Source organism: Silicimonas algicola, assembly GCF_003148765.1.
Taxonomy (GTDB): domain Bacteria; phylum Pseudomonadota; class Alphaproteobacteria; order Rhodobacterales; family Rhodobacteraceae; genus Silicimonas; species Silicimonas algicola.
Genome location: NZ_QGGV01000006.1, coordinates 162,498 through 219,918, shown reverse-complemented (window position 1 = coordinate 219,918; position 57,421 = coordinate 162,498). Strand labels below are relative to the sequence as shown.

The 57,421-nt window shown below is 66.1% G+C and carries 51 protein-coding genes (2 of these 51 only partly in view); 30 read left to right on the top strand and 21 right to left on the bottom strand.

The annotated features are described in order from the left end of the window. Positions 1-733: the start of an ABC transporter substrate-binding protein gene (locus C8D95_RS14465; RefSeq protein ID WP_206508343.1), read on the bottom strand. The gene continues 770 nt to the left of window position 1, outside the view; 733 of the gene's 1,503 nt are visible here — the first part of the coding sequence; its start codon is at positions 731-733; its stop codon lies beyond the left edge, outside the window. A gap of 173 nt (positions 734-906) precedes the next feature. Here C8D95_RS14465 and C8D95_RS14460 point away from each other — a divergent pair, with 173 nt between their 5' ends. Next, positions 907-1,830, top strand: a complete 924-nt coding sequence (locus tag C8D95_RS14460; protein ID WP_109759889.1) for a LysR family transcriptional regulator — start codon at positions 907-909, stop codon at positions 1,828-1,830. A gap of 2 nt (positions 1,831-1,832) precedes the next feature. Here C8D95_RS14460 and C8D95_RS14455 read toward each other — a convergent pair whose 3' ends face one another. After that, positions 1,833-2,726, bottom strand: a complete 894-nt coding sequence (locus tag C8D95_RS14455; RefSeq protein WP_109759948.1) for a DMT family transporter — start codon at positions 2,724-2,726, stop codon at positions 1,833-1,835. A 243-nt stretch (positions 2,727-2,969) separates the two neighbouring features. Here C8D95_RS14455 and C8D95_RS14450 point away from each other — a divergent pair, with 243 nt between their 5' ends. The 4 genes from C8D95_RS14450 to C8D95_RS14435 are packed head-to-tail and all read left to right on the top strand — an operon-like array spanning position 2,970 to position 7,092. Next, entirely contained in the window at positions 2,970-4,115 is a 1,146-nt protein-coding gene (locus tag C8D95_RS14450) for a sialidase family protein (RefSeq protein ID WP_109759888.1), read from the top strand. Beyond that, complete coding sequence (gene pdxA / locus C8D95_RS14445; protein WP_109759887.1) at positions 4,112-5,059, top strand: 4-hydroxythreonine-4-phosphate dehydrogenase PdxA; 948 nt, start codon at positions 4,112-4,114, stop codon at positions 5,057-5,059. The genes C8D95_RS14450 and pdxA overlap by 4 nt, the downstream gene beginning before the upstream one ends. Next, positions 5,056-5,961, top strand: coding sequence for a dihydrodipicolinate synthase family protein (locus tag C8D95_RS14440; protein WP_109759886.1), 906 nt, complete (start codon positions 5,056-5,058; stop codon positions 5,959-5,961). The genes pdxA and C8D95_RS14440 overlap by 4 nt, the downstream gene beginning before the upstream one ends. Positions 5,962-5,970: 9 nt before the next feature. Further along, positions 5,971-7,092, top strand: a complete 1,122-nt coding sequence (locus C8D95_RS14435) for an iron-containing alcohol dehydrogenase (protein WP_109759885.1) — start codon at positions 5,971-5,973, stop codon at positions 7,090-7,092. Here C8D95_RS14435 and C8D95_RS14430 read toward each other — a convergent pair whose 3' ends face one another. The 5 genes from C8D95_RS14430 to C8D95_RS14410 form a co-directional block, all read right to left on the bottom strand. Next, on the bottom strand, positions 7,093-8,490 hold the full coding sequence (locus C8D95_RS14430) for a hypothetical protein (RefSeq protein ID WP_109759884.1): 1,398 nt from the start codon (positions 8,488-8,490) through the stop codon (positions 7,093-7,095). Next, positions 8,487-9,215, bottom strand: a complete 729-nt coding sequence (locus C8D95_RS14425; protein WP_109759883.1) for a FadR/GntR family transcriptional regulator — start codon at positions 9,213-9,215, stop codon at positions 8,487-8,489. Before C8D95_RS14425 ends, C8D95_RS14430 begins: the two co-directional genes overlap by 4 nt. Before the next feature lie 2 nt (positions 9,216-9,217). Further along, complete coding sequence (locus C8D95_RS14420) at positions 9,218-10,243, bottom strand: four-carbon acid sugar kinase family protein (RefSeq protein WP_109759882.1); 1,026 nt, start codon at positions 10,241-10,243, stop codon at positions 9,218-9,220. Positions 10,244-10,337: 94 nt separating this feature from the next. Next, on the bottom strand, positions 10,338-11,078 hold the full coding sequence (locus C8D95_RS14415) for an SDR family NAD(P)-dependent oxidoreductase (RefSeq protein WP_109759881.1): 741 nt from the start codon (positions 11,076-11,078) through the stop codon (positions 10,338-10,340). Next, the gene (locus tag C8D95_RS14410) at positions 11,075-11,656 is read right to left on the bottom strand and encodes a cytochrome b (RefSeq protein WP_109759880.1); all 582 of its coding nucleotides are present in this window, start codon (positions 11,654-11,656) and stop codon (positions 11,075-11,077) included. Before C8D95_RS14410 ends, C8D95_RS14415 begins: the two co-directional genes overlap by 4 nt. Positions 11,657-11,731: 75 nt before the next feature. Between C8D95_RS14410 and coxB the strand changes: the two genes are divergently transcribed. The 9 genes from coxB to C8D95_RS14365 all read left to right on the top strand — a co-directional run bounded on the left by coxB (position 11,732) and on the right by C8D95_RS14365 (position 24,616). Then, positions 11,732-12,721, top strand: a complete 990-nt coding sequence (gene coxB / locus C8D95_RS14405; RefSeq protein WP_241239697.1) for a cytochrome c oxidase subunit II — start codon at positions 11,732-11,734, stop codon at positions 12,719-12,721. Further along, on the top strand, positions 12,718-15,210 hold the full coding sequence (ctaD, locus tag C8D95_RS14400) for a cytochrome c oxidase subunit I (protein WP_109759879.1): 2,493 nt from the start codon (positions 12,718-12,720) through the stop codon (positions 15,208-15,210). The genes coxB and ctaD overlap by 4 nt, the downstream gene beginning before the upstream one ends. Next, on the top strand, positions 15,207-15,608 hold the full coding sequence (locus C8D95_RS14395) for a hypothetical protein (RefSeq protein WP_109759878.1): 402 nt from the start codon (positions 15,207-15,209) through the stop codon (positions 15,606-15,608). Before ctaD ends, C8D95_RS14395 begins: the two co-directional genes overlap by 4 nt. Further along, positions 15,605-16,225, top strand: a complete 621-nt coding sequence (locus tag C8D95_RS14390) for a cytochrome c oxidase assembly protein (RefSeq protein WP_109759877.1) — start codon at positions 15,605-15,607, stop codon at positions 16,223-16,225. Before C8D95_RS14395 ends, C8D95_RS14390 begins: the two co-directional genes overlap by 4 nt. After that, complete coding sequence (locus C8D95_RS14385) at positions 16,222-17,184, top strand: c-type cytochrome (protein ID WP_109759876.1); 963 nt, start codon at positions 16,222-16,224, stop codon at positions 17,182-17,184. Before C8D95_RS14390 ends, C8D95_RS14385 begins: the two co-directional genes overlap by 4 nt. Before the next feature lie 173 nt (positions 17,185-17,357). Then, entirely contained in the window at positions 17,358-18,212 is an 855-nt protein-coding gene (gene ku / locus C8D95_RS14380) for a non-homologous end joining protein Ku (protein ID WP_109759875.1), read from the top strand. 1 nt (position 18,213) lies between these two features. Then, positions 18,214-20,634, top strand: coding sequence for a DNA ligase D (ligD, locus tag C8D95_RS14375; RefSeq protein ID WP_109759874.1), 2,421 nt, complete (start codon positions 18,214-18,216; stop codon positions 20,632-20,634). Between the two features lie 50 nt (positions 20,635-20,684). Beyond that, positions 20,685-21,209 carry a PAS domain-containing protein gene (locus C8D95_RS14370; RefSeq protein ID WP_109759873.1) on the top strand — a complete coding sequence of 175 codons (525 nt, stop codon included), beginning with the start codon at positions 20,685-20,687 and terminating at the stop codon, positions 21,207-21,209. Between the two features lie 17 nt (positions 21,210-21,226). After that, positions 21,227-24,616 carry a CheR family methyltransferase gene (locus C8D95_RS14365; RefSeq protein ID WP_206508345.1) on the top strand — a complete coding sequence of 1,130 codons (3,390 nt, stop codon included), beginning with the start codon at positions 21,227-21,229 and terminating at the stop codon, positions 24,614-24,616. Here C8D95_RS14365 and C8D95_RS14360 read toward each other — a convergent pair. From C8D95_RS14360 to C8D95_RS14330, 7 genes are all read right to left on the bottom strand, one after another. Beyond that, positions 24,613-24,972 carry a response regulator gene (locus tag C8D95_RS14360; protein ID WP_109759872.1) on the bottom strand — a complete coding sequence of 120 codons (360 nt, stop codon included), beginning with the start codon at positions 24,970-24,972 and terminating at the stop codon, positions 24,613-24,615. The two genes, C8D95_RS14365 and C8D95_RS14360, sit on opposite strands and share 4 nt — an antisense overlap. Before the next feature lie 140 nt (positions 24,973-25,112). Next, positions 25,113-26,174 (bottom strand): ABC transporter ATP-binding protein, encoded by a 1,062-nt coding sequence (locus C8D95_RS14355; protein ID WP_109759871.1) that lies wholly within the window; start codon positions 26,172-26,174, stop codon positions 25,113-25,115. Continuing rightward, positions 26,174-26,965 (bottom strand): ABC transporter permease, encoded by a 792-nt coding sequence (locus C8D95_RS14350; RefSeq protein ID WP_109759945.1) that lies wholly within the window; start codon positions 26,963-26,965, stop codon positions 26,174-26,176. Before C8D95_RS14350 ends, C8D95_RS14355 begins: the two co-directional genes overlap by 1 nt. Continuing rightward, complete coding sequence (locus C8D95_RS14345) at positions 26,962-27,852, bottom strand: ABC transporter permease (protein ID WP_109759870.1); 891 nt, start codon at positions 27,850-27,852, stop codon at positions 26,962-26,964. The genes C8D95_RS14350 and C8D95_RS14345 overlap by 4 nt, the downstream gene beginning before the upstream one ends. 46 nt (positions 27,853-27,898) lie before the next feature. Then, the gene (locus tag C8D95_RS14340; RefSeq protein WP_241239910.1) at positions 27,899-28,981 is read right to left on the bottom strand and encodes an ABC transporter substrate-binding protein; all 1,083 of its coding nucleotides are present in this window, start codon (positions 28,979-28,981) and stop codon (positions 27,899-27,901) included. 199 nt (positions 28,982-29,180) lie between these two features. Further along, entirely contained in the window at positions 29,181-30,173 is a 993-nt protein-coding gene (locus tag C8D95_RS14335) for an ABC transporter permease (protein ID WP_109759868.1), read from the bottom strand. 11 nt (positions 30,174-30,184) lie between these two features. Next, complete coding sequence (locus C8D95_RS14330; protein ID WP_109759867.1) at positions 30,185-30,925, bottom strand: ATP-binding cassette domain-containing protein; 741 nt, start codon at positions 30,923-30,925, stop codon at positions 30,185-30,187. Positions 30,926-31,297: 372 nt separating this feature from the next. On the opposite strand from C8D95_RS14330, the gene C8D95_RS14325 reads away from it, so the two are divergent. From C8D95_RS14325 to C8D95_RS14310, 4 genes are all read left to right on the top strand, one after another. Further along, on the top strand, positions 31,298-32,290 hold the full coding sequence (locus tag C8D95_RS14325; protein WP_109759866.1) for a substrate-binding domain-containing protein: 993 nt from the start codon (positions 31,298-31,300) through the stop codon (positions 32,288-32,290). A gap of 94 nt (positions 32,291-32,384) precedes the next feature. Beyond that, the gene (locus tag C8D95_RS14320) at positions 32,385-33,332 is read left to right on the top strand and encodes a sugar-binding protein (RefSeq protein ID WP_109759865.1); all 948 of its coding nucleotides are present in this window, start codon (positions 32,385-32,387) and stop codon (positions 33,330-33,332) included. An 82-nt stretch (positions 33,333-33,414) separates the two neighbouring features. Continuing rightward, positions 33,415-34,911, top strand: a complete 1,497-nt coding sequence (locus tag C8D95_RS14315) for a sugar ABC transporter ATP-binding protein (RefSeq protein ID WP_206508346.1) — start codon at positions 33,415-33,417, stop codon at positions 34,909-34,911. A gap of 22 nt (positions 34,912-34,933) precedes the next feature. After that, a complete protein-coding gene (locus tag C8D95_RS14310; protein WP_109759863.1) occupies positions 34,934-35,938 on the top strand; it encodes an ABC transporter permease in 1,005 nt (334 codons plus the stop codon). Here the strand turns inward: C8D95_RS14310 and C8D95_RS14305 are convergent. Continuing rightward, positions 35,935-36,675, bottom strand: a complete 741-nt coding sequence (locus C8D95_RS14305) for an SDR family NAD(P)-dependent oxidoreductase (RefSeq protein WP_109759862.1) — start codon at positions 36,673-36,675, stop codon at positions 35,935-35,937. The two genes, C8D95_RS14310 and C8D95_RS14305, sit on opposite strands and share 4 nt — an antisense overlap. A gap of 101 nt (positions 36,676-36,776) precedes the next feature. On the opposite strand from C8D95_RS14305, the gene C8D95_RS14300 reads away from it, so the two are divergent. The 5 genes from C8D95_RS14300 (at position 36,777) to C8D95_RS14280 (ending at position 41,604) form a co-directional block, all read left to right on the top strand. Further along, positions 36,777-37,457, top strand: a complete 681-nt coding sequence (locus C8D95_RS14300) for a GntR family transcriptional regulator (RefSeq protein ID WP_109759861.1) — start codon at positions 36,777-36,779, stop codon at positions 37,455-37,457. Positions 37,458-37,510: 53 nt separating this feature from the next. Beyond that, the gene (locus C8D95_RS14295) at positions 37,511-38,503 is read left to right on the top strand and encodes a Bug family tripartite tricarboxylate transporter substrate binding protein (protein ID WP_241239698.1); all 993 of its coding nucleotides are present in this window, start codon (positions 37,511-37,513) and stop codon (positions 38,501-38,503) included. A 72-nt stretch (positions 38,504-38,575) separates the two neighbouring features. Then, positions 38,576-39,019 (top strand): tripartite tricarboxylate transporter TctB family protein, encoded by a 444-nt coding sequence (locus C8D95_RS14290; RefSeq protein ID WP_109759860.1) that lies wholly within the window; start codon positions 38,576-38,578, stop codon positions 39,017-39,019. Between the two features lie 37 nt (positions 39,020-39,056). Continuing rightward, entirely contained in the window at positions 39,057-40,580 is a 1,524-nt protein-coding gene (locus C8D95_RS14285) for a tripartite tricarboxylate transporter permease (protein WP_109759859.1), read from the top strand. A gap of 4 nt (positions 40,581-40,584) precedes the next feature. Then, positions 40,585-41,604, top strand: a complete 1,020-nt coding sequence (locus C8D95_RS14280; protein WP_109759858.1) for an Ldh family oxidoreductase — start codon at positions 40,585-40,587, stop codon at positions 41,602-41,604. 3 nt (positions 41,605-41,607) lie between these two features. Here the strand turns inward: C8D95_RS14280 and C8D95_RS14275 are convergent, their stop codons facing one another. Genes C8D95_RS14275 through C8D95_RS14260 form a run of 4 tightly spaced genes read right to left on the bottom strand, consistent with a single transcriptional unit; the run spans position 41,608 to position 45,380 of the window. Then, positions 41,608-42,879: an aminotransferase class V-fold PLP-dependent enzyme gene (locus C8D95_RS14275; RefSeq protein ID WP_109759857.1), complete on the bottom strand. Its 1,272-nt coding sequence runs from the start codon at positions 42,877-42,879 to the stop codon at positions 41,608-41,610. Continuing rightward, complete coding sequence (locus C8D95_RS14270) at positions 42,876-43,337, bottom strand: PaaI family thioesterase (protein ID WP_109759856.1); 462 nt, start codon at positions 43,335-43,337, stop codon at positions 42,876-42,878. The genes C8D95_RS14275 and C8D95_RS14270 overlap by 4 nt, the downstream gene beginning before the upstream one ends. A 3-nt stretch (positions 43,338-43,340) precedes the next feature. Beyond that, positions 43,341-44,126, bottom strand: coding sequence for an enoyl-CoA hydratase (locus C8D95_RS14265; RefSeq protein ID WP_109759855.1), 786 nt, complete (start codon positions 44,124-44,126; stop codon positions 43,341-43,343). 15 nt (positions 44,127-44,141) lie between these two features. Then, entirely contained in the window at positions 44,142-45,380 is a 1,239-nt protein-coding gene (locus tag C8D95_RS14260) for a CaiB/BaiF CoA transferase family protein (protein ID WP_109759854.1), read from the bottom strand. A 111-nt stretch (positions 45,381-45,491) separates the two neighbouring features. On the opposite strand from C8D95_RS14260, the gene C8D95_RS14255 reads away from it, so the two are divergent. Both C8D95_RS14255 and C8D95_RS14250 read left to right on the top strand, forming a co-directional pair. Continuing rightward, a complete protein-coding gene (locus tag C8D95_RS14255; RefSeq protein ID WP_109759853.1) occupies positions 45,492-46,190 on the top strand; it encodes a GntR family transcriptional regulator in 699 nt (232 codons plus the stop codon). Positions 46,191-46,208: 18 nt separating this feature from the next. Further along, the gene (locus C8D95_RS14250) at positions 46,209-47,726 is read left to right on the top strand and encodes a malonate--CoA ligase (protein ID WP_109759852.1); all 1,518 of its coding nucleotides are present in this window, start codon (positions 46,209-46,211) and stop codon (positions 47,724-47,726) included. Between the two features lie 99 nt (positions 47,727-47,825). Here C8D95_RS14250 and C8D95_RS22285 read toward each other — a convergent pair whose 3' ends face one another. Beyond that, positions 47,826-51,089 carry an Ig-like domain-containing protein gene (locus C8D95_RS22285; protein WP_206508347.1) on the bottom strand — a complete coding sequence of 1,088 codons (3,264 nt, stop codon included), beginning with the start codon at positions 51,087-51,089 and terminating at the stop codon, positions 47,826-47,828. 506 nt (positions 51,090-51,595) lie between these two features. Then, positions 51,596-52,504, bottom strand: a complete 909-nt coding sequence (locus C8D95_RS14240; RefSeq protein WP_109759851.1) for an SMP-30/gluconolactonase/LRE family protein — start codon at positions 52,502-52,504, stop codon at positions 51,596-51,598. 108 nt (positions 52,505-52,612) lie between these two features. Here C8D95_RS14240 and C8D95_RS14235 point away from each other — a divergent pair, with 108 nt between their 5' ends. The 5 genes in view from C8D95_RS14235 to C8D95_RS14215 are tightly spaced (at most 56 nt apart) and all read left to right on the top strand, a layout consistent with a single transcriptional unit that may run on beyond the window. Further along, on the top strand, positions 52,613-53,419 hold the full coding sequence (locus C8D95_RS14235; RefSeq protein WP_170121486.1) for a FadR/GntR family transcriptional regulator: 807 nt from the start codon (positions 52,613-52,615) through the stop codon (positions 53,417-53,419). A 20-nt stretch (positions 53,420-53,439) separates the two neighbouring features. Beyond that, complete coding sequence (locus tag C8D95_RS14230; protein ID WP_109759849.1) at positions 53,440-54,570, top strand: sugar ABC transporter substrate-binding protein; 1,131 nt, start codon at positions 53,440-53,442, stop codon at positions 54,568-54,570. Between the two features lie 56 nt (positions 54,571-54,626). Beyond that, positions 54,627-56,150, top strand: coding sequence for a sugar ABC transporter ATP-binding protein (locus tag C8D95_RS14225; protein WP_109759943.1), 1,524 nt, complete (start codon positions 54,627-54,629; stop codon positions 56,148-56,150). Continuing rightward, on the top strand, positions 56,150-57,181 hold the full coding sequence (locus C8D95_RS14220; protein ID WP_109759848.1) for an ABC transporter permease: 1,032 nt from the start codon (positions 56,150-56,152) through the stop codon (positions 57,179-57,181). The genes C8D95_RS14225 and C8D95_RS14220 overlap by 1 nt, the downstream gene beginning before the upstream one ends. Further along, on the top strand, positions 57,178-57,421 hold the 5' portion of the coding sequence (locus C8D95_RS14215) for an ABC transporter permease (RefSeq protein WP_109759847.1). 713 nt of this gene lie beyond the right edge of the window; only the first 244 of its 957 coding nucleotides appear in the window; its start codon is at positions 57,178-57,180; its stop codon lies beyond the right edge, outside the window. Before C8D95_RS14220 ends, C8D95_RS14215 begins: the two co-directional genes overlap by 4 nt.

Sequence of the window (57,421 nt, the reverse complement as noted above, 5' to 3'; positions counted from 1 at the left end):
CATTGGTGGCGTCCTGCACCGCGATGTTCGGTGCGATATCGGCTTCGCCGGCCTCGACCATCGCCGCGCGGACAGCACTTTCCGAGCGGAAAAGGTAGGTCGCGTTCTTGATGGTCGGAGCTTCGCCCCAATAGTCGTCGCGGACGGAAAGCTTGATGTTCTCGCCGCGATTGTATTCGTCGAAGGTATAGGGCCCGGTGCCGATCGGCTGATCGACGAAGGCGTCGGGATTGGCTTCCGACGGCAGCACCGTCAGGGTCGACATCAGCAGCGGCAGGATCGGCTGCGCCGGGTCCGACGTGATCTCGATGGTGGTATCGTCGATCACGTTCGTCGTCAGCGTCATGCCGCCATAGTACTTGGCGCCGATTTCGCAGACGAACTTGTCGGACTTGTTCCGCTCGAGCGAGAACACGACGTCTCCCGCGTCGAAGGCGGTGCCGTCCGAGAAGGTCACGCCCTCACGCAGGTTGAAGCGCCATGTGCCGTTGCCCATGTCCTCCCAGCTTTCCGCCAGGCGAGGTTCGAGCCCGGTGCCGGGCACCAGCTCGGTCAGCGTCTCGGAGACGTTCTGCAGGATGACGCGTCCGATGTTCGACTTGGATGCCATGCAGGGCTCGACGTTTTCGAGCTCCTCCGAAAGCACGATGGTGACGGAGTCCTGCGCATGGGCCGCAAAACCTGCGGTCGTGGCCATCAGGATCGCGGCAACACGAGTAAATCTTTGGGTCATCTGGTTCCTCCCTTGTCCAAAGTGTCGGCTGCTTGTCCTCCCGCCGCCGTCACCGTCCGGTGCCATTTCTGGTTCCGATCGGCCTCGACTGTACGGGCGGCGCTCTTGATTGTCATTCCAATCTTGGATTGAAATGATACAAGACTTGTATCGCTGATCGACCGGAGGCACGCATGGCGACCGGCCATTTCGAATTCTTCCAGCTTCGGTGTTTCGTCGCCGTCGCCGAGGAGCTGAACTTCAGCCGCGCGGCCGAGCGTATGAACATGACACAGCCGCCACTGTCGCGGCAGATCAAGCTTCTCGAGCACGCGCTCGGCCTTCAGCTTTTCGAGCGGACGAACCGCCAGGTCAGCCTGACGCAGGCAGGCGCGACGTTTCTCGTCAACGCCACGGACATCCTGCAACGGGCGGAATACGCCGCGCTGTCGGCGAAGCAGGCCGAGCGGGGCGAGGTGGGCGCCATCGCCATGGGTTTCGTGCCGTCGGCCGCGCTCGAATTCGTCCCCCGCATCGTCAGCGCGCTGCACAAGGCGCTGCCCGGGGTGACGTTCAACCCGACCGAGATGATGAGCTACGAGATCGTCGAGGCCCTGAACAGCGGCCAGATCGATCTGGGCCTCACCCGCTCGTCCGGCCGCCAGACCGACCTCGAAAGCGTCCGCGTCATCAGCGAAACCTTCGTCCTGGCGACGCCCTCGGGCCATCCCCTTGCGAAAAAGGACCGCCCGAGCCTCGCGGACCTCGACGGCCTCGACTTCGTCGCCTACTCGACCGAGCGCGGCGGCTTCGTGCGCGAGATGCAGAACGCTCTCTTCGCCGGCGCGGACGTGTCGCCGCGCGTGGCGCTCGACGTCAGCCAGACGCATTCCGTCGTCGCTCTGGTCAATCGCGGCATCGGCGTAGCCTTCGTGCCGAGTTCGACGCAGGCGATGCGGATGGCGAATGTCGTCTATCGCCCCGTCGATTTGCCGGACTGGTTCCGCTCCGAGCTTTACCTCATCGCCGGGCACAGGCGCCGCGCCGCGCTTCATACTCGGGTGCGGGACATCATCCTCGATGCGCTCGGCGCCTACGCGCCTCATGTGCCGGACTAGGCTCATATTTCTCGGTCCCGCCTGTTGCGCGCGCTGCGCGCCATCAGAAGGGTCGCCGCGAAGATCACGCTGCCGCCGATCCACGTCGTCACCGGCACGGTCTGCCCGAACAGCGCGAAGGCAAGGCCAGCGACGATCGGAAGACGCAGGAAGTCGATTGGGACGAGAAGCGACGCCTCGGCCAGCGAGAAGGCCCGCGTGACCAGCGCCATGTTGATGGCGCCCAGGACGCCCTGAATCGACAGAAGCATCCATTCGACCGCCGTCGGCGTTGCCCAGACGAAGGCTGCGGGCACGATGGCGATGGGGACCGTCACCAGAAGGTTCCATGCGACCAGCGTTTCGGTCCTGTCGCGTCCCGACATGGGCTTCAGGATCAGTTGAATGACCGCCGTCAGGAGCGCGCCCACCAGCGCGAAGGCGAGCCCGGTCGAGATGCCGCCGCCCTGCAGGGGCCGGATGACGAGAACCACGCCCACAAACCCGACGAGCACCGCGAACACGCGCAATGCGCGCGGCTTCTCGGACAGGAAGAACCAGGCGCCGATGGTCACGAATATCGGGGCGGTAAAGGCGATGGCGGTCACATCGGCAAGGGGCGCCGAGGCGAAAGCGATGAAGAAGGCGATCAGGGACAAAAGCTTCAGGGCGGCACGGAAGACATGCAGGAAGCGGAAGTTCGACGTAAGGATGTCCGGATGCGCCAGGATATATGGCAGGAACACAAGGCAGCCGAACAGCGCGCGGGTGAAGGCGATGATGAACGGATGCACTCCGGGAGAAAGCTGGCGTACGATCACCGCGTCGATCGCGCTCAGCACGGCGACGCACAGCATGAGAGCGACGCCGATCAGCGCGGCGCGCTCGGTTCCATCGGACGACACCCCTGTTGCCATGCAGGCTCCCATCTGTGCCGAGAGGCACTTGGCCCGACTGTCCGTCCGTGGCGCAGATTTGTCAAATTTAATGCGGACGAAAGCGGCACTAAAAACTGTCATCGAAATTATAAATTTTGTTTCAGATAGTTAACGCTTGGATAGCCTTTACACTTCGTCCAAAGTTCCCATATCAAGTTGACAACTTGATGTTGTGCGCCCAGATTTTGAGCGCCAGTCAAGCTGCCGGGGAGCCTCGAATCGATGTCCGTCCTTTCGCCCGAGATGATCGCAGACCGGATGAACGGCAGGCTCGTCGCGACGGCCGAGGGGCGTGAGGAGGCCTTGCTTCCCTCGCCCTGCATACAGAATCATGCGGCCTTCCTGTCGCACGGCAAGGACGCGCTTCACTGTCTCTGGTTCGGCGGGTCGCTTGAGGGCAAGTCCGACATCTCGATCTGGCGTTCGACGCTGCGCGACGGGCTGTGGAGCCCGGCGGAGCAGATCTCGGACGATCCCGCGCGATCCGAACAGAACCCGGTGCAGTTCGACGCACCCGACGGTCGGCGGCTGATCCTTCACACCGCGCAGGAAGGCGGCAACCAGGACGCCTGTCTCGTGCGGATGCGCGAGGCCGGAGCGGCGCCCGTCGACCTCGATCTGCCCAAGGGCACCTTCATCCGGGGCCCCATCCGCGTGCGCGGCGATGGCGCCTGGCTTCTGCCCCTTTTCCGCTGTGTGCCCCGTCCCGGCGAGCGCTGGACCGGAAGTCATGACACGGCCGCAGTCGCGATCTCGACCGACGCCGGCACCACGTGGCGCGAGGTCGAGGTGCCCGACTCCATCGGCTCGGTCCACATGACTCTCGTTCCGCTTGGTGGCGACCGCTTCGCGGCCTTCTATCGTCGAAGGCAGGCCGATTTCGTTCACCGTAGCGAAAGCGACGACGGTGGCGAAACCTGGAGCGCGCCCAAGCCGACCGACGTGCCCAACAACAATTCCTCGCTCTCGGCCATCGCGCTGTCCGACGGACGCGTCGCCATGGCCTGCAACCCGGCAAATGCCGAAATGCACCCCGACGCCCGGCGCGCCTCGCTCTACGACGAACTCGGCGAAGGCGACGACCGGCCGAACGCGTCGGGCGGCTGCAAGCCGATCTGGGGTGTGCCTCGCGCCCCCATGACGCTCTGCTTTTCCACGGATGGCGGCCGGACCTTCCCCAAGCGCATCCTCGTCGAGGACGGCTCGGGAACCTGCCTCACCAACAACTCGGTCGACGGGCAGAACCACGAGATGTCCTATCCGTCTCTGGTCGAAGGACCGGAAGGCACACTCGACCTCGCCTACACGTACTTCCGCCGCGCCATAAAACACGTCCGCATGACGCGGGCCTGGCTGGACGCGCAATGATCGGCATCACCCTCGGCGACCCCGCAGGCGTCGGTCCCGAGATCACGCTGAAGGCCGTCGCGGCCATGAGCGAGGGCGAGCGCGCGCAAACGCGCATTTTCGGCTGCCGTAAGACGCTCGAGGCTGCCGAGGCTGTGGTCCGCACCGGCCTGCGCCCCGGCATCGATGTGGCCCTCACCGACCTGCCCGTCGCGAGCGCGCCCCTGCCCTTCGGCAAGGAAGACGCGCGCGCGGGCGACGCCGCCTTCCGCTTCGTCGAGGCCGCCGTCCGCGCCGCCGAGGCCGGAGAAATCGGCTGCATCGTGACCGCGCCCCTCAACAAGGCCGCGCTTAACGCCGCCGGTCACCATTACGACGGGCATACCGGGATGCTGGCCGCTCTGACGGGCCAGAAGAAGGCCTGGATGATCCTCGCCTCGGACCGCCTGAAGGTCATCCACAACTCGACCCACGTCAGCCTGCGCGACGCCATTGACCGCGCCACGACCGAGTCCGTCCTCCAGACGATCCGGGTCGGGCACGAGCACCTCAGACGCCTCGGCCTCGAGGCTCCGCGGATCGCGGTCGCGGGGATCAATCCACACTGCGGTGAAGGCGGCCTGTTCGGAACCGAAGATGCCGACCAACTCGCCCCCGCCGTCGAACGCGCGCGGGCCGAGGGCATCGACGCCCACGGCCCCATCGCCGGCGACACCGTCTTTCACCGCGCCTACACGGGGCAGTTCGACCTCGTCGTCGCGCAGTACCACGACCAGGGGCATATCCCGATCAAGCTCGTCGCCTTCGATACGGCGGTGAACGTCTCGCTCGGCCTGCCGATCGACCGCACCTCGGTCGACCACGGCACCGCCTTCGACATCGCGGGCAAGGGCATCGCGGATCACGGAAACATGGAGAAGGCCATCGCCTATGCCCGGCGACTGGCCACGGGGAGAAAGACGTGAAGCACGCGATCCACGGCGTCCACTCGGCTGCCGCCACACCTGTCACCGGGGACGGCACGCCGGACCTGAAGCTTTTCGGCGACCATTGCCGCCGCCTCCTCGAAGACGGCTGCCACGGCATCGCGATGCTGGGGACCACCGGCGAGGCGAACAGCTTCGGCGTCAGGCAGCGCATCGACCTCGTCGAGGCCGCCATCGCGGGCGGCACACCGGCGAACGCGCTTCTGCCCGGCACGTCGACACCGGCGGTCGCCGACACCGTCGAGCTGACCCGTCACGCTGTGCAGTCAGGAGCTAAAGGCGTCGTGATGTTGCCGCCCTACTACTACAAGGGCGTCAGCGACGAAGGGCTGTTCCGCTTTTACGCCCGCGTTATCGAAGCCGTCGCCGACGACCGGCTCAGGATCGTGCTCTATCACATCCCGCAGGTCAGCCAGATCCCGCTGTCGCACGCTCTGATCGGCCGCTTGCTGGAGGCATTCCCCGGCATCGTCACCGGCATCAAGGACAGCTCCGGCGACATGAACAACATGCGCGCCATGTGCGAGACATTCCCGGCGCTCGGTGTCCTCGCGGGCGCAGACCCTCTGATGCTGCCGCTCCTCAGGTTGGGAGGCGCGGGCTGCATCACTGCGACATCGAACGTCCGCGCCGATGCGCTTCGCATCGTCTGGGACGGCTGGAACGATCCCGCCAAGACCGAACAGGTCGAGGCCGCGCAGGCCCGGATCGACGAGTGGCGGACGCTCTCGAACAAGTACGTCCAGCTTCCGACGATCAAGACGATGCTCGCGAAGCGTCGTGGAGACATGGCGTGGCTGAACCTCATGCCGCCGCTGGTCGAACTGCCTGAAGCCGAGCGGAACGATATCTGGGCCCAGATGGACCGCCTCGGCGGCTGAGGATCCGACATGAACAGCCCCCGTCCGATCACCCTGCACCTGCCGAAGCGGATCGAGATCGGCTCGGGCGCGGCCGCTCGCCTTGGCACATGGGCGGCAGGCATGTCACGCATCCTCGTGATCGCGCAGCCGGTGACGCGTGCCATGGTCGGCCGCCTGGGTCTGTCGGGCACGGTCACCGTCTTCGACGGCGTGCAGCCCGAACCGAAGGACACCGACCTTGAAGCGGCGCTCGAGGTGGCGCGTCAGGTGCGGCCAGACCTGGTGGTGGGCCTCGGCGGCGGATCGGTGATGGACGTGGCGAAGCTCGTCTCGGTCCTGTGGAACAGCGATCAGACGCTGGACGACGTCGCGGGACCCGACAAGGTGGCGAGCAAATGCGCCGCACTTGCGCAGGTCGCGACCACCGCGGGAACGGGATCGGAAGGCGGCATTCGCGCTCTGGTGACTTCGACGCGGACAGGGATGAAGGTCGCCGTGGAAAGCCCTCATATGGCGGCTGATATCGCGATCCTGGATCCGGATCTGACGATGAGCGTGCCCTCCGCAGTGACGGCAGCCACGGGTGTCGACGCCCTGGCGCACGCGGTCGAGGCCTTCACGAATGTTCGCGCCCATCCCCTCATCGACGACTATGCGAGGATGGGCATTCGGCTTGCAGGTAGGTTCCTGCGGCGCGCGGTCGAGGATGGCTCGGACGCCGAGGCGCGCGAGGGGATGCTGCTCTCCTCGTTCTATGGCGGCTTGTGCCTCGGACCCGTCAACACGGCCGCCGGGCACGCCCTCGCCTATCCCCTCGGCACCCGTGCGGGCATCCCCCACGGTTTGAGCGTGGCGCTTCTCTTCCCGGACGTTCTGGCCTTCAATGCCCCGGCGCGACCGGAAAAGACCGCCGAGGTGCTGGACGCTCTCGGGCTTCCGGCCTCGGTCGATCCGGAGACGGTTCGCGCGTCTGTCCGGGCGTTCTGCCAAGCCCTTGGCATCGACATGTCGATGGCGGCACACGGCGTGCGAGAGGATCAGCTTGGCGACTGGGCCATCGAGGCGCATGGCATCCGTCGCCTGATGGACAACAACCCGCGCGACATGAGCGTCGCGGACGTCGAGGCGATCTACCGCGCCACCCTCTGATCAGAAGACATAGGCGTAGACCAGCACCCAGGCCGAGAGCAGGACGAGGCAGGTGAGAGTGAAGAGGCCGTTCCACCTCAGCCCCACGCTCCAGGCGGACACGCCGGCATGGTGCGCCAGAAGAAGCTGCGTCGCGGTGAAGGGCGAACTCGCGCCGCTGATCGCCCATCCTGCGGTCAGGGCGACCACCACCGCCGTCGGGCTGACGCCAAGCGTCTCGGCGGAGGGGATGAACGGACCGATGAGGGTGACGGCAAGGATGGGGTTCATGGCGAGCTGACCCAGAACCGGAATGATCCACACGAAGCCGACCAGAAGGACCCATGTCGGCAGGAGCGAGAGATCGAGTCCGAGGTCGTTCAGGACCGGCGCCAGCACGGCCGCACCGACGGTCCCGATGTAGCCCGCCATCATGATGAGTGTCATCTCGCCCGAGAACGCCGGAAGCTCCTCGAAGAAATAGGTCTTGTAGCGGCGACCGACCGACTGCAACGGGCGGTCGTGCCGGTGCTGGAGAAGCATCCAGCCGGTCGCCATCGCAGGCACGATGACCGTCACAAGCCCCACGATGCGCACGCTTGTCAGCTCGTGAAGCGTCCCCACGCTGACGACGAGGATCGCCAGGAGGAGAGCCAGCGGCGCCATCGTCGCCCAGCTTCCCTCCGGCGGCGCGCTTCTCGTCGGGCGGGACGACGAGACCTTCGGTTTGAAGATCGTGTCGAGCGCCCATCCCGTCCCCGCCGCGATGAGGCCGGTGACCATCGAGGGCAACAGGATACCTGCCCAGGACGTGCCGGGCACCGTCGCCGTCGAGATCGCGACGGCGAAGGACAGCGGAGACCACGGCAGGGTCGAGATCAGTCCACGCTCGATCGCCAGAAGCATCCGCCGCATCCGGATCGCGCGGATCTCGGGGTTCTGCTCCTCGGCCGCGCTGCTCACAGCCATGGCACCGAGAAGCTGAAGCGAGCCATAGTTGAGAAGGAGCGTGAACGCCTGTCCCCCCGCCGTCAGGGCAAGATATCTTCGCCCCGGCGGCTGACCTGCAAGAAAGCGTCCCGCGCGCCGGATCGCCGGAGAGGTCTGCGCGGCCGACTTGAGGATCGTCAGCGCCGTGAAGAAGGCCGCGATGAAGGCGGTGGTGTCGAGGGCGGCAAGGACCGTCGTCCTCCAGGCCGGGTTCGTGGCGGCAAGGAAGACAGTCAGAAGAGCGGCGAAGATGATGAAGGCTTTCCGCGACGCACGGACCTGCGGCAGGTAGACCGCGATCAGAGCAAGCGTCACCGCCGGCTTCGCGTCGAGCGCCCAGGTGGCAAGACCCCATTCGTCGCAGATCACGAGGCCCGTAACCACGAAGAGAAGAATGCCGATGGTTCTGCCGCCCCAGCTTCGCGTCATCCTCGCGGACGACCTACGAACAGGCGGTCGCGCGAGCCGATAAGGTGCTGGCGCATCAGCCTCCGCGCAGCGTCGGGCTGGTGGTCACGGATCGCGTCGTGGATCGCCGCGTGTTCTTCGAAGACCTGCGCCAGCCCGTCGGGCGACGCTTTCAGTGACTGGCCGTGGAACTGCATGCCGACGCCGATGTGGTCGGCCAACGCTTCAAGAGCGGTCACGAAGTACCTGTTGTCGCTCGCCCTTGCGATGGCGCCGTGAAAGGCGAAATCGGCATCCTCGCGGTGCCGCTGCCGCGCAGTGGCGTCCCGCATCAAGTCCAGCGCCTCGGCGATATCGGCGAGGGCCGAGGCGCTTCGGCGCTCGGCGGCGGCGGCGGCGGCTTCGGGTTCGAGCGTAATACGGAACTCGTAGCAGCGCGACAGGTCGGCGATGCTTTCGAGCGTCCCGAACCCCAGAGGTTCGCGGAGGCCGATCTGACGGATGAATGTCCCCGCCCCTTGCCGCGAGTAGACAAAGCCCTGCTCGCGCAGACGCTGAAGCGCCTCCCGGATGACGGGCCGCGAAACCTGAAACTCGGCCGCGAGCGCATGTTCCGTCGGCAGCCTTTCGTCGGGACCGTAGGAGCCGGACTTGATCGACCGCATCAGACGGTCGAACACTATGTCGGCCAGGCTCTTGCGGTTGGCGGGCGGGACGCGCAGGTCCACGGGCTTGCGGTCGGACATGCTCATGCCTCCGTGACCACCGCACCCGCGACCAGGCGAAGCAGGCAGTCGACATCCCCGAAGCCGCCCGACTTCGTCACGATAGTCCGTCCGCCCCCTTCCGACACAGGCAGCCCGGGAAGCGCCTCGCCCTTCAACGACAGGACGTCGATGCCAAGGGCATCGAGACAGGCCTCTGCGGTCGCACCGCCCGAGACGATGATCGACCTCGCGCCGCCGAGCCAGGAAGCGGCGCCTTCGGCGAAACGGCGCGATGTCGTGCCGACGTCGTCGTCCCTGCCGCCGACGATCTGGAGAAGCGTCACCGGGGCGAGGGCACCGTCCGGCGCCAGTGGAACGCGGCCCGAGACGGCCCGGACATGCTGAACGCCCTCGCCATGCTGTGCGAGTTGCGCCACCTGCGACAGCGTGATCGGGTCGGTGGAGCCGATGGCGATGCAGACCGGCCCGGGGAGGCGCACCGGCGCGGGTGCAGCGACCACACCGAGGGAGGACGCAAGTGCCGAGGCAAGCCCCCTTGCACCCACGAGGACCGCACCCTCGCCCGCGAGTCGCAACACCTCCCGCATGTCGGAGGCTGTGACGGTGTCGGGGATGGCGGCGCGATCCGATGCCGCACCGAGAGCCTTGGAGACAGCCAGCGGCATGTCGATCCCGAAGCCCTCCAGATGACCGTTTCGCACGATCCGCCCGAACTCGGGGATGGCGGGCGCGACGATCATCTGCCGGTCTCCGAACGCCTCCAGCTCGGAGGCGACGTTGCCCTTCAGGCGCGAGTCGATCTTCTTGAACAACCGGAGGCCCTTCGGCAACTCCGCCAGAACGGCGGCGACCCTTCGCTGCGCCTCTTCCGGGTGGACCTCGCGCGAGCGGGTCGATACCGACACGACGCCGGAATTTGTTGCCAAGGCGGCCCCCAGCGTTTCGGGGCGCGTGGCGACGACGACGCCACCCGCAACCCCGGCGAAGGGCGCGGCCGCGTCGAGCGCGCCGGTCAGGTCATCGGCGATGATGGCGACTTGAAGCAAGCTCTCTCCAAAGGCGAATTTGTTCGCAGGGTAGAAGCAAAGGCTTGTTCGTCAATACTCTTCTCGGTCCAATCTGTTTACATATTGGAGCATCTCAAGCCATGAAGGTACCGCCGTTCGCGTTCAGCGTCTCGCCCGTCACGAAGCCCGAGGCGTCGGAGGCGAGAAACAGGATCGTATCGGCGATCTCGCTGGCCCGCCCCAGACGTCCAAGGGGAACATTCGCCATGACCTGCGCGCGATATCCGTCGTCCCATTCGGCGGTCATGTCCGTCTCGACGGGACCGGGGCAGACAGCGTTCACCCGTATCCCGTGCGGGGCCATTTCGCGGGCGAGGTGCATGGTGAGGTAATTCACGGCCGCCTTCGACGCGCCGTAGGCCGGAGCGGCATTGCGGTGCGCCGTCTTCGCGGCGGTGGAACTGACGTTGACGATCCGTCCCGACCGCGCGGCGATCATGGCAGGAAGCACGGCCCGGCAGGCGTGAAGCGTGCCGTTGAGGTTGACGTTCATGACGCGCTGCCAATCCTCGAGCGCCATGTCGAGAGTGCCCGAACGCAGGTTCATCCCTGCATTGTTCACGAGGACGTCGATGCGCCCGAAGCGGTCAAGTGCCGTCTGCGCGAGCAGCGCGCTCACACCTGGATCGACGATGTCCCCGGCGACGGCGACGGCCCCATCCGCCCCTATCTCGGCCGCCAGCGACTCGACCCGCTCGAGGCCCGTCGCATGAACGATCACCTGTGCGCCTGCCCGGGCAAGCCGCAGCGCCGTCTCCCGCCCGATGCCTCGGCTTGCGCCCGTGACGATGGCCACCTGTCCGCCGAGCGTCATCTCTGGCCCGCCGCCCCGCGCACTTTGCTTCTCAGCATCCGTTCAAGCGTCCTGTTGCCGAAGGCCATGTGCTCCAGCAACGCGCCGAGACCGTGTCCGATGATGAGCAGGATGAAGGGCCAGCGCAGCCATTCGTGAAGCTCGGCGGCGATATCGCTTTTCAAAACCCAGGCAACGAGGCCGGTCATCGGCATGACGAGAATGAAGGCATAAAGGGCCACATGCGCCATCTTGCCGATGAGGACGATGGCGCGCGGTGCGGGCATGGACGGATCGGGCGGGCCGACGCTGAGGCGCACCGCGAGACGCCACACGGTGAGGATCAGGATCGCCGACCCGATCGCGATGTGTCCGAAGGCCAGCGCCTGCCCGATGAAGCCGTGCAGGGCCACGTCGCCGTCCATCCGCGCGTCGAAGGCGACCTCGATCGAGCCGTTCAGAAGAAGCTGCACGAGGACGAGCCCTGCGATGGCCCAGTGCAGCGCGATCTGGAGGGGGGTGTAGCCGTCTACCTCGGCGCGCGCCTCGGTCTCTTCCCGACCGTCTGACCCCTTTCGTCCAGCATCCGTTTCGTGCATGTTTTCCAGTATCCCGCCGCTGGCGCCCGCATCCCGACAGGACGGAGCGCGCCGTTCCGACTACCAAAGCCCCAGGTGCCCGTCATCGCAAGTCATCTTCATGCCTGGAGGCGAAATCCAAATCCCTGGCTCGGTCCGGCGACGCTTGCGCTTCTGGCGGGTTGCAATCCCGCGCAGAGCGTCCTGCACCCCGCCGGAGAGGACGCCGCCGAGATCGCTCGGCTGTTCTGGGTCATGGCCGTGGGGGCTGTCGTCATCTGGGCGGTTGTCTTCGGGGCGGCGGTCTTTGCCATCGTATCCCGACGAAAGCCGACCACCGAGCGGGGCGCCGACCTCGTCGTGCTGTTCGGCGGAGTCGTCTTCCCGACCGTGACGCTTGGCGCCCTTCTGGCCTACGGGCTGACGCTCCTGCCCGATTGGGGACCGGGAGAACCGCCCGACCTGCGCGTCCACGTCGAGGCCGAGCAATACTGGTGGCGCGTCCGCATCGAGGGGCCGGACGGCGCGATGATCGAGACCGCGAACGAGGTCGTCCTGCCAGCGGGCGCCGAGGTCGATTTCCACCTGACCAGTCCCGACGTGATACACTCGTTCTGGATCCCGCCCCTCGGCGGCAAGATGGACACAATTCCCGGGCGCGAGAACGTGCTGAGGCTGCGTCCGACGACGCCCGGCCTCTATCGCGGCATCTGCGCCGAGTTCTGCGGCGCGAGCCATGCCTTCATGGCCTTCGAGGCACGGGTCGTCCCGCCCGAGGACTTCACCGCCTATCTCGCCGCCCAGGCCGAGCCGGCGAGCGGCGACGCGTCCGCCTTCGTCGCGGCGGGGTGCGGTGGCTGCCATACGGTGCGGGGCGTCGTCGAGCTTGGCGCGACCGGACCCGACCTGACCCATTTCGCCAGCCGCGCGACCATCGCCGGTATCCTAGACAACACGTCCGAGATCCTGCGGGAGTGGATCGCCCATCCCGTGGCGTTCAAGCCCGACGCGCGGATGCCCTCCTACGACATGCTCACGGACGACCAGATGGACGCGATCCTCGCTTTCCTCGGAGGGCTGAAATGACCGACGCCGCGACCCGCGAGGCGCAGGAGCGGCGCCTCGAGAAGACCTGGGAGACGCCGAAAGGATTCGCCTACTGGTCGGACGTGAACAACACCTCGGTCGGCATCTGGTACATCGTCACCGCCTTCGCCTTCATGCTGTTCGGCGGCGTCCTTGCCCTGATCATCCGTGCCCAACTCGCCGTGCCTGAGGCCGGTCTCGTCTCGGCCGACACCTACAATCAGGTGTTCACGCTCCACGGCACGGTGATGATGTTCCTCTTCGCCGTGCCGATCTTCGAGGCCGTGGCCATCCTGATCCTGCCCGCGATGCTGGGCGCGCGAGACCTGCCGTTTCCGCGCCTGTCCGCCTTCGGCTACTGGTGCTTCCTGATCGGCGGCGTCTTCGTCTGCGGCTCGATCTTCTTCGGCATCGCCCCCGACGGGGGATGGTTCATGTACCCCCCGCTCGCCACCGAGCAGGCAGGGATCGGCGCCGACATCTGGCTTCTGGGCCTGTCGTTCATCGAGGTCGCCTCCATCGCCGCCGCGGTCGAGCTGATCGTCGGCGTCCTGAAGTGCCGGGCGCCGGGGATGCACATCAACCTCACGCCGCTCTACGGCTGGTACGTCCTCGTCGTCGGAGGGATGATCCTCTTCGCCTTCCCGCCGCTGATCGCGGGCGACCTTCTCTTCGAACTCGAGCGCCTGCTGGACTGGCCGTTCTTTGACATCACCCGAGGCGGCGACCCACTGCTCTGGCAGCACCTCTTCTGGATCTTCGGGCACCCCGAGGTCTACATCATCTTCCTGCCCGCCATCGCCCTTCTCGCGATGATCATCCCCACGTTCTCGGGCCGTCCCATCGTGGGCTATTCGTGGATCGTTCTGTCGGCGCTCGGCACCGGGTTCCTCAGCTTCGGGCTCTGGGTCCACCACATGTTCACGACGGGCCTGCCGTCGATCTCGCTCGGATTCTTCTCGGCAGCCTCCGAGGCCGTGGCGATCCCGACGGGCATTCAGCTTTTCGCCTTCATCGGGACAGTGATGCTGGGTCGCGCCCAGCGGTCGGTGCCGATGATCTTCTGCCTCGGCGCGCTCGCCACCTTCGTCGCGGGCGGTCTGACCGGCGTGATGGTCGCCGTGGCGCCCTTCGATTTCCAGGTCCACGATACCTATTTCATCGTGGCTCACCTGCACTACACGCTGATCGGCGGCATGCTGTTTCCCACGCTGGCGGGCGTTCACTACTACTTCCCCTTCTTCAGCGGCCGCCTTCTGTCCAGGCGTCTCGGCATCTGGTCCTTCTGGCTGATGTTCACGGGCTTCAACGTGGCCTTCCTGCCCATGCACCTGACGGGGCTTCTGGGGATGCCGCGCCGGGTGTTCACTTACGGGGCCGACCGGGGGTGGAGCGAACTCAACCTCGTCTCGACAGCCGGCGCCTTCCTTTTCGCCGCGGGGTTCCTGGTCTTCGTATGGAACTGCCTGAAGTCGTGGAAGTACGGCGAGGACGCGGGCCACAACCCCTGGAAGGCCGGCACCCTGGAGTGGCTGTCGCCCTCGCTCGACATCGGGATGCGCTCGATCCCCGACATCAGTCACCGCTATCCGCTCTGGGACGATCCCGACATCGTCCGCCGCAGCCTCGAAGCCGAGGGCTATCTGCCCGACGCCGAGGAAGGCAAGCGCGAGACGCTGGTGACGACGGTGCTGGACGCGACGCCGGTGCAGGTTCTGCGCGTTCCGGGGCCATCCTTTGTGCCCATGGTTGCCGCCGTGGGTCTGGGAGGGCTCTTCATCCTTTCGACCTTCCATTTCTACTGGACGGCGCTCGCCTCGGGGCTCCTCTACCTCGCGGCGCAAATCTGGTGGCTGTGGCACGGTGCGGCACCGATCCCCGAAAAGACCGAGAAGGACGTAGGCAATGGCCTCGTGCTGCCGCTTTACCGGTCGGGGCCGCAGGCGACGGGCTGGTGGGCCATGTTCATCACCATGACGGGCGACGCCACGGCCTTCCTCGCCCTCGTCTTCGGGTATTTCTTCTTCTGGACCGTCCACCCCGAGTTCCCTCCCGAGGGCAGCGTGACACCGGGCATGTTCTGGCCCGCGGCCGCGGGTCTTCTGACGGCACTTGCCTGGGGCCTGACCCTTGCCGCCCGGCTGAGGAACGCGGCCGGCGCGGTGACGACGGCACGGTTCCTTCTCGGGCTCTCGGTCGCCGCCACGCTGGCGGCGGCTGCGGCCTTCGCGCTCGGACCGCTCACCAGGGGGATGGACCCGACATCGCATTCCTATCCCGCCATCGTCGGCGCGCTGGTGCTCTGGGTCATGGCGCATCTGCTCGCGGGTGCCATCATGCAAGGCTATTGCCTCGCGCGGTCGCTGGCGGGGAAGATGACGCCGGACTACGACGCGGACATCTGGAACGTGACGCTCTACTGGCACTTCACGCTCTTCGCCGGCCTCGTCACGGCGGCGGTCATCGGCTTCGTCCCGGGCGCGCAATGAGCAAGGCAGCACCGCATAAGCGCCGGCGGGTCGAGACGGGCACCGACCTGTGCCAGGTGATCGCGGCACCCATCGTCTGGTCGCTTCACTTCCTCGCCTGCTATGTCTGGGCCGCCATTCACTGCGAGAAGGCGGGGAGGATGGCCGACCTCGACCCCGCGCGGACGGGCATCTTCGTCCTGACCGGCATTGCGCTTGCCCTCATCGGCTTCAACACCTTGCGGCTGTGGCGCATCCGGGCGCGAAGCCTGACGGACGACGACTTCGACTACGACCACGACACCCCCGAAGAGCGGCATCGCTTTCTCGGTCACGTCGCGCTGATGTTGTCGGTCCTGTCGGGGGTCGGCGTGATCTATGTCGCGATCCCCGCCGTGCTCGTGGGGACCTGCCGATGAGCGGCCTCCGCCCTGTCTGGCTGGTCCTTGGCGTGGCAAGCCTGCTTGCGCTCTGGGCCGGTCCTCTGCCCGGCATCGCCCGTGGTGGAAGCCATGCGGCGCACATGATCCTGCACATGGGTGTCGTCGCCGCCGCGATCCCGATGATCGCCCTCGGCCTTGCCCCCGCGCTGTCTGGTGGACGCCTCGCCGCCCGCGCGCCCGTCATCCTCGCCGCGGCCACCATGATCGATCTCGTCGTGGTCTGGGCGTGGCACCTGCCCGCGCTTCAGACCGCCGCACGCGCCAACGGCTGGATCCTGGCGCTGGAACAAGCGAGTTTCGCGCTGGCCGCCCTTTTCGTCTGGCTTCCCGCCCTGGCCGGTCCGGCGCTGGCGGGTGCCCTCGCGCTGTTCTTCACTGCGATGCACATGACGCTTCTTGGCGTGCTCATCGCCGTGTCGCCCGTTCTCCTCCACGGACACGAGGGGCACGGCGCCGGGATCTGGGGCCTCGACGCGATGCAGGACCAGGAGTTGGGCGGGATCGTCATGCTCGCCGTTTCGGGCAGCGTCTACCTTCTGGCCGGCCTCTGGCTGGCCGCCATGGGTCTGCGGCCGTCGGAGGCGCGGACGTGAAGCGGGGCGCGGTCATCGCGATTGGCGGGTCGGTGGCGCTCCTTGGTCTCGTGGCCATCCTCACAGCGGTTCGGCCCCCGCTTCAGACATTCGACAGGCTGCTCTCCGCCGCGCGGGGGCACGACATGCCTGCTTTCGTCGAAGGCGAGGACGACCTGGGAGTCCTGAGGCGCGCTGCGGTCCACTACGACCTCGTCTGTGCCGAGTGCCACGGCAGCCCGGCCGACCCCGAGCGCGGCCGCCATCTGGTCCTCGTGCCGCCCGCGCCACGCCTTCACGACCGGCTGACGGACTGGACGCCCGCGCTTCTCTACCGCGTCGTACACGACGGCGTGCCGGGGAGTGCCATGCCCGGATGGACCGCGCCGGGACGGTCGGACGAGGTCTGGGCCATGGTGGCCTTCCTTCTGCGCCTGCCGGGCCTTAACGCCGACGAGTACGCAAAAGTCGCAGCGATGGACACGGTGGCCCAGGACGACACCGTCGCAACCTGCGCCCGCTGCCATGTCCGCGATATCGACGCCGCGCCACGTCTCGGGATACAGTCGCCCGCCTACCTTGCCGACGCCCTGCGCGCCTTCCGCTCAGGCGCACGCAAGAGCGGCTTCATGCAGGAGGTGGCGACGGAACTCGACGCCGACGCCATCGAGGCGCTGGCCGGGCGTCTGTCAGGCAATGCGGTCGAGGTCTCGGCCGAGGGCGCTCCGGCCATCGCGACTGACGGGAACCCGGACCAGTCTGTCGGCGCCTGTCTCGGGTGCCACGGAAATGCGGCGTCTCCATCCTTCCCTCGCCTCGCGGGGCAGTACCGGAGCTACCTCGAAACCCAGCTTCACCTCTTCATGGAGGGCGACCCCGAGCGCGGCGGCGGCCCCTGGGTCGCGCTCATGCAGCACGCCTCGGGCGAGTTGACCGACGCCGAGATCGCCGACTTGGCCGACTGGTTCTCACGCCAATAGAGCGTCACTCTTCCGCGAGCGCCTGGGCGATCACGGCATCGCGTATCGGCGTCTCAACGGTCCGTTCTTCTCGTCCGAACAGAGGGGTTGGCGTGTCGACCCCGCCTCTCCGAGCCGGATGAATGCAACCGACTCGGCCCTTCGCGCATTGGGAGTCGCGAAAGGAGACCGTCATGGCATCGCGCGCGCTCTGGAAAGGTCAGCTACGCCTGTCGTTGGTGTCGATCCCGGTCGAGATCCATTCGGCGACCAAGACCGGCGCCCGGATCGAGTTCCGTCAGATTCACAAGGGGTCGGGGCAACGGGTCCGGTACGAGAAGACGGTGCCCGGCGTCGGTCCTGTCGATGCGGGTGAGATCATGAAGGGCTACGAGATCGGCAACGACGAATATCTCCTTCTCGAACCCGACGAGATCGACGCCATCAGGCTCGAGACGAAGAAGACGCTGGAACTGGTGCAATTCGTCGGCTCCTGCGAGATCCCGCCGCTTTACTTCGACAAGCCCTACTACGTCGTTCCGACCGACGACCTGGCCGAGGACGCCTATCGCGTCGTCCGGGACGCCCTCCGCGCCAGCGAAAAGACGGGGCTGGGGCAGCTCACGATGCGCGGCAAGGAATACCTCTGTGCGATCCGCCCCTGCGGCGACGGCCTGCTTCTCGAGACGCTGCACTATGCCGACGAGATCAAGGCGGCCGATCCGCTGTTCGCCTCCATTGAGGACGAGGAGGCGGACAAGGACCTTCTGGCGGTCGCAACCGAACTGATCGACCGAAAGACGGCGCCCTTCGATGCCGACGCCTTCAAGGATCACTACGATGTGGCCCTTCGCGAGTTGATCGAGGCCAAGCGCAAGAACCGCAAGACCCCGCGCGCCAGGACCGGACCCGACGCCAAGTCCGGTGGCGGCAAGAGCGGCGACAACGTCATCGACCTGATGGCGGCCCTGAAGGACAGCCTGAAGGCCGACAAGGGCAAGGCCGCGCCCAAGACGCCCGCCAAGGGGTCGCGGCGGAAGAAGGCCTGACGTGGCCCGGCTCGATCGATATCACGGGATGCGCGATTTCGCGGCGACGCCCGAGCCTGACGGTTCGGGCGTCTCGGCGACCGGTGGCCTGGCACCCGCCTATTCCATCCAGAACCACGACGCCACGCGGCTGCACTGGGACCTTCGACTGGAGTGGGATGGCGTTCTGCTGTCCTGGGCGATAACGCGGGGCCCCTCGCTAGATCCGGGCGAGAAGCGTCTGGCGGTTGAAACCGAGGACCACCCGCTCGACTACCTGACGTTCGAGGGCACGATCCCCGAGGGCAACTACGGCGCGGGCACCGTCATGCTCTGGGACATCGGACACTGGCAGCCGCTCATGGACGTCCAGAAAGGGTTGAAGAAAGGCCATCTGCACTTCGCGCTTCATGGCGAGCGGATGAGCGGAAAGTGGAACCTCGTGCGCATGAACCGCGAGGGTAAGCGCACGAACTGGCTTCTGATGAAGGAAGATGACGAGGCGGCGCACGCCCCCGACCCCGTCGAGCGCTACAAGACCAGCGTGGTCACGAACCGAGGCTTCGACGCCATCGCCAAGGACGAGGCGCCGGTACCGGTTGCGAAGCGAAAAGGCGTGACGCCGAAGTGGCGCGCGCCGCAACTCGCGACGCAGACCGACGCTCTCGGTGATCCCGGGTCGCGGTGGCACGAACTGAAGTTCGACGGCTATCGCGCCTTGTGCGCCGTCGGAAAGTCTGGCGTGCGCATCTTCTCGCGCAACGGGCACGACTGGACGGACCGTTTCGCGCCGCTCGTCCGCCCGCTGGAGCGTCTCGACTGCGACACGGCGCTGATCGACGCGGAGGTGACCGTCGGCGCGGGTCTTTACGGCTTCGGTGCGCTTCAGCGCGCGATTTCGGCGGGTGGGCCTTTCACGCTCAACGCCTTCGACCTTCTCTGGCTCGACGGCAAAAGCCTTGTGTCCCAGCCTCTTGACGCTCGACGCGACGCTCTGGAAGGTCTCTTCGACGACACACCGCCCCTTGGCCGGCTTCAACTCTCGCCCGTCCTGCGAGGCGATGCCGACGGCGCGTTCCAGTCGATCTGCGACACCGGCGGCGAGGGCCTGATCTCGAAGCGCATCGACGCCCCCTATCGCGGCGGACGCTCGACGGTCTGGCAGAAGATCAAGTGCATCAAACGCGACGAATTCGTCATCCTCGGCTGGCAGGCGTCCGACAAGCGCGGGCGGCCCTTCGCCTCGCTCCTCCTCGGTGTCGAGGATGCCGGGGGCTGGGTCTATGTCGGCAAGGTCGGCACCGGGTGGGACGGAGAGACTGCCGACGATCTTGCCGCGAAGCTGAAGCCGCTCGCCCGCAAGTCTGCGCCCGTGGACGTCGAGGCGGCGGAAGCGAAGGGGGTAACATGGGTGACGCCCCGCCTCGTCGCCGAGATCCGCTATGCCGAGACGACGGATCAGGGCCGCCTGCGTCACGCGACTTTCATCGGGCTGCGCGACGACAAGCCGCCAGCGCAGGTCGTGCGTCCCGCCGCGGCGCGCCTCGTGGCGAAGGACGCCATCACCGTTTCGGGCGTCGCCATCAGCTCGGCGGACCGGGTCGTCTTTCCGAAGCCCAAGGTCACGAAGGGCGACGTCGCGGACTACTACGCCCAGGTCGCCGAGCGGATGCTCCCGGACATGGCCGACCGGCCGCTGTCGCTGGTGCGGCTACCGGAGGGGCTGGGCGGAGAGTCGTTCTTCCAGAAGCACCGCGGCAAGGGCTTTCCCGACGCCATCCGATCTATCCCGATTCCCGAAAAGAACGGCGGTGTCGAGGACTACATGACCATCACGACGGCCGAAGGCCTTGTCGGCGCGGCTCAGGTCGGCACCATCGAGTTCCACATCTGGGGCTCGCGGCGGGACCGGCTCGAGCGCCCGGACCGCATGGTCTTCGACCTCGACCCCGATGAGGGTCTCGGGTTTGCCAAGGTGCGGAAGGCCGCCTTCGACGTGCGCGACAGGCTGGAAAGTCTCGGCCTGCCGTCCTGGCCCCTTCTGACCGGCGGCAAGGGAATTCACGTCGTTGTTCCCCTGCGCCGGACGGCGGACTGGCCGGCCGTCTCCCTCTTCGCCCGCACCTTCGCCGCGCATCTCGCCGCCGCTGAACCGAAGCGCTTCGTCGCCACCATGTCGAAGGCCAAACGCGAGGGGCGCATCTTCATCGACTGGATGCGCAACGAGAGAGGATCGACGGCCATCGCTCCGTGGTCGCTTCGGGCGAGGCCGGGCGCGCCCGTCGCAGTCCCCGTGACCTGGGACGAACTGCCTTCGTTCCGCCGTGCGAATGGCGTGTCGATCCGCGAGGCACTCGACCGCCCCGTGCCCGACCGGCCGGAACCCGCCACACTGAATGCCCGCGTCGTCGAGCGGCTTGAAGCCTGGGTCTCGGACCGATGACGGTCTCGCCGGCATCGTCCCGCCTTATCGACTGATCGGAGGAGAACCGCGTGACCGATGCCCTTCCTGACGGCCTGGAGACCCATGTCCGGAATAGCCGCGTCGCGATGACCGTGGGCGATACCCGGCTGCCCGACTGCCCCCTCGTCGCCGTGAACGAGCCCTTCTGCCGTATCACCGGCTATGGCCCGGACGAGATGCTGGGGCGCAATTGCCGCTTCCTGCAGCCCAATACCGGCGCGGGACCGGTGCGCGTGCGGATGCATGCCTTCGTCAACGATGGCAAGACGACCGACGCCCACTTCCTGATCCCGAACATCCGCAAGGACGGCTCGCGCTTTCTCAACCTGGTCTACATGTCGCGGCTAGTCTTTGCAGGCGAGGACGCACTGATCCTCGCCTCGCAGTTCGACGTCGGAGATGGCGACCGCGGCGACATCGAGGCCTACGCGGGGGCGCTGACACGCGACGTCCAGGCAATTGCCTCGGTCTTGCGGCCCACCCAGTGGAACCTACTTGCCAACTACAACATAATCGCCAACTCCAACGCGCTCATCGCGCGTCACAGGCTTTAGACAACGCACGGAACGACATGGACACGTCGCTGCCCATCATTGGCGTAGGCGCCTCGGCCGGAGGCCTGGAAGCCCTGCGCGAACTCTTCGCGGGATACAAGGGAACGACCGGAATGGCCTTCGTGGTCATCCAGCACCTCGACCCCAACCACGAATCCCTCATGGCGCAACTGATCGAGCGCTATACGTCCATGCACGTCCGCCAGGCCGAGGGCGGCGAGGCGCTGGAGGCCGACCACGTCTATGTCATCCCTCCCGGCCACGGCCTTGTCGTCGGCGACCGCACGCTTCATCTGACCGAATTCGTTGACCCGAGGGGCCTGCGCCGCCCGATCGACGATTTCTTCGAAAGCCTCGCCGAGGATGTGGGTGCGCTATCGGCCTGCGTGATCCTGTCGGGCACCGGAGGCGACGGCAGCCGCGGCCTGCGCGCGATCAAGGAAAACGGTGGCGTCTGCCTCGCGCAGGAGCCCGAGACGGCGCGCTATGACGGGATGCCGGTCTCGGCGATGCGGACAGGCCTTGTCGACGTCGTCGCCCCGCCGTCGGAAATGCTGAGCTATCTTCGGCGCTTCTTCAACTTCCAGCCGGGTGAACCCAACGGCGGACCGGCCGAGATCGTCGACCACCTCGAGGACCTGTGCCAATCGCTGTCGCAGGCCACGGGACACGACTTTTCGGGCTACAAGCGCTCGACGATGGCCCGGCGTGTGGCGCGGCGGATGCAGGTCCTCGGCATCGACAGCGCCACCACCTATGCCGACCGCGTCCACAAGGACGACGGCGAGTGCATGGCGCTGTTCAGCGACCTTCTCATCAACGTCACCAAGTTCTTCCGCGACACCCACGAGTTCGAAGCCCTGCGCGAGATCGTCGTGGCGCCCCTTGTCGAACGCGCGATGGAAGACGACGAGATCCGCGTCTGGGTCGCCGGCTGCTCCAGCGGCGAGGAAGCCTACTCGATGGCCATGCTTTTCGCTGACGAGATCGAGAAGAGAAACCGGCGGCTGAACGTCCAGATCTTCGCAACCGACATCGACGAGAAGATGCTGTCCATCGCGCGCTCAGGCACCTATCCCCTGTCCTCCCTCAGCGACATTCCGGCCGAATACCGGCAGCGCTTCACCATCGGCAACAACCAGCACGTCGTCATCGCTCCGAAGATCCGGGACATGGTGCGCTTCAGCCTGCACAGCCTGATCAAGGACCCGCCGTTCTCCAGCATGGACCTGATCTCGTGCCGGAACCTGCTGATCTACTTCGAGGAGACGCTGCAGCGGCAGGTCGTGCCGCTGTTCCACTTCGCGCTCCGCCAGGACGGATTTCTCTTCTTGGGCTCGTCCGAGGCGATCCAGCGGTATGAGGATCTGTTCGAGGTTGTCGACCAGTCGGCCCGCGTGTTCCTTCGCCGGACCGTGCAGGGGCGCTACAACCTCCAGATCGCGCAGCCCCGCGCGCGCCGGGCCGAACGCCTGCCGGGCCTCAGCGATCAGGTCATGTCGCAGCGACGCGAGGTCTCGGCCGAAGCCGATGCCCTGAGGCGTATCGCCGAAAGCTATGCACCGGTCAGCCTTCTTGTCGATGCCGAGGGAAACCTCCTGAGCAGATGGGGCAAGGTCGGCCGCTACCTCGATTTTCCGGACAGGATCGAGCGGACGGTCCATGTCCCGAGCCTGGCCCGTGCCGGATTGCGTGACGTCCTGGGCGGTCTCCTGCGCGACGTGGTCAAGGGCGCGGCCCGAGCGATCGTGCGCGACGTCGAGGTCCATACCGACTTCGGCCTGATGACCGTCAACGTCATGTGCGAGCCGATCGACGACGATGCCTATCTCCTGGTCATTCGCGAAAGTGGCGAGCTGACGCCCATCGACACCGACGACTATCTCGAGGTTCGTCCCGAGGAAGGACAGGTCCGGTATCTGGAGGAAGAGCTTCAGGCGACGCGCTATCGGCTGAGAACGGCCATCGAGGAACTCGAGACGACGAACGAGGAGCTGAAGAGCTCGAACGAAGAAATGATGTCGATGAACGAGGAGCTTCAGTCGACGAACGAGGAGCTGACCACCGTCAACGACGAGCTGAAGACGAAGGTCGACCAGCTTATAGTGGCCAACGCCGACCTGACGAACTTCTTCACCTCGACCGAGCTCGTCGTCGTCGTCGTGGACCGCGATCTGCGGGTCCGAAGCACGTCTTCGTCCGTCGACCGGGTGTTTCCCGGCGCCGGAGACAAGGATGGCACCGCGCTCGATCAGCTTGAAGCGAACCTCACAGACAGCGAATTCGTCGAACGCCTCACCCAGGCGGCGAAGCAGGACACAAGCTCGGAATTCCGTGCCACCTCGTCAGACGGCACACGCGAATTCCTCGGTCGCGCGACGCCCTACAAGAAGAAGGACGGGTCCACGGACGGTGCCATCCTCGTGCTAACCGACGTGACCGAGACGCTCGCTCTCGCCCGCGACCTCGAGGAAGAACGTGAACGCCTGCGGCTTGCGCTAGAGGTCGCGCGCATCGGCATCTGGGAGTACGAACCCGATACCGACTTCACCCGCCTCGACAAGACCGAGCGCTGGCTTCTGAACCTCGGCGAAGGCGAAGGCGACACGATGGAGCGGATCCTGTCGAGGATGACCGCCGAGGACCGCGACCGCGTCAACACGGCGCTGCGGCAGGCGATGGACGGCACCCGCGATTTCGACGAGGTCTTCTCGATCCCCCTTGGTGGCGGGCGTCGCCGCTGGCTTCACGGCCTGGGCAAGCGGCACTTCCGCCATCGCGGGCGCAAGTTCATCGGCGTGACCTACGACGTCACCGCCGAGCGTGAGCTTCTGAGCCAGCGCGAGCTCATGATCCGCGAGATGAACCATCGGTTGAAGAACCTCTTCGCCATCATCTCGGCGCTTGTCTCGATTTGCGCCCGCGAAGCGCAGGACGTGGATGATTTCGCGATGGAACTGCGGTCGCGCATCAGGGCGCTCGGGCAGTCCCATTCCCTGACGAACGAAGGCACCGAGGTCCGTCAGGCGACGCTGAGGGGTATTGTCGAGACCGTGCTTGAACCGGCCCGCGATCAACAATCCTTCGTCTATGAAGGGCTGGATCTCGAGGTGGACACCTCGCAGCTCACGTCTCTGGCGCTGATCTTCCATGAGTGGGCGACGAATGCGACGAAGTACGGGGCCCTGACCGTGCCTGACGGCATCGTCACGGTTCGCGTCGAGGACGGCGAGGATACCGTCCGCGTCGAGTGGATCGAAAGTGGCAAGGACAGGTCCAGAAGCTCGGGCAGCGGCTTCGGCACCGCGCTGATCGAGGCAACGGCGCTTCAGCTTCGCGCGACCGTCGAAGGCGAGGAGACCGACGAGGGCTTCCGCCGCACGCTCGTCTTCCCGAAGCTGGTCTAGTCCCGCATGCCCACGACGGTATCGAGCGCCTCGATGACGTCGCGCGGCGTGGTCGGCTTCTCGAGGCAGGGAACCTCGGCGAATTCGGGCACGTCCATGCGCTGACGCCCGTCTCCGCTGATGAAGATCACCGCACATCCGCGACCCGACAGCTCGCGCGCCAGCGGCCACACGACCTCGTTTCCGACGTTGATGTCCAGGATCGCCAGCTCGGGCGTCTGCCGGGCGATGAGACTGCGCGCCTGATCGAGGCTGAAGGCGGGACCCAGGACCTTTCGGCCGCTTTGCTCAACGGTCGCCGAAAGATCGAGAGCAATCAATGCCTCGTCATCCACCACCAGAACGAGGTCACTCATATGCCACCCTCGCGGATGGGCGATTGGCCTCTCCGCTTCGTCCCGGTCCGATTTTCACTGACACCATCTTGCCTCGAAACAACCGCCCCGACGGTCGACTTAGATCGTCGCTACGGACTTGCCAGAGGCGCGCGCGCAACTCACGGCGATCTCTCGCCCTCGAGCACGAGAAGGTCTTCGGGATGCACCGAGAACTCCGCCGCCTGCCCCGGCGCGGGCGGCGGTGTGCCGGGTCGGTTGAAGGTGTCGAGCATCACCCGTTCGCCTGCGACGGTGGCCTGAATCCTGATCACCGAGCCGAGGAAATGCACGTCGTCGATCCGGCCTTCCAGCACCATGTCGCGGTCGGCCGCGCGGCCGAGCGTCAGCGCTTCGGGCCTTATCCCCAGCGTCAGCCGGTCGGACGTAAGCGGCCGTCCGAGACTTGCCTCGCGCGAGCCGATCCCGATGCGGCCGCTGTCGCGGTCAAGCACCCTGGCCTCGATCAGGTTGAGCGTTCCGACGAACTCGGCCACGAACCGTGTCGAGGGTCGGTTGTAGATCTCGAACGGCTGACCCACCTGTTCGGCCACGCCACCGTTCATCACCACGACGCGGTCCGAAATCGACAGCGCCTCTTCCTGATCGTGGGTGACGAAGATCGTCGTGATGGCGAGGCGTCGCTGAATGTCGCGAATTTCTTCACGAAGGCTCACGCGGATCTTGGCGTCGAGCGCCGACAGCGGTTCGTCGAGCAGAAGGACCTGCGGCTGGACCGCCAGCGCACGCGCCAGTGCGACCCGCTGCTGCTGTCCGCCGGAGAGCTGGAAGGGATAGCGGTCGTCATAGCCCTCAAGTCCGATGAGCCTCAGCATCTCGGCCACGCGAGCGGTTCGGTCGGCGACCTTGACGCCCTTGACCTTCAGCCCGAAGGCCACGTTCTGCGCCACCGTCAGGTTCGGAAACAGCGCGTAGGACTGGAACACCATGCCGATGTTGCGCTGGTTCGGACGAAGCGACACCACGTCGCGCCCGTCGATCCGGATCGAGCCGGTCGAGGGCGTCTCAAACCCGGCGACCATCCGCAGCACCGTTGTCTTGCCGCAGCCCGAGGGCCCCAGAAGCGAGACGAACTCGCCCTTCTCGATCGGAAGGTTGAAGTCCTTCACGACCCTTACGGAGCCGAAAGACTTTTCGAGGTGCTCGATTTCGAGAAAGGACATCAGGACCTCGGGGGACGGGAATGGCGGGTCAAAAGAGTGGCAAGCTGGATCAGGCCCATGCAGATCCAGGTGATCGAGAAGGCGATCACGGCCAGCGCGGCCGGCTCATAGGCGCGGTTCGCGCCGATGAGCTGAAGATAGGGACCGAAGGCGGGACGGTTCAGAAGGGCCGCCATGACGAATTCGCCGATCACGATGGCGAAGGTCAGGAAAGCGCCCGACATCACGGCGACCAGCACGTTCGGCATGATGACCCTGCCGATGATCGTGGGCCAGTTGGCGCCGAGGCTTTGCGCCGCCTCGGTCAGCGTGCGCACGTCGATGGTCCGAAGCCCGGTGTCCACGGCGCGGTACATGTAGGGCAAGGACAGCGTCGCATAGCCCATCATCAGAAGCAGGTTCGTCCCGGAGGCCGTGCCGGTAAGCGGCAGGAACGACGACGTGTTGTAGAGCCGGATGTAGCCGAACACGATGACGATGGGCGGAATGACCAGCGGCAGGAGCGTCACGAACTCGACGAGCGGTCTCAGCCGCGGAAACTTGAGCCGCACCCAATAGGCGGTCGGCACGACGATCAGCACGCCCACGACGATGGTGAAAAGCGCCATCACGACCGAATAGCTGAAGGTCTCGCGAAACTTCGGATCCTCGAAAACCCAGCGATAGGCGTCGAGCGAATACTCACCCCGGCGCTTCCTCAGCGAGAACTCGATGGTTCCGATGAGGGGCAGGAAAAAGTACAGAAGCCCCAGGGTCAGCGCGATCCAGGACCAGACGCGGGGCGCCTTCATCGCGTCCACCTCTCGGTCCGGGCCCGCAGCCAGACGTAAATGCCGTTGGCAATTCCGGTGACGACGATCATGCCGAAGGCAAGCGCATAGCCCAGGTGCGGATCCTGAAGCACGTCGCCGCGGATCTGGGCGAAGAGCACGATCGGCACGATGGACAGCGACGAGCCCGTCAGCGCATAGGCCGTTGCAACTGCCCCGAAGGCGTTGGCGAAGAGCAGCGCGAAGGTCCCCAGAAGCGACGGCAGAAGGATCGGCAACGCGACCATGCGCCAGTACTGCGGCCCCGAGGCGCCCAGGATCTCGGCCGCCTCGCGCCATTCCTTCTTCAACCCGTCCAGCGCGGGCGTGATGATGAGGATCATCAGCGGGATCTGGAAGAACAGGTAGACCAGGGTCAGGCCCCAGAAGGACAGGAGGTTGAAGCCGAGCCCGTAGATGTTGATGCCGAACCAGTCCTTCAGGATCACGGTGACGAGGCCAAGCCGCCCCAGGGTGGCGAGGAAGGCGAAGGCCAGCGGTACGCCCGCGAAGTTCGACGCGACGCCCGAGAAGGTCAGAAGCGGCCCCCGGATCCACTGCGGCAGCCCGCCCAAGGTGATCGCTGCCGCCATCGCGAAGCCGATGAGACAGCCTGCCAGCGCCGAGGCCACCGAGATGCGGATCGAGATCCAGTAGGCGGACAGGATCGACGGCTGGAACAGGTTTAGGACGTTCCGGAACGTGGGCGTGCCGTCAGGCGTCTGGAAGGCGCCGACGACGATGTTCATGGTGGGCAGGATCAGGAACAGCACCGCGAACAGCGTGAAGGGCACCATGCCGAGCCATGCAAGCGGCATGGGCCTGCGCGGGCGCGCGGTTGGCGCTGACTGTTGGGTGAGATCGGTCATCGAAGGTCGGCCCCGCGACCCTGAAGGATCGCGGGGCCGGATCGTCCTACTGGACGTTCGCGCCGACGACGGAATCCCATCCGCCGGTCACCGCATCCTTGTTGCCGCCCTGCTGGTCGAGCGTCGGGAACACGGCCGCCTCATAGGCTTCGGCCGGCGGCAAGGCATCCAGCAGTTCCTGCGGGATCTTGCCGGACTGGGCGAGGTCGTTGAAGCGGATCGGGTGGCAGTATCCCTTCAGCCAGCCAAGCTGACCCTCGTCGGAATAGAGATACTCCATCCACAGCTTCGCCGCGTTCGGCTGCGGCGCATAGGCGCTGATCGCCTGGACGTAGACGCCCGCGACGACGCCAGACGCCGGTACCACGACCTCGAGCGGCGGGTTGCCAGCCAGTGTGTCGCGCCATGCAAGGCCGTTGTAATCCCAGGCGATCACGATGGGCGTGGCGCCCTGGGCGATGGTGCCCGCCTTGCCGATGACGGGCACGAAGTTCCCGGCCTCGTTCAGCTCCTTGAAGAATTCGAGCCCGGCTTCGCCCGAGCCTTGGCCGGCCTCACCGCCGCGCGCGAGACCCGCCGCCATGACCGCGAGGATCGCCTGGTTCGAGGCGCGCGGATCGCCCGCCAGAGCCACCGAGTTGGCGTACTCGGGCTTCAGAAGGTCTTCCCAGTCCTGCGGCACGTTCTCGACGAGGTCGGTGTTCACCACGAAGGACAGCACGCCGTAATAGTCGCCGTACCAGTGGCCATCGGCGTCCTTGGCGTCGTCGGGAATCGTGTCCCAGGTCGCGACCTTGTGCGGCTGGGTCAGGCCCTCTTCCTTGGCCTGCGGACCGAAGGCGAAGCCCACGTCGAGGACGTCGGGCGCCTGCGGTCCGGTGTTGTCCTTGTTGGCGCGCACCGCCTCAAGCTCGTCCGCCGAACCCGCATCAGGGTTCAGTTCGTTGACCGTGATGTTCGGATACTTCGCCTTGAAGCCCGCAATCACGTCGCCATAGCCGCACCAGCTGTGCGGCAGGGCGATGGTCGAAAGCGTGCCTTCCGCCTCGGCCGCGGCCGCAAGCTCGTCCATCGACTGCGCAAGCGAGGCGACGGGCGTCGCGGCCGCAATGGCCAGCGCCGAGGTCACCGCGATCACTCGCAGAGTTGTCGTTCTCATAGTGGTGTCTCCCTGTTCGTATGCAGCAGCGTCGGCCGGCCCCCCGGCACGAGATCTCGTGGAGTCGTGCAGGCCGCGCAGTGCGCCTACAAAACCCCGGAATCCGGCGCGCCTCAATTGAAATTATGATGACGCTGCCCGGACTTGCCGGGCAGCGCGCCGGATCGCGTCAGTTCTGCCTGTGCCTGATGCGGTCGAAGGACACGGCGACGACGATGAAGGTGCCGATGAACATGCCCTGCCAGAACGTCGAAATCCCTAGCAGGATCAGCGAGTTGCGGATAACCTCGATCAAAAGTGCGCCGACGACGGCGCCGATCGCCGTGCCTTCTCCTCCGTTGAGGTTCGCGCCCCCGATGACGGCGGCGGCGATCACCGTGAGCTCCATCGCCGTCCCTAAATTTGTCGTCACGCTTCCCAGCCAACCGGCCATGAGGATGCCGGCCAACCCTGCGGTGAAGGCCGAGAACATGTAGATGGTCACCTTGATGCGCTTGACCGCGATCCCCGTCAGGGTCGCTGCCTCTTCGTTCGAGCCGATGGCGAAGACGTACTGGCCCCAGCGTGTCCACCGGTAGACGACGGTCATCACCACCGTCAGCGCGATCAACGCAAAAAGCGGATGCGGCAGGCCGAACGTCGATCCGCCCCCGATCCACAGCAGCAGGTCGTGGTCCGGCCCGAACTGGTAGATCATCTTGTTGTTCGACAGCACCATGGCCGCAGACCGCGCCGCCGACAGCATCCCCAGCGTAATGACGAAGGCCGGCATCCCGGCATAGGCGATCAGCGTTCCGTTGATCGCTCCCACGACCAAGGCGACGCCAAGAGCCGCGATGGCCGACAGCCAGAAGGAATACCCTCCCTCCATCAGGACCGAGATCACCATGGCCGTGAGCACGACGATGGAGCCCACCGACAGGTCGATCCCGCCCGAGGCGATGACGGTCGTCATGCCGATGGCGATGATCGCCACGAAGGCGAAGTTGCGCGCGACGTTGAAGAGGTTTCGCTGCGTGGCGAAGCCATCGGTCATGAAGCTGAGGGCGACGCAGGCCAGAACGGCCGCGATGAAGACCCAGAAGACCTGGAGATTGGCGACCCGCGACCAGGACGAGCGATGCTGCGCCCGTCCGATGACCTGCTCGAGTGTATCCGTCATGTCGCTCTCCCTCAGGCGTATTCGATAGCGCCGGTGATGAGGCCCGTGACCTCTTCCGGCGAACTGTCGGCGGCGCGTTTCGCGGCGACGAGGTTGCCGCGGCGCAGGACCGCGATGGTGTCCGCGACGGCGAAGACGTCCGGCATACGGTGGCTGATGAGGATGACGCTGATCCCGTGGTCGCGCAGGTTGCGGATGAGATCCAGCACCTCGGCCACCTGCCGGACCGAGATCGCGGCGGTGGGTTCGTCCAGGAGAACGATGCGCGCCTCCGACAGAAGCGTCCTCGCGATGGCCACGGCCTGCCTCTGGCCGCCCGACATCCGCCGCACCACGTCGCGCGGCCGCGTCTCGGACTTGAGCCGCGCGAAGAGGCCTGCCGAGGTCGACCGCATCGTGTCGTAGTCGATGACGCGGATCGGGCCAAAGCGCTTCATGGGCTCGCGCCCGAGAAAGACGTTCGAGGCCGCGGTCAGGTGATCGCAAAGCGCGAGGTTCTGGTGAACGATCTCGATGCCCGCGCGCTGCGCGTCGATCGGGCGGTGAAACTCGACCGGCTTGTCGTCGATTCGAATCTCGCCCTTTGACGGCCGGTAGTTGCCCGCGATGATCTTCACGAGCGTCGATTTGCCCGCCCCGTTGTCGCCCATCAGGCCCATGACCTCGCCGGGCGCAAGCTCCAGCGAGACGCCGTCGAGCGCCTGAATGGCGCCGAAACTCCGGGATATGCCGGAAAGCCTCAGTCGTGACATCTGTCCTCCTCCCCTTCCGCAGCGATGGCCGGACAAGCCGCCCCTCTCGCGTTCTTGTAGCATCGGAAGCCGCTTCCGCGTCGTCCGAAGTGGAGAATTAGTAGCTTGACGGAATAATATTAGTAAATAGTATTATTATTGAAAAACGTCGACGGCGCCAAGACTGGGGAGGGTTCGGAGTGTCTGCGATCGTGCGTCTGAAGCCGCTCTCTGACGGAAGCGGCGCAGCGGCAGAGCCTTTCATCATTGGCGAACCGACACTGAGCTCCCGCCGCCTTTCAAGGCCGCAGGGCTCCACAGGAATTCGACACCCAGGCACCGCCCGGGCGCACGGATGAACCAGAAACCGGAACAAGACAGGGAGCACTATCAATGAAGACGACCATCGCATATCTGGCCACGGCCACGGCGCTCGTGGCGCTGGCCACCGCGGCGCAGGCACAGGACAAGAAGACCCTCGCCATCGTCGTGAAGGGTCTCGACAACCCGTTCTTCGAACAGATCAACCTCGGCTGCCAGAAGTGGATGTCCGAAAACGCCGACAGCGAATACCAATGCCTCTATACCGGCCCGGCGTCTTCGGCTGACGAGGCCGGCGAGGTCCAGATCGTCGACGACCTCCTGACGTCCGGCGTCGCAGCCATCGCGATTTCGCCGTCGAACGCGCCCGCCATGGCCAACCGCGTTCGCGAGATCGCACCGGACGTTCCCGTGATGACCATCGACGCCGACTTCCTCGAAGCCGACCGCGACCTGCGGACCACCTATCTCGGCACCGATAACTACCTCATGGGCGTCAAGATGGCCGAGGAGGCCGCCAAGCTTAAGCCCGAAGGCGGCACTGTCTGCCTCCAGCTCGGCAACGTCGCCGCGGACAACATCAACGCCCGCGCGCAGGGGTTCCGCGACACCGCGGGCGGCGCCGAAGGCATCGAGCGTCTGGCTGGCGAAGGCGGCTGGACCGAGATCGAGGGCTGCCCGGTCTTCACCAACGACCAGGCCGACCTCGCCAACCAGCAGATGGCGGACACCTTCATCGCGAACCCCGACCTCGACGCCTTCATCCTCGTCGGCGGCTGGGCCCAGTTCGCGCCGCAGGCCTATTCGCAGGTCACGGACCAGGTGATGGACAAGCTTAACTCGAAGGAGCTCATCATCATCGCGGGCGACACCCTGCCGCCGCAGACGCAAGCCTTCCGCGACGGGCGCAGCCACGCCCAGGTCGGCCAGCGTCCGTTCGAGATGGGCTACAAGGCGCCCGACGTGATGATCCAGCTCATCGAGGGTCAGACGGTCGAGGATCCGCTCTACACCGGGCTCGACGTCTGCAACCAGGACGATCCGGGGTTCTGCAAGGACAACTGATCGCAGGACAAGGCAGGGTCCGGCCCCATCGGCCGGGCCCCGCCTCACACGCTCAACACGACGACCCGGGACAACCCCGGTCAGGGAGGAACAAATGACATTCGCAAGAACGTTCGCCACGACCTGCATGGCCGCGGCACTGGCTACCGGCGCTGCGGCGCAGGACAAGCCGCAACTCGCCTTCGTGGTCAACGCGGCTTCGGACTTCTGGAAGCTGGCCGAGGCCGGTGTCGCCGCAGCGCAGGCCGAGCTGCCCGACTATGACCTTCAGTTCCGCTATCCCGCGCAAGGGACGGCAGCACTTCAGAACGCGCTGATGGACGACCTCGTGGCCGCAGGCACCGACGCCATCATGATCTCGTCGGTCGATCCCAAGACGTCGATCGACGCCTTCAACCGCATCGCGAGCCAGATCCCGCTCTTCACCACCGACTCGGACGCGCCCGACAGCGAGCGCATCGCCTACCTCGGCTCGTCGAACACCGACGCCGGCGTGCAGGCGGGCGAGATCGCCAAGAAAGCGCTACCCGACGGAGGCCAGTGCATGGGCTTCGTGGGCTTCCTCGGCGCCGACAACGCCGTCGAGCGCATCGCGGGTTTCCGCCAGGCGGTCGAGGGCTCGGGCATCGAGCTTGTCGACGTGCGCGGCGACGACGTGGACTTCGCCCGTGCGCGCTCGAACGTCGATGACGTGCTGGCGGCGAACCCGGACATCAACTGCATGGTCGGCTTCTATTCCTACAACCCGCCCAAGATCTACGAAGCCCTGCAAGCAGCTGGAAAACTGGGTGAAATCACCGTCATCGCCTTCGACGAGGATCCGGTGACGCTTGGCGCGGTGCGCGAAGGCTCCTTTGCCGGGACGGTGGTTCAGGATCCCTACCAGTGGGGCTATCAGGGCATGCACCTCATGGCCGATTACCTGGAGGGCGACACCTCTGGCGTGCCGGCTGACGGGCTCATCATCGTGCCGACCAAGGTCATCGACCAGTCGAACGTCGACGCGTTCGAGGCCGAACTGAAGGCGCGCATTTCGGGATAGCGGTGTCCTCCCCGCTTGCGGCGGGCTGCGCCGGGCGAGACACTCGTCACGCGCAGCCCGTTTCATCCTGCAAGGAAGATCCGTGACGAAGCCTCCCATCGCGCTCTCGCTGACCGACGTGACGAAGGTCTATCCCGGCGTCGTCGCGCTGGAGAGGGTCAACCTGTCGCTGACCGGCGGCGAGATCGTCGGCCTGATCGGCGAGAACGGCGCGGGCAAATCCACGCTGATGAAGGTCCTGGGCGGCACCATCGCCCCGAACGCCGGAACGATCACCGTCGACGGACACGACCATGCGGCCCTGACGCCCCGCGAGGCCAACGACCTCGGCATCGCTTTCGTCCACCAGGAGCTGAACACCTTCGGCAACCTCGACGTAGCGGGAAACATCCTTCTCGGGCGCGAGATCGTCAGCGCCCCCTTCGGCACGCTCGACCAGGCCGCGATGGTCCGCACCGTGCGCCCCATCCTCGACGTCCTCGGCGCGAAATTCGCCCCCGAGGACTCGGCCGCCGACCTGTCGCTCGCCGATCAGCAGATCCTCGAGGTCGCGAAGGCGCTGTCGATGAAGGCCCGGCTCGTCATCTTCGACGAACCCACCTCCAGCCTCACCGTCTCCGAGACCGCGCGCCTTCTGGGCGTCATGCGGCAGTTGCGTGACGACGGTGTCGCGGTCCTCTTCATCAGCCACCGTCTCGCCGAGATCGAGGAGGTCGCCGACCGGGTCGTCGTCCTGCGCGACGGCAAGAACGCGGGCGACCTGCCGCGCGCGGACATCTCGAAACCGCGCATGGTCGAACTGATGATCGGCCGGAACATCGGCCGCGACGCCTCGCGCATCGCACCGTCGGGCACGGCGCCCGTCCTCGAATTTTGCGCGGTCTCGACGACGGCTTATCCATCCTCGAAGGTCGACCTTACCTTGTACGGGGGCGAAATCCTGGGTCTGGCGGGGCTCGTCGGCGCTGGCCGGTCCGAACTTGCCCGCGTCGCCTTCGGCATCGACCCCCGCAACGGAGGCGAGGTGCGCGTCAGTGGCATCACCCTTGCGCCCGATTCCGTCGCCTCCGCCATCGCCGCGGGTCTTTGCCTCGTGCCCGAGAACCGCAAGGAAGAAGGGCTGATCCTCGATTTCGCGGTGAGGGAAAACATCTCGCTGCCGAACCTCGGCCGCCTTCGCCGCGGCTGGTTCGTCGACCGACCCGCCGAGCGCGACCTCGGCACGGCCTCGCGCGACAGGCTCGGCATCAAGACCGCCACGCTCGACGGCGCCGTCGCCTCGCTGTCGGGCGGCAACCAGCAGAAGGTCGTTCTCGCGAAGTGGCTCGCGATGAGCCCCAAGGTCATCATCATGGACGAGCCGACGCGCGGCATCGACGTCGGTGCGAAACGCGAGGTCTATGCGCTGATGCGCGCGCTCGCAGACACCGGCGTGGGCATCCTGATGATCTCGAGCGACATGGAAGAGGTCATCGGCATTTCGGACCGGGTCGCGGTGATGAGCGCGGGCCGCGTGGCGGGGATCCTCGACCACGACGTGATAAGCGAGCCGAACATCCTTCGGCTGGCAGTAGGCTGACGCAGGACGGGAGACGCGGACGGTGCAGAAGAAGGATATCGGGCTGGCGGTGCTGGTCCTGACGGTGGCGGCGGTGGTCGCGGCCCTGAACCCCAGGTTCCTCTCGCCCATCAACCTCGCCAACACGGCGAACCTGATCGGGCTGTTCGGCCTGTTCTCGATCGCCGAGGCCTTCGTCATCGTGACGGCGGGCATCGAGTTGTCGGTCGGCTCGGTCATCGCCCTTCTCGGCGTCCTTTTCGTCGACATGATCGTGAACCAGGGTGTGCCCTGGCCCATCGCAACGGTCCTCGTGATGGTCCTGGGGGCTGTGATCGGCCTTCTGCACGGCCTCCTGGTCACGAAGATGAAACTCCAGCCCTTCGTCGTGACGCTCTGCGGCCTTCTGATCTATCGCGGCATCGCACGCTTCTACACCGCCGACGGCACCGCCGGATTTTCCTTCGGAGACAGTTTCCCCTGGCTTGAATGGGTGATCTCGGGCCGCACCTCGGGCGTGCCGCATTCCATCGTCGCCTTCGGAGTCGTCGCCGTGGCGTCGTGGTTCCTGCTGCACCGGACGGTCTTCGGCCGCCACCTCTTCGCTGTCGGCAAGAACGAGGAGGCGGCGCGCTTTGCCGGTATCAACACCACGCGCGTCATCATCCTGGCCTACGTCATTTGCTCGGTCCTCACCGGCCTTTCGGCGGTGTTCTTCGCCATGTACACGCGGTCGATCCACCCTGCCTCGCACGGCAGCTTCTACGAGCTTTACGCCATCGCGGCGGCGGTCCTCGGCGGCTTTTCCCTGCGCGGCGGCGAAGGCTCCATTGTGGGCGTCGTCCTGGGCGTGATCCTCCTCCAGGTGCTCCAGAACCTCGTGAACCTGCTCGGCATCCCGTCGTCGCTGAACTTCGCGGTGATGGGGGGCGTCATCCTGATCGGCGTCATCGCGGACACGCAATTCGCGCGCTACAGAACTGCGAAACGACAGGCGGCGGCGCTTGCCTCGCTGAACGCCGGGCGGGCCGAGCCGAGCGGCGGCTAGGTCTCCTGCCCGCCGTTCACCGCGATCATCTGCCCCGTCAGGAACCGCGCTTCGGGCGAGGCGAGGAAGGCGACCGTCGCGGCGATGTCGTCGGGCGTGCCCATGAAGCCGGCGGGAATCTTCGCCGCCCGTGACGGGTCGTCGGCGTCCACATCCTCGGACCTGATCTGCCCCGGCGATACGATGTTCGCGGTGATCCCCTTGGGCGCGAACTCTTCGGACAACGCCTTTGTCAGACCCCAGACCCCGTGTTTTGCGGCCGAGATCGGGGCGCCCTCGAAATAGCCGTGGATCGCCTTCATCCCGGCGAAGTTGACGATCCGCCCCCAGCCGTGCTCGACCATGCCGGGCAGGAACGCCCGGCAGGCTCGGAAAGCCCCTGTCAGCGCCACGTCGATCACCGCGTCCCAGTCCTCGTCCGTCGTCTCGAGAAACGGCTTGTGCGGACGGCGGGCCGCGTTGTTCACGACGATATCGACCGTCCCGAACCGTTCGAGGGCTGCGGCCACGATCCGCTCGACGTCCCCGGCGCTGCCCATGTCGCCCATCAGAACGAGGGCCGACGCGCCTGCCGCCTGGACCCGACGCGCCGTCTCCTTGCAGGCGTCTTCGTCCCGCGAGCCGTTGACGACGACGTTGCATCCCATCTCCGCGAGACGGACCGAGATCGCGCGACCAATGTTGTGGCCAGAGCCGGAAACGAAGGCGGTGCGCCCCGCCAGAGTGCCGTTCGCCATGCTGTATCCTCCCGATTGCGTGGGATCGAAGTAACGTTGAGGGATTCATCATTCAACAGAATATTGTTGACAATCGACAATCGCTGCCTTGTGATCCGGTCATGCAGAATGCCAATGGCACCCCGGAAACAGCGCAGAGGTTCCGCCAGCGCCCCCTCGTGCAGGAGGTGCGCGACGAGCTTGAGCGCATGATCCTGGGCGGCGAGGTCGAGGCCGGCGAACGGCTGAACGAGATCGTCCTCGCCCGTCAGATGGGTGTCAGCCGCGGTCCGGTAAGGGAGGCCGCAAGGTCGCTGGAGCGTGAGGGGCTCGTCCGGGCCGTGGCGAACCAGGGCGTCTATGTGCGAAAGCTGTCCCTCGAGGATGCACTCGAACTCTACGACCTGCGGGCGCTCATGGCGGGCGAGCTCTGCGCCTCCGTGGCCGCGATGCCTGGCGCGCACATCCGGGCGGATCTGCGCGACCTCGTCGACACGATGGACGACCTCATCGCCGGTGACGACCAGGACAGCTATTTCACCGCGAACCTCGCCTTCCACGACCACATCGCGGCCGTGGCGGGGCTCGAACGCACGCGGTCGCTCTACGTGGCGCTCGGCAAGGAGGTGCGGCTCTTCCGGCTGCGCGTCCTCAACGGGCTGGCCTCGCTCGTCGTTTCGAACGCCGAACATCGCCGCATCCTCGCCGCCATCGAGGCGGGCGACGTCGAGACTGCGCGAACGGAAGGACGGAACCATCACCTGAACGGCAAGCGGCGTCTGCTCGAGACGCTCAATGGATGAAGACCGTCTCGCAAGACGGCACCACAACGAACAAATCAGGGAGGAGGACCCAAATGAACTTCATGGCTCACACCGCCGCGCGGCGGATCTTCGGGACGGCGATGGCCGCGGCGGTCGCCGTGCCCCTCGCCTTTGCCGGGATGGCAGCAGCGCAGGACTACCCGTCTGCGGACGAAACGCTCGACTGGACCATCGCTTTCGGACCGGGCGGCGGCAACGACATCATGGCCCGCAGCATCGTCGAGATCCTCAACAAGTACGATCTCTATCCCGGTGACATCAAAGTGGAAAACCGCGCCGGTGGATCGGGCGCCGTCGGCTGGGGCTACCTCGCCAGCCAGGCCGGGAACCCCTACGGCATCTCGACGACCTCGGGCAGTTTCGTGACGACGCCGCTTCAGGCCGACACGGGCTGGGCGCCCGAGGACTTCACGCCTGTGGCGCTTCTGGCCACGGACGATCTTGTTCTCGTGGTGAACGGTTCATCCGAGATACAGAACATCGAGGAGTTCATCGCCTACGCCAAGGAGAACCCGATCAACATCGGCGGTACGGGCACGGTCAACGTCGACTTCATCGTGCCGACGCTTTTCGCTCAGGCGGCCGGTTTCGAGTTCGACTACGTGTCGTTCAACGACATGTCCGAACAGACGACCGCCCTTCTGTCGAACGCACTCGACGCAATGGTGGGTAACCCGGGCGAGATCCTGGGCCTCATCGAATCCGGCGACCTGCGCCCCCTCGTCTTCTCGGGCCAGAACATCCCGGACGCTCTCGCAGGCGTGCCGACCATGGGCGACATCGGCTACGACATCGGCGTGTCGATGCCGCGCGGCCTGATCCTGGCGCCGGACGCTCCGGCCGAGGCGCAGGAATGGTGGATCGAGACCATGAAGAAGGTCGTCGATACCCCTGAATGGAAAGAATATATCGCCTCGAACACCCTCACGCCGACGGTGATCTATGGCGAGGACTTCCGGACCTTCCTGACCAAAACCAAGAACGGTTTCGAAGAGGTCCTGAAATCCGTCGGCGCGGTGCAGTAGACCCGTCCGGCTAACGCGATCCGGCCACCCCGCACAGGGTGGCCGGCCTTTCCTTCTCGAGGGCAGACATCCATGCGCATCGGCTATCTGGTCGTCCTGCTGGCGGGGGCGGTGTTCTACAGCTACGTCGCCTTCGCCGACCTCAACTTCATGACGCGCACCGGACGGCTGGGACCCGGCTTCTTTCCCCGTATGATCGGCGGAATGGCCATCGTCGCCCTGATCTGGGCCATCCTGGACGAGATGCGATCGGCCACGCCCCAGGACGAGGAGGAGACGCGCTGGTCCGACGTCCTGGTGCTGATGGTGCTGGCGGTCGGCTATGCCGTCCTTCTGCGCCTCTTCGGCGGTTTCGTCGCGACGGTGATCTTCCTTCTGGTGGCGCTCGCCCTGCTCAATCGCGGCCGGCACATCACAAACGTGGCGGTTTCGTTCCTCGTGCCGACGGGCGTCTACCTGCTTTTCGACCAGCTTCTGAACGCGGGCATGCCTCCGGGCCTGTTCGAGATCCTCTGACACACCGCGCCGCGCGCAGCCCCCCGGAGCCGACCCGATGGACATCTTCTCCGACCTCTTCATGGGTTTCTCGGTCGCAGTGACACCGATGAACCTGGTCTACCTCTTCGCGGGAGCGATGGTGGGCATGGTGGTCGGCGTCATCCCTGGCTTCGGCCCTTCGGCCGGCCTCGCGATCCTTCTGCCCGTGACGCTCGGGATGGACCCGATTGGCGCGGTGATGATGCTGGCCGCGATCTATTACGGCGCGATGTACGGCGGCACGATCACCTCGATCCTGCTGAACACGCCGGGCGAAAGCGCCACGGTCGCCTCGACCTTCGACGGCTTCCCGCTGGCGAAGAACGGCCGCGCGGGGCCGGCGCTCGTCATGCAGGCGGCGGCCTCTTTCGTGGGAGGCACCGTGGGCGTCATCCTGATCACCATCCTCGCCCCGCTCTTCGGGCAGGTCTCGCGCAGCTTCGGGCCGCCCGAGTACTTCCTGCTGGCGGTCATGGGGATGCTGACGCTGATCGTGATGATCGGCGAGAACTGGAAGCTGGGCGTGATATCGGCCCTGATCGGCTTCGCGCTCGGCACCGTCGGCGTCGACCTTGAGACCGGGCAGAGCCGCTATACCTTCGGGTCGGCCGAGCTGATCGGAGGCATCTACTTCATCCCCGTCGCCATCGGCCTCTTCGGCCTGGGCGAGCTGTTCTACGCCTTTTACAACGGCCTGCACCGCACCGGGACGGGCGGCATCGTGCAGTACGACAAGGAAGAGAGGTTCTGGCCGACGGCGCAGGACTGGATCTCGACCCGCTGGACCATGGTGCGCGGGTCGATCCTTGGCTTCGTGGTCGGCGTCATCCCCGGCGCCGGGGCGACCATCGCCTCGCTCATGGCCTATTCCCTCGAACGCTCGATCTCGAAGGCGCCCGAGAAGTTCGGCAAGGGCGAGATGCAGGGCCTCGTCGCGCCCGAAACGGCGAATAACGCGGCCTCGTCGGGCGCGATGATCCCGCTTCTGACGCTCGGCATTCCGGGATCGGCCTCGACCGCCGTGCTTCTCGCCGCCTTCCTGCTCTGGGGGATGCGTCCCGGTCCCTTGTTCATGGAGCAGAACCCGGAACTGGCCTGGGGCCTGATCGCGTCGATGTACCTGGGCAACATGGTGCTTCTGGCCATCAACATCTTCGCCATCCCACTCTTCGTGCAGATCATCAAGGTGCCCTACCGCATCCTCGGCCCCGTCGTGGTCGTGATCTGCGCGCTTGGCACCTTCAGCGTGCATTCGAGCTTCGTCGAAACCTGGATCATGTTCGCGGCGGGGTTCGTCGGGTTCTTTATGCGGCTCTACGGCTTCTCGCCCGCCGCGCTGGTGCTGGCGCTGGTGCTGGGACCGCTCGCCGAAGAGGCGCTGCGCCAGACGCTGACGATCTCGCGCGGGTCGTTCATGATCTTCGTCGAGCGCGCGCCGTCGCTCTGGATCATCGGCGTGACCGTGTTCCTCGTCGTCCTTCTGCCGCTGATGGGCCGGTTCGGCAGGGGCTCCGGCGACGCCGAAAAGGCCGGGGGCTGACCCCATGCCCCGCCTCCCCTACGGAGAGGCGGTGGAGCTTGCGGAAGCCGCGTTCCGGCGGGCGGGTGTGAGGGCTGACGATGCCGGTCTTGCCGCGTCGATGCTCGCCGAAGCCGAGGGCATGGGGATCGTCACGCACGGACTGTCGCGGGTCGGAACCTATGTCGGCCGCATCGAGGCCGGCGGGATCGACGCCCGCGCCGTCGTCCCGATCGTCTCGCCCGCCCCCGCCCTGCGACGTCTCGACGGGGCGAACGGCCTTGGCCCGGTCATAGCCGAACGCGCACGCCTCGCTGCCTCCGAGGCGGCCCGGACCTGCGGCGCGGGCGTGGCGGTCGTCCGGCGCGTCAGCCACGTCGGCGCCTTGGCTCCGCTTCTCCGGCGTGCGGCCGACGACGGCTTCGCCGCGATCGTCACCACCAACACCGCGCCGATGCTCGCACCGGCGGGCGGACGTGAGGCGCGGATCGGGAACGCTCCCATAGGCCTTGCGGTGCCCGACCCGGGCGGGCGGCACCTGATCCTCGACATGGCGCTGTCGACCGTCTCGCGGTCGCGCATCAGGGCAGCGGCCAAAGCGGGGGAGACGATCCCGGCGGATTGGGCGACGGACGAACACGGGCGACCCACCACCGATCCGTCGCGCGCGCTGACGGGCATTCTGCGCGCCATCGGCGGCGACAAGGGGGCGAACCTCGCCCTTGGTCTCGACCTGATGCTGGCGACGCTGGCGGGTGCCGCGATGCTGACCGAGATCCCGAATGCGGCCGAGACGCCGGACAGCCCCCAGGGGCTTGGACTGATGGTTGCGCTGATCGACGCGGAACGGTTGCGACCTGCTCGCGAACGGGCCGGACGATTGGACGAGGCGCGCACCATCCTGAGCGGGACGGCGCGGGTGGATGAAGGCGTTCCGATCCGGCTTCCCGGAGATCGCGCGCTGGCACGTCTTGCCGAAGCTCGGGCATCGGGTCTCGATCTGTCGGACGAGTGCGTCGCGATGCTGCGCCGGCTCGGCGGCTGAGCGTCAGGCTCCGACGATTTCCTTCATCGCCTGCAGGAACTGCGCCACCTCGGCCTCGGAGTTGTAGTGGCATAGCGAGACGCGCACACAGGTGGCGAGGCCGAGCGGATCGAGGATGTTGCCCGAGTAGTGGTCGGCCTTGCGGCTATGGACGCGGATGCCGCGCTCACGCAGGGCAGCGACGATTTCGGGCGCTTCGCTGCCGCTCAGCGCGAAGGACACCAGCCCCTCGCGGCGCGGGTTGTCGACGCCGCCAACGATGCGGACGCCAGGCAACTCGGCCAGCCCCGCGAGGTTGCCGGTGCCGTAGAGCATGGCGTCGGTCAGCCGCTTCTCGTGGTCGTGGATCGCCTCGCCGGCGGCGACGATGCGCGCGCGGCGGTCGGTGGCGTCGGAGACCTGTCCGCCAAGCCAGTCGAAGTAGGCGACGACGTCCGAGAAAGTGGCGTAGGAGCCGGTGTCGCGCGTCCCCATCTCCCAGGGCGCGCCGGGCGCGTTCATCAGCGTATCGTGCGGCAGAGCGCTCAGACGGTCCGAGACCCAGGCGACGCCGTAGCCGTGGCGCGAGAAGACCTTGTAGGGAGAGACGACATAGCCGTCGATGTCGTAGCTCTCGATGTCGAGACGGCCGTGGGCCGCGTGCTGAATGCCGTCGACGATGATGATGCAGTCGGGCGAGACGGTACGGATCGCCCGCGCTATGGCGGCGACATCGACGCCCATGCCGGTGACCGGCGAGGTGTGGACGATGGTGGCGACGCGGGTGTCGGGCGTCAGCGCATCGGCATAATGCTCCGGTCCGACCGATCCGGTCTCGTCGTCATGCGCGACGACCACATGGGCCTTGCCCGCCACCTTCGCCCATCTGTCAGCGGCGCTGCGCGAGGCCGGATGCTCCATCGAGCTTCCGACGACGCGGCCGCCCTCGGGCGTGCCGAGACAGGCGACGGAGATCAGGCGGAACAGAAGCTCGGTCCCGCTTTCGCCGACGAAGAACTGACCTTCAGGCGCGTTGAAGAGGACACGCATGTCGGCCTTCGCGCGGTCGATGATCTCGACGAGCGCCTTCGACGCCGGATTGTCGCGGCCCTGGTTGTCAGGGATGGCGGCCATCTTCGCCGAGGTCTCGACCACCGACTTGAGGGTCAGCGCACCGCCCGCGTTCTCGAAGAACACCCGCTCGCCCTCGAAGGGGCAGGTGTCGACATGCGCGAAACGGTCGCGGATTTCGGACAGGAGAGCGGGCGAGAAGCCCGTGGCGGCGGTATCCTTCATGGCATCTTCCATGTTGCGGTGGCGAGTGCGGCGAGCTTGCCGTCGGCTCCGGTCAGCCGGCTCTCCATGAACGAGATCGACCGACCTTTCTTGATGAACCGCCCCTCGCAGGTGACCTGACCGTCCATGACAGGGCGGGTGAACTGGATCTTCATCTCGATGGTGGCGCCGGGTCCGGCCACCTTCTTCGCGAGATGGCCCATCGAGATATCCATCGCCGTCGCCATGACCCCGCCGTGCAGCGAGCCCTGCGGATTGCGCAGCATGTCCGTCACCTCGAAGGTCACGCGGCAGCAGTCCTTGTCCGCGTCGGCGGCGTCTTCGGGCAGGTACTCGAAGCCGAGGTCCAGGAAGCGGGCCAGGAAGAACGTCTCGAAGTCCTGCGCGTGGCTGTCGAGCGCATCTTCGAAACGCGCGCGGGCGGCGTCGGCGTCGATGCGCCGGGCATCATCGGCCATGGGTCAGGATCCGACGAACTGCGGCTTGCGCTTCTCGAGGAAGGCGCGGCGGCCCTCGACGTAGTCCTGGCTGTCGAAGCATTCCTTCACGCGGCGGTCGCATTCGGCGAGGTCGCGCGCGCTTTCGTCCTTCAGCGTCTCGCCCACGATGTACTTGACCGAGGCGACGGTCATCGGCGCGTTGCCCGCGATGGTCTCGGCCATTTCGGTCGCCGCGGCCTCGACCTGCCCGTCCGGGACGACGCGGTTGACGAGCCCCATGACGCGGGCCTCCTCGGCGTCGAAGCGGCGGGCGGTGAAGAAGATCTCCTTGGCGAAGGCCGGCCCCACGACGTCGACCAGCCGCTTGATGCCGGGGAAGCCGTAGCCGAGGCCGAGCTTCGCCGCCGGGATCGCGAAACTCGACGAGGTCCCGCAGATCCGAACGTCGCAACACAGCGCCAGCGCCACGCCGCCGCCGATGCAGAAGCCGTCGATCTGCGCGATGGTGGGTTTCGGGAAGGCCGCGATCATGTCGTAGACCCGTTTCGTGGTCGCGTTGTAGCGCGCCACACCCTCCTCGCTCGCCCGTTCGCTTTCGAACTTCGAGACGTCCGCGCCCGAGACAAAGGCTTTTCCGCCCGCACCCGACAGGATCAGGATGCGCACGCCCTGGTCGGACTGGAACCGCGTCACCGCCTCCTCGACCGCTTCCCACATTTCCAGCGAGACGGCGTTCCGCTTTTCCGGTTGGTTGAAGACGATGCGGGCGATATCGCCCGAGCGTTCGGTGAGGATCTTGTCGGTCATGGGTCCGTTCCTAAGTCAGATGGCGCCGGCGGCCTTCATGGCCTCGATCTCGGCGTCGGAATAGCCGATTTCGGCGAGGATTTCGGCCGAATGCTCCCCCGCCAGCGGCGGCGGCATGGCGATGTGGCTTGGCGTGCGGCTCATCAGGATCGGTTGCCCGACAAGCCTCGTGTCGCCGCGCTCGCGGCTTTTCACGGGCTGGGCGAGGCCCAGATGCTCGACCTGCGGTTCGCGGAAGACCTGGCCGATGTCGTTGATCTCGCCCGCCGGCACGCCCGCCTCGTTCATCGCGTCGACCCATTCTGCGGTGGTGCGGGTCAGCGTGATCGCCTCGATCTCGTCGCCGAGCGCGTCGCGATTCTCGGACCGCGCGGGCGCCGTCTTGTAGCGGTCGTCCTCGAGCCAGTCGTCGCGTCCGAACGCACGGGCGAAGCGAACCCAGATCTCCTGCCCCGCGACGGCGAGGTTCATGTGGCCGTCCTTGGTGCGGAAGACGCCGGTGGGGATCGACGTCGGGTGGTTGTTGCCCGCCTGGCCCGGCACCTCGCCGTCCATCAGATAGCGCGCGGCCTGGAAGTCGAGCATGAAGACCTGGGCCTGAAGAAGCGAGGTCTGGACCCACTGGCCCATGCCCGACCTCTGCCGCTCGATCAGCGCGACGAGGATGCCCTGCGCAGCGAAGAGCCCGGCGCAGAGATCCGCAATCGGGATGCCGACGCGCATAGGCCCCTCTCCGGGCTTGCCGGTGATCGACATGAGCCCGCCCATGCCCTGGGCGATCTGGTCGAAACCGGGACGGGCCGCCAGAGGACCGTCCTGTCCAAAGCCCGAGATAGAGGCGTAGACGAGGCCCGGGTTCTCTTTCGACAGCGCCGCGTAGTCGATGCCAAGCCGCGTCTTCACGTCGGGCCGGAAGTTCTCGACCACCACGTCCGCCGTCTTCGCAAGGCGGTGGAAGGCCTCGCGACCGCCGTCTGTCTTGAGATCCAGCGTCAGGCTGCGCTTGTTGCGGTGCAGGTTCTGGAAGTCGGGACCGGAGCGCGGACCGCCCAGTTGCGCCTTGTCGGACGGCGCTTCGATCTTGATGACATCGGCGCCCCAGTCGGCGAGCTGGCGCACGCAGGTCGGCCCCGAGCGTACGCGCGTCAGGTCGAGGACACGGATGCCGCGAAGGGCTTCGCTCGCGACGGGACGCTCTGCCCCTGCCCCGCCCTGGCCGTCGACGCTGTCGGTCCGGTTCGCGGGCTGCGGCATGTTGGCTCTCCCGTGGTGATCCTGCGCTGACTAGAAGTATGACAGCGATTGAGGATAGGCAATATAAATGTTAATTGTTGACAGAATTCAGTTGGCAGGCGAGGAGACGTCATGAGCATCCAGGCCAGGTCCATCGGCGCTGCACGCGCCACCCTTGCGGGCGAGGTCAGGTCCGAGATCGAGCGCATGATCGTCGAAGGCGACCTTGCCGCCGGCGAGAAGCTGAACGAACTGGTCCTGTCGACCGCCATGGGCGTCAGTCGCGGCACGGTGCGCGAGGCGATCCGTTCGCTTGCCGATTCCGGGCTCATCGACCTTATCGCCAATCGCGGCGCCTTCGTCCACGAAACCACCCTGGCCGAGGTGCGCAACCTCTATGACCTGCGGGGCGCGATCTTCGCGATGGCTTGCTCGTCGGCTGCGTCGCGCGTTGCCGAGGGCGACGAGCCGAGACTGGTCCGCGGCATGGACGAGAACCTCGACCGGATGAGGGAAGCGCTGAGGGACAACGACACCAAGGCCTATTACGCGCTGAACATCGTCTTCCACGACATGCTGATGACTGCCGCGGGCAATCCGAAGGCGAAGACGATCTATGACAACCTCGTCAAGGAAATGCACCTCTTCCGCCGGCGCGGCCTGTCCATCGCCACCAACATCGCGCGATCCATCGACGAACACGAAGTCATCCGCGCCGCCGTCTCGGCGGGAGAGGCCGAAGCGGCGCGCAACGCGGCGCTGGACCACATCCGCTCGGGGCTTGGCCGCTACATGAAGATGCTGTCCCAGGATGACATGGCGGCCGGCTGAGAAGGAACGCACCCCGACATGGCCAATCCGCTTTACGACCGCCTCTTCAAGCCGCACGAGGGGCAGGACACGCCCTTCCTGATCCTCGCGGACGGCTCGGTCATCACCCACGCCGCCTTCCTCGAAATGTCCGGATGGCTTGCGGCTGCGCTGTCATCGCTCGGTCTTGTGCCTGGCGACCGGGTGGCGGTCCACGTTCAGAAATCGCCGGAAGCGCTGGCGCTCTATGCAGCCTGCATCCGCGCAGGTCTGGTCTTTCTGCCGCTCAACACGGCCTACACCCCGCGCGAACTGGACTACTTCGTGACCGACAGCGAGGCTGCGCTTTTCGTCTGCGATCCGGGCGAGGCCGAGGCGCTGGCCGAAGTCGCAAGGGGTGCGCAGGCGAAGCTTCTCACGCTCGACGCTGATGGCACGGGTTCGCTGTCCGAGGCAGCCGCCGTGCAGACGTCGACGCCGCCGCCCGCCGCGCGGGGCGAGGACGACATCGCCGCGCTGCTCTACACCTCGGGCACGACGGGGCGGTCCAAGGGGGCCATGCTGACCCACAGGAACCTTCTGTCGAACGCCGAGGCGCTGGTCGAGGCCTGGCGCTTCACATCGGACGATGTCCTCCTCCACGCATTGCCGATCTTTCATGCGCACGGTCTTTTCGTCGCGACGAACACGCTTCTGATGGCGGGGGGATCGCTGATCTTCCTGCCGAAGTTCGATCAGGACGCGGTCATCGCCGCCCTGCCCCGCGCCACCACGATGATGGGCGTGCCCACCTTCTACACCCGCCTACTGGACGATCCGCGCTTCACTAGGGACCTCGTGTCCCACATGCGGCTCTTCATCTCCGGCTCAGCGCCTCTCCTGGCCGAAACCCACATCCGTTTCGAGGAACGGACCGGGCATCGCATCCTCGAGCGCTACGGAATGACCGAGACCAGCATGAACACCTCGAACCCCTACGAGGGCGAACGTCGCGCAGGGACGGTCGGCTTCCCCCTGCCCGGCGTCGAGGCGAAGGTCTGCGATCCCGCCACCGGCGCCGAGGTCGCGCAGGGCGAGATCGGCGTCCTGCATGTGCGCGGACCGAACGTGTTCAAGGGTTATTGGCGGATGCCCGAGAAGACAAAGGCCGAGATTCTCGAGGACGGGTTCTTCATCACGGGCGACCTCGCCCGGATCGACGGGGACGGCTACGTCCACATCGTGGGGCGCGGCAAGGATCTCATCATCTCGGGCGGCTACAACATCTACCCGAAGGAGATCGAGCTTTTCCTCGACGCCCAGCCCGGCGTGAAGGAAAGCGCGGTCGTCGGCGCGCCTCACCCGGACTTTGGCGAAACCGTCGTGGCCGTCATCGTTCCGCAAGACAAGGCCGCGCCCGACCTCGCGGCCATCGAAGCCGCCGCACGGACCGAACTTGCGGGCTTCAAGCGACCCCGCCGCTATGAGTTGGTGGACGAGTTGCCCCGAAACACCATGGGCAAGGTTCAGAAGGCCGACCTGCGCGCGCGGTTCGCGAATACCTTCACCCCCTCCTGACATCGCTCGGAAAAGAAAACGCCCCGGGACAGGCCCGGGGCGTTTGCGTACCGGTGACCCGCGTCCGATACACGGACGCGCGCGCGGTGGGGGATATCGTCAGGCGGCGTCGAGAAGCGCGTCCTCTTCGTCGTCCGGCAGCATGGCCTGGGCCGTCTCGCTGACCACGCCCTGACCCGAGACAAGCGCGTCCCAGAGGTCTTCGTGGCCCGCGCTGACCGCGTCCTGACCGCCGACCGTCTGCACCGCGACCTTGCCCGACCCCGAGGCCAGCTTCAGCGTCACGGTATCGGTCTCGTAGTCGACCACGATCGTCGCGTCGCGCGATCCGAGGCCCGAGACCGATGCCTCGTCGAAGAGACCGATGATCTCGTCGACCTCCATCAGCGTGAAAGCGCTTCCTGCGCTGGCCGAGAGGCCGGCGAGGTTGATCGTCAGGTTCGTGTCGCCCAGATCGGCCCCGGACTTGACATCGCTGTCGCCAAAGGCGCCCGAGCGGAACTCGGAGATCGAGCCCAGGTCGCCGCCCTCGGTGAGGAACTCGAGCGTCGAGCCCGCGTGCATGTCGAGGATCGCCATACCCCCGTCCTCGCCGTCGAAGCCGGCGCGGCCCGCACCCGAGATCGAGAGCTTGTCGCCGCTCTCGACGTCGAACTCTGCGTTGTCGGTGGCGAGGATCGCCTGCCCGCCGGTGACCGACAGGTCGGCTCCCGACATGGCGCCGGTGTTCACGAAGCGCCCGCCCATGACGTCGATGTCGAGGTTCGCGGCATCCCCGCCTTCGGTCCAGAACTGACCGGCCGAGGTGATGTCGAGGCTGCCGGCATAGTCGCCGGTGACACCGCCCGCGACGGTCAGCTTGCCGCCGTAGACCTGAAGCTCGCCGTCCGGCCCGAATTCGAGCTCGTCGATGGTGGCATTGGTCCCGAAGACGACGTGGTTACCGCCCAGGTCGACGTCGTCCTCGGCATAGAGGCCGGGAAGGTCGTCGGTGCTCCAGTTTAGGTGGTTGTCCCACCGGACCCCGTCGCCGAGGTCGTTCGGGATGAAGCGCAGCGTCTCGGCGCCGTCGCGCATGTCGGCCTCGATGCCGAAGCCTTCCTGGAAGAACTTGATGATGAGGTCGGCGTCGACCACGTCATCGAGCGTGCCGTCGGCCTGCGCCCTCAGATAGTCGGCCAGGTCGCCGATCGTCGCCTCGTTCGTGCCCAGAAGCTGCGCGGTGAAGCGCTGGATCGTGGTCGCGTCCATGACGGACGGGTCCAGACCCTCGACGTTCACGTCGACGTCCTTGTCGGGATACTCGAAGGCGCGCGCGCCCATCCAGTTCCAGACGATGGTGTCGTTGTAGTAGGGATCGATCGACCGGTTCGCGTCGTTGATCCAGTACTTGTAGTCCAGCTCGGACGGGTCGTCCGGGTTGGCGAGGTGCGCGACCACGTTGTCGACGAGCGAGGTCATCAGCGCATCGTCCGTCAGGCCGAGCGTGAAGGCCCCGACCATGTCGGCGTCCTTGTGGGCGCCCGAGGTCACGATGTTGCCGCTGAGGAGCGAGTAGTACCCGACGTAGCCCGCGTCCTTGTAGTCTCCGCCGACCGTAGCGAAGGCCGCGTTGTTGTCGATGAAGACGTTGTCCTCGATGAAGCCGCCCGGACGCACCTGCGCGCCGAAGGACGAGGCCCGCATCGAGATCGAGTCGCGGAGCGTGATGTCGGTGTTGTCGTTGCCGATGTACATGTTGTGGCTGTACATCGTGGGTGGCTGCGGCGACGACGCGTCCTGGCCGGTGAAGCCAAGCTCGTAGCCGTTCAGGTCGAAGAAGTTGCCTTCGAGCAGGACGCCGTTGTTGAAGTTGGCGAAGATGCCCTGGGCGCGGTCCCACGACCCCTGCCATTCGGCGTTGACCGGGGCTTCGTTGTGGACGTCCGTGAAGTCGGAGTTGCGGACCGTCACGCCGTCCTGATGCATCACATCCATCTCGACGTATTTTACGCTGATGTCGTCGAAGATGATGTTGCCGCCCGCCTGAGCGAAGAAGACACCGCCGCGGAACTCGAGCCCCTGCACGACGAGGTTGGTGCTGCCTTCGTTGTTCTGGAGGAACTCCTCGGTCAGGATCGGCTTGTCGCCCGAGCCGTAGGCTCCGACATAGAGCGGGTGCAGCGGGTCCTCGCCGTCGGTGTCGCGGATCATCACGCGGCCGAGGTCGTCATAGGTGTAGCCGCGCTCGAACAGAAGCCAGTTCGACGTTTCCGAGCCGCGAGGCGTCGCCGCGTGCCAGAGCGCCATGCCGGCGTCCTCGGCCAGGGCCAGGCCTTCACTCTGGCCATAGGTGCCGTTCGCGAGAAGCCACTCGCCGGTGACCTGGCTTACGTCCATGCCTTCGGCGCGGGCGATGTCGGCCAGCGACAGCGCGTCGCCGGAGCCCGAGACGTAGACCTTGGTGTGGTTCTCGCCCGCCTCGACGACGACGTTGTCGTTCTCGTCGGTCTCGAGCATGTAGTGCGACGTGCCGGTGGCCCAGCCAGCGGCCTGATCGCCCTCGACGCACCTCATGTTGACCGTATGCGTGGTCGTGCTGCCGTCGGCGTGGGTCGCCTCGTAGCGGAAGCTCTGCGATCCGGTGTAGGTCTCGCCGGTCATCACGAGAGCCAGCGTGCCGTCGGGGTTCACCGTGACATGGCCATGCTCAACGTCCGAGATGATGCGGACGGCGGTGACATCGTCGCCCACGGCGTCGAGCGTGTGGGTCCGTCCGGTCACCACGTCGATGGTGCCGTTGACGACGATCGGATCGGTGTCGGCGCCGTCGCTGTTGGTCGACTGGCCGGGGTTCGTGATGTCGATCGGGCTGTCGCTGCCGCCGGTGGGTTCCTCGGCCGGCTCTTCGGTCGGAACCTCGTCGGTCGGCTCCTCGACGGGTTCTTCTACGGGTTCCTCGGTCGGTTCCTCAGTCGGGACTTCGTTCGTCGGCTCCTCGACCGGCGTCTCGTCCACGGGCTCCTCGACGGGCTCTTCCACAGGCTCTTCGGTCGGAACCTCGTTCGTCGGCTCTTCGACGGGGGTCTCGTCGACAGGCTCCTCGACGGGCTCTTCGACGGGCTCTTCCACAGGCTCTTCGGTCGGGACCTCGTTGGTCGGCTCCTCGACAGGCGCTTGGGGCTCCTCTTCGACAGGCTCCTCGACCGGCTCTTCCTCGGTCTGGCTGCCGGTGTCGACCGGGATGGGATCCTTGTCGGGCTTGCCGTTGCCCTTGCCGTTGTTGTCCACCTTGCCGTCAGCGGTCATGCTGCCGTCACCGCCCCCCGAGCCAAAGGCTGCTGCACTTCCAAAGAGGCCGAACAGGATCAGGAGAAAGTTCATTCCTCGACCCTCCCGACAAATCCATTGTGCGGGCGTTTACACGTCACGTTCATTTTGAGAGCTCCGTCCGTTTGGCGCATCGTTTTTTGATTTTTTTGGCCGCACACAGGCCACTCGGAACGCGATCAGATGGGAGCCTGATTGAGGCGTCGCTTGGGGCGTATTGTGACCAAGCGATGGCAATTGGTTCCCGTCGGATCGACCAACACGGCACAGGGCTAGATTTGTTCGGAACCGTCTACAAATGGGGGATTTCCGCTCGGCAATGGACTGCAAATGGGCGGATTGTTGACGGCAAATTGCTGCCATCCGTGCGGCGCGCACACAAAACGGGAGGCTGGTGAGCGGAATTCCGAGCATTAAACCCGGGATTGTTCCCGGGTTTGACCTTGGGTCATTTGCCAATATTGGCAGAAACGCGGCAGGGGAATTGGAATTTGGCGAAAGTGGGGCAGAAGAATCGCGGGTTGTGACCCGCCCTTGCCCCGAATCCGGCGCTTGCGCCCCTAGCGGGCCACACCGATCGCGTTGACGTAAATCGAACGAAGCGTCGTCGTGGCGCAGATGAAGAGCCGATTCTTCTTCCGTCCTCCGAAGACGACGTTCGCTACGACCTCGTCTATGAGGATCTTGCCCAGAAGCGTCCCGTCGGCGTCATAGCAATGGACGCCGTCGCGCGCCGAGGTCCAGATGTTGCCGCCCGTATCGACCCGGAATCCGTCGAAGAGGCCCGCGGTCTTGCTGACGATCAGGTCGGCACCCTCGCCCAGCCTGTCGCCTGTCACCGGATAGCTGCGGATGCGCGGCGTGTGGTCCGGCTTATGCGTCTGCCCGGTGTCGGCGACATAAAGCAGGCTCTCGTCCGGCGAGAAGCCGAGACCGTTCGGCTGAACCATGTCGGTGACAACGCAGGTGACCGCGCCATCGGGGGCGATCCGGTAGACGTTGCGCGACCCGATCTCGGACGGCGACTGGTCGCCCTCGTATTCGCTGTCGATGCCGTAGGACGGATCGGTGAACCATATCGAGCCGTCCGACTTCACCACCACGTCGTTGGGCGAGTTGAAGCGCTTGCCCTCGAACCTGTCCGCCAGGATCGTCAGCGAACCGTCATGCTCGATCCGGCTGACCTGCCGGCCCCGATGTTCGCAGGCGACGAGACGGCCCTCGAGGTCGACGGTGTGGCCGTTCTGGTTGCGGCAGGGCTGCTCGAAGACCGAGACCGCGCCCGAGCATTCGTCCCACCGCATTACCCGGTCGTTCGGGATGTCGGACCAGACGAGGTACTTGCCCGCCGCGAGGTAGGCCGGACCCTCGCACCAGCGCCCACCCTCCCAGAGAAGGTCGATGTTGGCATTCTTGTGGATCAGCTTGCGAAAGCGCTCGTCCACGATCTCGTAGTGTTCGCCAGGCATCGCCGCTCCCCGATCTTGTGCTGGTGCGACTTTGGCGAGCCGTCTTTGGTTGGTCAAGTGGGGCTCAAATCCCGGCAGGAGCCCCCTCTCAGGAATATTGACAGGTATTTGTCGGACAAATACGTTGCACAAGAGATCGTCCGGCACGGGACCGGGCGGCCAGGGGGGAATTTCGTGGCCGAAGCGGGGGCGCAGACCACACGCAGCGAGACCGGATCTGCCGTCGACGGCGTCGTCGAAAGCATCCGGGCGCTGATCGGGAGGGACGGCCTGACGGTGGGCGACAGCCTTCCGACCGAGCGCGAACTCTGCGACGCCTTCGGCGCCTCGCGCAACACCGTCCGCGAAGCGATGCGCATCCTGAAGGCCTACGGCATCGTCGAGGTGCGTCCCAAGGTCGGGGCGACGATCATCGACAACCGCATGGCCTCGGCCTTCGAGATGTTCTCGTTCAATGTCCTCGACCTGTCGCCCAAGACCTTCAGCGACATCCAGGGCTTCCGCGCGCTGCTCGAGGTCTCGTCGGTCGAAACGCTCTTCGAGCGCATGACGCCCTCCGACCTGGCCGAGCTGAGACGCATCAACACCAAGCTGACCGACATGCCACATGTGGACGTCGCCTCGGAGTACGACTTCGAATTCCACACCAAGCTGATGAGCCTGCTCGACAACAAGGCCATCCTCGACGTCTACGGCCTGATGAAGCCCGTGATCCTGCGCATCATGAAGATGGGCAAGTCGCGGCGCACCTTCGAGACCACCACCTACCGCGAGCACGAGGCCATCCTCGCGGCGGCCGAGGCGGGCGACCGCCTGGGCTACCAGTACCTGATGAAGACGCATCTGAACGCCGGGTACGCCCTTTTCCAGAAGACCGCCGCTCCCGAGGCCGGGAAGCGGGACATCACGTCATGACTTTCTAGGGAGGAAAGACAATGAACCTCAGATCGACCGCCCTCGCCGCGCTTCTTGCCGGCCTGGGAACCGCCGCCTTCGCCGGCCCCTCCGTCGTGGACGGACCGGGCGTCGACCCGTCCTGCTTCGCGCCGTGGGACGCATCCACCAAGCACTTCCAGTGGGAGGCCCAGGAAGGCCCCTACCGCATCGCCATCGTCAACGGTTTCGTCGGCAACACCTGGCGGATCCAGATGATCAAGACCGCCAAGGCCTATGCCGAGGATCCCGCCGTCAAGGACAAGATCGCCGAATTCAAGGTGGTCTCGACCGGCACCGACGCCCCCGCGCAGCTTGGCGCCATCGAGGACTTCATCAACCAGGGCTACGACGCGATCGTTACGATCGCCGTCTCGCCCGACGGGTTCGACCGGGTCATCCGCCTTGCGGACCGCGAGAATGTCGTCCTCGTGCCCTTCGACAACGTGCTCGACACCGACGCGGTCATGCAGGTCAACGAGGACCAGCTTGCCATGGGCCGCATGTGGGCCGAGTTCGCACTGAAGGAGCTGGACGCCAAGGGCGTCAGCTCGGGCAAGATCCTCGAGGTGCGCGGACTTCCGGGCAACTCGGTCGACCGGGACCGCTCGATCGGCATCAACGAGGTCCTGGCCGCCGATGACGGCACCTGGGAGATCGTGTCGGTCGTCGGCAACTGGGACGACGGCACCACGCAGAAGGTGGTTGCCGACGCCATCGCCGTGCATGGCCAGTTCGAGGCCATCATCGGCCAGGGCGGGTCGAACGGCGTCATCCAGGCGCTGACCGACGCGGGCCACCCCTGGGTGCCGGTCGCGGGCGAATCCGAGAACGGCTTCCGCAAGGCCATCGCCGAGCATTCCGACGAGGGCCTGAAAGGCATCTCGATCGGCCAGTCGCCCGGCCTCGTCGCCGTGGCGATGAAAGCGGCGATCTCGGCGCTGGAAGGCAACGTGATGCCGCAGCTCATCTCGGTCCCGCTTCCGGTGGCGACCTATGAGGAGCTGGAGGACGGCAAGAACTTCTGGTCCGACCTGCCCGACAACTTCTTCACGGTGAACGAATTCCCGCCCTGCGGCGTGAACGTCTCGGGCCCTGCGATCATGGCGCAGGACGAAACCGACGTGAAGTGATGCAAGACGCGGCGGCGCTCCAGGGGGCGCCGCCGACCCCATACCACGAGGCAGGCATGGACAGCACGACCCCGCACGTCGCCCTGGAAGGCGTCTCGCGCTACTTCGGCGGCATCACCGCCCTGAAGGACGTGGACTTCCAGTGCCGCCGCGGCACGATCCACGCGATTCTGGGCGAGAACGGCGCGGGCAAATCGACGCTCATCAAGATCATGGCGGGCGTCCTGCCGCCCAGCGAGGGCCGGATGCTTCTCGACGGCAGGCCGGTCGCCTTTCGCAGTCCCGCCGAAGCGCGCGACGCCGGCATCGTCTGCATCTTCCAGGAGCTGTCGCTGATCCCGGACCTGTCGGTCGCCGACAACATCTTCATCGACCGCCCCCCCCGCAGCCTGGGCCTCATCGACCGCCGGGCGCAGCGCCGCCGCTCCGAGGAGCTTCTGGCGCGGATCGACTGCGAGGACGTGAACCCCGACACCAACGTGCGCGACCTCAGCCTGTCGCGCCGCCAGATGGTCGAGATCGCCAAGGCCATCTCGAAGAACCCGTCCGTCCTGATCCTCGACGAGGCGACCTCGGCCCTGACGAGCCGTGACGTCCAGACCGTCTACGACCTTCTCGGCAAGCTGCGCGAGGACAACGTGGCGAGCCTCTTCATCAGCCACCGGATGCACGAGGTAGACGCACTCTGCGACACGCTGTCGGTCTTCCGCAACGGCCACCACATCGAGACCTTCGGCAAGGGCGAGAGGACGAGTGGCGAGATCGTGCGCCTGATGATCGGCCGCGACATCGAGGCCCAGTTCCCGCCGAAGCCCGCGCCCGTTGCCGGCAAGTCGCCCGCGCTCAAGGTCGAGGCCCTGAAGTGGGAGGACCGGCTCAAGGGCATCGACATCGAGGTCGCACCGGGCGAGATCCTCGGCCTCGGCGGCCTCGACGGTCAGGGACACAAGGAACTGCTGCTCGCGCTCTTCGGGGTGCTTAAGGGCGTCACGGGCCGCATCGAACTCGGCGGCCGCCCGTATCGACCCGCGTCTCCCGCCAGGGCCAAGCGGCAGCCGACCTCGCTCGCCCTCGTGCCCGAGGATCGCAAGACCGAGGGGCTGATGCTGCAACTCTCCATCGCCGACAACCTGCTGACTCCGAATTACGCCCGCGTCTCGACCGGCCCCCTGATCGACCGGAGCCGCGCCGATACGGCCATCGCGGACGCCGTGACCCAGCTACAGATCAAGGTTGGCGACGTCACCGACAAGGTCGAGACGCTGTCCGGCGGCAACCAGCAGAAGGTCGTCATCGCCAAATGGCTGATCGACGACCCCGACGTGATCCTTCTGAACGATCCCACGCGCGGCATCGACGTGGGCACAAAGCAGGAGATCTATCGCCTGATGCGCCAGCTTGCCGACGCCGGAAAGGCCATCGTCCTCTACTCCACCGACTATGACGAGCTGATCGGCTGCTGCGACCGCGTCTCGATCCTCTACGACGGCCGCGTGGTCGCCGAACTCGATGGCGAGCGTCTGACCGAAGAGAACATCGTCTCGGCCTCGCTGAATATCCCCGGCGGGGAGGCGGCCTGATGCGCGACCTTATCCTCAGGAACCGCGCCTTCGCCGGCGCCCTCGCGATGTTCCTGGTCCTGTTCCTCGGCTACCACGCGCTGCATCCGCGCGGCTTCTCGACCGCGGTCTTCATCCAGAACGCCAACGAAAGCGTCGCCATCGCCTTCGTCGCCATGGCGCAGACGATCCCGGTCCTGATGGGCGGGCTCGACCTCTCTGTAGGCGCGGTGATGACGCTGGCGAACTGCATCGCCTCGCACCTCGTCACGGGCTCGCCCGTGCAGATGGTGCTGGGCATGATCGTCACGCTCGCCTGCGGCACCGCCTTCGGCCTGATGAACGGCCTTATCGTGGTCTACGGCCGCATCCAGCCCATCATCGCGACGCTCGCCACGGGGGCCATCGCCATCGGTCTGGCCCTCATCATCCGTCCCTCGCCCGGCGGCGAGATCGACGGCGACCTGAACTGGGCGGTGACCAACGCGGTCTTCGACTTCGCCGAAACCTACGGCCTTGCCGACGACGGCAACGCCGCCTGGCTGCAGCCCTTCGTCAACATACCCGTGCCTCTCATCATCCTTCTCGTGATCGGATTCGGGGTCTGGATCCCCTTCAAGCGCACCGTCACCGGGCGCACGGTCTATGCCATCGGCTCGGCGGAAAGTGCCGCCTTCATGTCCGGTCTTCCGGTCCGTCGCGCCAAGATCGCGGCCTTTACGCTGGCGGGATTTTTCGCGTCCTGCGGCGGGCTCTACCTTGCCATCCAGACCTCGTCCGGCAATGCCGACGTGTCGCAGGCGGGGGCCTATACGCTTAATTCCATCGCCGCCGTCGTCCTGGGAGGGTCCTCGCTTCTGGGAGGCATCGGCGGCGCCATCGGCTCGCTGGTCGGCGCGGGCATCCTGCGCGTGATCTCGTTCTACTTCCGCATTCTCTCCATCGACCCGCTCCTGCAACCTCTGATCGAGGGGCTTGTCCTTCTCGTCGCGGTCTCGCTTGGCGCGCTGCGCACGCTCAGGGTCAAGAACAGGCTGGAGCTTTTCCGATGACCCCCTTCGCGCGCCTCTCGCCCGAGAACCGCCCCATCGCCATCGCCGCGATCTTCGTCGTGGTCATCGTCCTCTTCGGCACGGTCTACACATTGTCGACCCAGGGCACCGCGCCGATGCTGTCACCCGGCTATCTGTTGCAACAGCTTCAGATCGGCTCGTTCCTCGGCATCTGCGCCGCCGGCATGATGGTGGTGATCCTTCTCGGCCACATCGACCTGTCGGTGCCATGGACGCTGA

What these genes read in the sequence shown, in the direction of transcription:
- C8D95_RS14415 (WP_109759881.1), bottom strand. Translation starts at nt 11,078, where the DNA reads ATGACGCTCGGCGGACAGGTGGCCATCGTCACGGGCGCAAGCCGAGGC.
- C8D95_RS14225 (WP_109759943.1), top strand. Translation starts at nt 54,627, where the DNA reads ATGGACAGCACGACCCCGCACGTCGCCCTGGAAGGCGTCTCGCGCTAC.
- C8D95_RS14455 (WP_109759948.1), bottom strand. Translation starts at nt 2,726, where the DNA reads ATGGCAACAGGGGTGTCGTCCGATGGAACCGAGCGCGCCGCGCTGATC.
- C8D95_RS14350 (WP_109759945.1), bottom strand. Translation starts at nt 26,965, where the DNA reads ATGAAGGCGCCCCGCGTCTGGTCCTGGATCGCGCTGACCCTGGGGCTT.
- C8D95_RS14320 (WP_109759865.1), top strand. Translation starts at nt 32,385, where the DNA reads ATGACATTCGCAAGAACGTTCGCCACGACCTGCATGGCCGCGGCACTG.
- C8D95_RS14240 (WP_109759851.1), bottom strand. Translation starts at nt 52,504, where the DNA reads ATGCCTGGCGAACACTACGAGATCGTGGACGAGCGCTTTCGCAAGCTG.
- C8D95_RS14410 (WP_109759880.1), bottom strand. Translation starts at nt 11,656, where the DNA reads ATGCACGAAACGGATGCTGGACGAAAGGGGTCAGACGGTCGGGAAGAG.
- C8D95_RS14295 (WP_241239698.1), top strand. Translation starts at nt 37,511, where the DNA reads ATGAACTTCATGGCTCACACCGCCGCGCGGCGGATCTTCGGGACGGCG.
- C8D95_RS14330 (WP_109759867.1), bottom strand. Translation starts at nt 30,925, where the DNA reads ATGTCACGACTGAGGCTTTCCGGCATATCCCGGAGTTTCGGCGCCATT.
- C8D95_RS14345 (WP_109759870.1), bottom strand. Translation starts at nt 27,852, where the DNA reads ATGACCGATCTCACCCAACAGTCAGCGCCAACCGCGCGCCCGCGCAGG.
- C8D95_RS14365 (WP_206508345.1), top strand. Translation starts at nt 21,227, where the DNA reads ATGGACACGTCGCTGCCCATCATTGGCGTAGGCGCCTCGGCCGGAGGC.
- C8D95_RS14290 (WP_109759860.1), top strand. Translation starts at nt 38,576, where the DNA reads ATGCGCATCGGCTATCTGGTCGTCCTGCTGGCGGGGGCGGTGTTCTAC.
- C8D95_RS14305 (WP_109759862.1), bottom strand. Translation starts at nt 36,675, where the DNA reads ATGGCGAACGGCACTCTGGCGGGGCGCACCGCCTTCGTTTCCGGCTCT.
- C8D95_RS22285 (WP_206508347.1), bottom strand. Translation starts at nt 51,089, where the DNA reads ATGAACTTTCTCCTGATCCTGTTCGGCCTCTTTGGAAGTGCAGCAGCC.
- pdxA (WP_109759887.1), top strand. Translation starts at nt 4,112, where the DNA reads ATGATCGGCATCACCCTCGGCGACCCCGCAGGCGTCGGTCCCGAGATC.
- C8D95_RS14390 (WP_109759877.1), top strand. Translation starts at nt 15,605, where the DNA reads ATGAGCGGCCTCCGCCCTGTCTGGCTGGTCCTTGGCGTGGCAAGCCTG.
- C8D95_RS14450 (WP_109759888.1), top strand. Translation starts at nt 2,970, where the DNA reads ATGTCCGTCCTTTCGCCCGAGATGATCGCAGACCGGATGAACGGCAGG.
- C8D95_RS14280 (WP_109759858.1), top strand. Translation starts at nt 40,585, where the DNA reads ATGCCCCGCCTCCCCTACGGAGAGGCGGTGGAGCTTGCGGAAGCCGCG.
- C8D95_RS14250 (WP_109759852.1), top strand. Translation starts at nt 46,209, where the DNA reads ATGGCCAATCCGCTTTACGACCGCCTCTTCAAGCCGCACGAGGGGCAG.
- C8D95_RS14255 (WP_109759853.1), top strand. Translation starts at nt 45,492, where the DNA reads ATGAGCATCCAGGCCAGGTCCATCGGCGCTGCACGCGCCACCCTTGCG.
- C8D95_RS14395 (WP_109759878.1), top strand. Translation starts at nt 15,207, where the DNA reads ATGAGCAAGGCAGCACCGCATAAGCGCCGGCGGGTCGAGACGGGCACC.
- C8D95_RS14285 (WP_109759859.1), top strand. Translation starts at nt 39,057, where the DNA reads ATGGACATCTTCTCCGACCTCTTCATGGGTTTCTCGGTCGCAGTGACA.
- C8D95_RS14300 (WP_109759861.1), top strand. Translation starts at nt 36,777, where the DNA reads ATGCAGAATGCCAATGGCACCCCGGAAACAGCGCAGAGGTTCCGCCAG.
- C8D95_RS14435 (WP_109759885.1), top strand. Translation starts at nt 5,971, where the DNA reads ATGAACAGCCCCCGTCCGATCACCCTGCACCTGCCGAAGCGGATCGAG.
- C8D95_RS14270 (WP_109759856.1), bottom strand. Translation starts at nt 43,337, where the DNA reads ATGGCCGATGATGCCCGGCGCATCGACGCCGACGCCGCCCGCGCGCGT.
- C8D95_RS14360 (WP_109759872.1), bottom strand. Translation starts at nt 24,972, where the DNA reads ATGAGTGACCTCGTTCTGGTGGTGGATGACGAGGCATTGATTGCTCTC.
- C8D95_RS14325 (WP_109759866.1), top strand. Translation starts at nt 31,298, where the DNA reads ATGAAGACGACCATCGCATATCTGGCCACGGCCACGGCGCTCGTGGCG.
- C8D95_RS14430 (WP_109759884.1), bottom strand. Translation starts at nt 8,490, where the DNA reads ATGACGCGAAGCTGGGGCGGCAGAACCATCGGCATTCTTCTCTTCGTG.
- ku (WP_109759875.1), top strand. Translation starts at nt 17,358, where the DNA reads ATGGCATCGCGCGCGCTCTGGAAAGGTCAGCTACGCCTGTCGTTGGTG.
- C8D95_RS14220 (WP_109759848.1), top strand. Translation starts at nt 56,150, where the DNA reads ATGCGCGACCTTATCCTCAGGAACCGCGCCTTCGCCGGCGCCCTCGCG.
- C8D95_RS14425 (WP_109759883.1), bottom strand. Translation starts at nt 9,215, where the DNA reads ATGTCCGACCGCAAGCCCGTGGACCTGCGCGTCCCGCCCGCCAACCGC.
- C8D95_RS14335 (WP_109759868.1), bottom strand. Translation starts at nt 30,173, where the DNA reads ATGACGGATACACTCGAGCAGGTCATCGGACGGGCGCAGCATCGCTCG.
- C8D95_RS14265 (WP_109759855.1), bottom strand. Translation starts at nt 44,126, where the DNA reads ATGACCGACAAGATCCTCACCGAACGCTCGGGCGATATCGCCCGCATC.
- C8D95_RS14260 (WP_109759854.1), bottom strand. Translation starts at nt 45,380, where the DNA reads ATGCCGCAGCCCGCGAACCGGACCGACAGCGTCGACGGCCAGGGCGGG.
- C8D95_RS14355 (WP_109759871.1), bottom strand. Translation starts at nt 26,174, where the DNA reads ATGTCCTTTCTCGAAATCGAGCACCTCGAAAAGTCTTTCGGCTCCGTA.
- ctaD (WP_109759879.1), top strand. Translation starts at nt 12,718, where the DNA reads ATGACCGACGCCGCGACCCGCGAGGCGCAGGAGCGGCGCCTCGAGAAG.
- C8D95_RS14460 (WP_109759889.1), top strand. Translation starts at nt 907, where the DNA reads ATGGCGACCGGCCATTTCGAATTCTTCCAGCTTCGGTGTTTCGTCGCC.
- C8D95_RS14230 (WP_109759849.1), top strand. Translation starts at nt 53,440, where the DNA reads ATGAACCTCAGATCGACCGCCCTCGCCGCGCTTCTTGCCGGCCTGGGA.
- C8D95_RS14275 (WP_109759857.1), bottom strand. Translation starts at nt 42,879, where the DNA reads ATGAAGGATACCGCCGCCACGGGCTTCTCGCCCGCTCTCCTGTCCGAA.